Genomic DNA, 56,997 nt, shown 5'->3' with positions numbered 1-56,997 from the left:
TTTGTAAAAAAGCGATGTAGTTAGCCAATTTAGGGCTTTCAAATATTGAGTTTAATTTATCTTTTGGATTAGTGGGTTTGTTAAGAAAGTAGCAGGCAACCATGTGAAGGTCGTGATTGCCTAAAGTAATGGTCATGCTATTTTGATGTTGGTAAATATAGTCTAAGCAGGCTAGGGAGTCTGGCCCGCGAGCAACTATGTCGCCAACTAAATATAGGTGATCTTTACTTGGGTTAAAATCAACCCGTTGTAAAAGGGTGTTAAATTCACTAAAACACCCTTGTAAATCACCTATCGCATAATCTGCCATCTAAGTGCTTAATGCAAAATGTTAGGGCAAGCCAAACGAAAGACATTAATAGGCGCCTGAAACTCAGAGCCAAATTCGTTGCGTAACGTGTAATGACCTTGCATAGTGCCTACAGGTGTATCTAAAATTGCACCGCTGGTGTATTTATAGCTTTCGCCTGGGCCAATATCTGGCATTTCGCCAACAACGCCTTCGCCTTCAACTTCTACTTGTTTGCCATTTGCATCGGTAATTAACCAATAGCGGCTCAGTAATTTTGCACTGCATAAACTATGGTTTTTAATTGTTACCGAGTAAGCAAATACGTATTTTTCAAGCTCAGGTTGAGATTGACCTTCTACGTAAAATGTTTCTACAGATACCTTTACAGGCGATCCAATGTTACTGCTTGTTGTCATAAATCCAGTTAGCTATATCAATAAATTGTTGTAAAGATAAGCGCTCAGCACGCAGCGTTATATCAATGCCAATGCTAGTTAGTTCTTCTGCGGTAAGTAAGTTACCTAAACTATTTCGTAGCGTTTTACGGCGCTGGTTAAATGCTTCTAAACACACGGTGTTTAAAATTTTAACGCTTTTTGCTGTACGTTGCTCTGGCTTTTTAGGTATTAAACGAATAACAGCAGAGTCAACTTTTGGCGCTGGTTTAAAGCACTCAGGTGGTACTTCAACAACCGGCATTGCATTACAGTAGTATTGAGTCATTACGCTTAAGCGACCAAATGTTTTACTACCTGGGCCTGCTACCATGCGTTTTACTACTTCTTTTTGAAGCATAAAGTGCATGTGCTCAATATGATCTGAAAATTCAAAAAGGTGAAACAATAACGGTGTCGAAATATTGTAAGGTAAGTTACCAAACACTTTTAATTTTTTGTCATCGCGAACCAAGCTTGCAAAGTCAAACGTCATTGCATCGCCTTGGTTAACGGTTAATTTAGGACCCAAAAATGGGTGTTCAATTAATCGTTGTGCTAAGTCTTTATCTAATTCAACAACCGTTAAATGGCCGCTTAAGTCGGCTACTGGCTCAGTAATTGCGCCAAGGCCGGGGCCAATTTCTACTAAGTTGTCTTCTGGTTTAGGATCAATCGCAGAGACTATTTTATCGATGATAGATTCATCAAATAAAAAGTTTTGCCCAAAACGCTTACGAGCGCGGTGTCCTAAATGTACTTTATCGGTCATTGATTTTGTGCTTTTTCTTGGGCGAGCTTAATTGCTTCGCGGATCGCTAATTCAAAACTGCCAACGTCAGCTGTACCAGTCCCTGCTAAATCGAGAGCAGTACCGTGGTCAACTGAGGTGCGGATAAATGGTAAGCCAAGGGTAATATTTACCGATTTACCAAATCCTTTGTATTTTAGCACAGGTAATCCCTGATCGTGATACATAGCAAGTACTGCATCTGCTTCAGATAGGTATTTATGTTGAAATAAGGTATCGGCCGGTAGTGGGCCAATTAAATTCATCCCTTCGCTTCTAAGTATTTCAAGCGTTGGGGTGATTGTTTCTATTTCTTCACGGCCTAAATGGCCATCTTCACCTGCATGTGGGTTTAAGCCACACACTAAAATACGTGGTTTTTCTATCCCAAACTTAGTTTGTAAGTCGTGATTTAAAATACCCGCTACTTTAGTTAAGCGCTCAGGAGTAATGGCACGCGACACATACGCAAGTGGAATATGCGTGGTTACAAGTGCAACGCGTAAACCTTCAGTTGCAAGCATCATAACCACATCTGCAGTATTTGATTGCTGCGCAAAATACTCAGTGTGTCCGCTAAATGAAATGCCCGCTTTGTTAATAATGCCTTTGTGAACAGGGCCCGTAACAACCGCATCGAACGTGCCATCCATGTTTTTTTCGCTTGCTATACGCAAGGTATCTAACACGTATTGGCCGTTACCGTCGTTTAGTACGCCAAGCTCTACATCCGCACCTAAATCAACCTGATGAATATACAAACTGCCCGCAGGTGCTGCTATGGCGGGGGCATTATCATCAAATTCAATTAAATTTATTGTTAAGCCTAAATGCTTTGCACGCTCTTTTAATAGTTTGCCATCAGCAATCGCTATAAGTTGAGCGTCCCACGCTTGCTGAGCAAGCGTGAGTAGCAAATCTGGGCCAATACCGGCTGGTTCACCCGGTGTAATAGCAATTCTTAGAGTCATATTTATTGGTCTATAGGGAAAATTTCAACGTGAGCTTGCTCGCGCATTTCTTGCTGCCAGTTAAAACTTTCTTCCTTAAATTTACGGTTAAACAACATGCCATGAGCACGGTTACGTTTAGCTAGTTCAGTTTTATCAGCTACACGTTTGCCAAGTAACTGCACAATATGCCAACCAAACTGTGTTCTAAACGGTTCGCTTATTTCATTTTCTTTAAGAGAAAGTAATGTATCTTTAAACGCAGGTACGTAGGTAGTTGGATCTGTCCAATCGTACTCGCCACCTTTAAGTGCAGAGCCAGGATCTTCTGAGTACTCTTTAGCAAGTTCACCAAAGTCGGCTGTTCCTGCGCGTAAGTCTTTTGCAAAGCCTGCAAGCATTGAGCGTGCTTTTTCTTCACTTAAAATAATTGAAGGTTTAATAAGTATATGGCGTGAACGTACTTCAGTTGTTTCTACAACTTGTAGACCACGAACGTCTTGTACTTTAATGATATGAAAACCAGCACCAGAGCGAAGTGGGCCAACAATAGCGCCTTTCTTTTGGCCTTTTACTGCTTCAGCAAAAAGCGATGGCATTTCGTTAATGCCCATGTAACCAAGTTGTCCACCTTCAAGTGCTTTAGAGCCGCTTGATGATGAAATAGCAATACGCTTAAATTCTTGGCCATCGTTTAATAGCTCAATAACTTTATCGGCACGTGTTTTTGCATCAGCAATTTCGTCAGCTGTCGCATCGTTAGGGATATCTATTAAAATATGACCAATGTCGTACTCTTCAGCACTTTGACCTTGGGTTTCCATAATTTTTAAAAGGTTATCAACTTCTTGTTCGCTAATATAAATACGACGATCAACGCTTGCACGTGTTACTTGCTGCGTTGTGATTTCTTTACGAATTTCTTCACGGTAAGCTTGAAAGCTTTCGCCCGAACCTTCAATAGTGCGGCGTAAGTCGGCGATTGTTCCGCCTTGCTCTTTTGCCATGTTAGCGAGAGTTTGATCGAGTTGGCTGTCTGAGATTTGTAACCCCATACGCTCAGCCATTTGCATCATAAGCGCTTGATTAACTAAACGCTCTACAGCTTGTACACGAAGTGTTTCATCTTTTGGTAATTGCTGGCCTTGTTCTTGTGCTTGCTTTTTAACACGATCAATTATGGTGTCTACTTCGCTTTTTAAAATTACGCCTTGGTTTACAACGCCAATAACTTTATCTATTTCTACTGGTGCAGCCATTACACTTTGACAAAGGCTGGCACTTAAAACTGCTGATGTTAATAATTTTTTTAAATTCATATTCTTTTTACTACTCTTGCTGATAGTACTCTAGTTACTAAGAAAATACGGTCTACGATAGCCAAAAATACCTTGTTGTAATAATTTTTGTGCATCATAACGGCTTTTACTGCCAAGTCCTTTTAATACAAAATTCAAACTAATACCTGAATCAAAAGTTGCTTGTTCTTGTCCTATTGACTGATTTAAATCAGTTTCAATTTGGCGATGGCCAGTAATTTGGATAGCCCAACAGCATGATTCATACTGTAATCCGCTCAATACTTCGATACTTCTGTTGTTTTCAAGATCTCGATGATAGCTCGCAATAAATTGCCATTCGTCGCTAATAGGAATACTTGTAAATACGCCTGCTTGCTCGATTGTATTTCCTGAGACATCATTTGCATAGCGATGGTTCAATTGTACTAGCTGATTATTATCACCTTTATAATCAAGCGTTACATTTGACTGTACCATTTGCTTGCCATCTGTATCATATTGAATACCTCCAGCGAGGTACCAACGGCGGTGCCAATGTAACATGGTTTGAGCTGCAAATAGTGCATTATAATTAGTGTCTGAGTTTAAGCCTTGCTCTGTTGGCTTAGCATCGTCACTTAAATAAAATATTTGGCCCGCACTAAAGTTAAACACTTCTTCTTGTTTTTTATCAAATAAGCGCGTTGTAGCACCTAAAGTAAACTGATTAGCAGCTGCTATACGGTCAACACCCGAAAAGCGCACGTCTCTAAATAAACCGTAATAATCATCTTGCAGTTTGGTTGTATCAAACAAGCCAATGTCTGACTGATCTTTATTAGGTGTATATAAATACTGAATTTGTGGCTCTAGTGTTTGTATACCATCTTCAAAAAAGTAAGATGCGTCACGCTCAAAATTAAGCTGAGAGTACAAACGTACTTTTGGGATAGTACGCGATACAGTATCGCTGTATTGCGTGCCGGTTAAGTTTCCGCTTTGCTTATAATTAGTTTGTAATAAGCTTACTTCAGACAAAAATGACCACGCATGCGTAGCGTAGTTGTAGCGTGCTTTTGGCTCTACGTGTACGCGAGTTGCGCTGTCTATGGCCACTTCTGATGAATCATTAGTAAAATGACTAATCTCGCCCGACACACTAAAGTCAAAATTATCAAAACGCCAAGGTGCTGTTTGCGTAAAATTAACTTGTGGTATTGCAGTGTATGACTCTAAGTGATCGCCGAGTACTTCAAAGTTTTGCACTTTAATATCAGTGCGCCATGTATCACCTAAATGCGTAAGTGAACCAGTACGATACAATTGAGTATCGGTTTTACTTGCGTAGTTTGAAGTTAAGTCGGTGATGTAGTTATCATCGCTCACATTGGTTACATCAACGTTTGCGCGCCAGTTTTCACCTAGGTAGCTTTGCTGTTGCCAATGAAACATGTAGCGTTCATTCAAATCAGGCTCAGAATCATCACTATCTAAGTATTCAATCCCTACTAAGCCTTCGTGTTGCTCTGTTAGGTATCTAAATTCTGTTTGTAATTGCAGCCCTTTGTTAGACATATAACGAGGCGTAATTGTGGCATCAAAATTAGGTGCAATATTTAAATAATAAGGCGTAATTGTTTCAAGGCCGTATTTGTCAGAGCTTGAAATGGTCGGGGTAAGTAAGCCCGATTTACGGCGTTCATCTAGCGGGAATGTAAAATAAGGTAAATATAGAACCGGAGTATCTAAAATACGCAATACGGCGTTATATGTTTCGCCCCAGCCTTCTTCGCGTGAAAGGTTTATTTCGTCAGCTTCAATTTCCCATGCTGGGGTGTCACTTGGGCAAGTAGTAAAGCTTGCATTCATGAGTAATAGGCCAGACTGATTAACAGTGAGCTTTTCAGCGCCGCCTTTACCTTGTTGTTCGGTTAGGCTGTAGTCGGCGCCTAACAAACTGACTTCTGAATTATTTAAATCGGCATTTAATCCGGTGCTGTTTACTTTACTTACGTAGTCTTGATAAGTAATTGGCCCCGTTGCATTTAATAAACCACGCTGTTTGTCTATCAACGCAGTTTGTGCGGACAAACTCATCTTAAGGGTGTTAATATCAACATTGCCGGTAAATTCAGCGCTTTGAGTGCCAAGTAGCTCAACATCATCAGCTTGGATATCAACTTCACCAAGGTTAAGGCCTTCAAGTGGTTGCCAAGCTCTGGTTTGCATTGAAATGCCACAAAGGTTGTGTGCCAGTTCAGTTTCGGCAAGCGATGGTGCGCTAACTACGCTTAGCATCAATATGCCCCAGGTTTTGCTCATTTATCGACCTTAATACTTTGTGTTTAATATAATATACACATAATAAAGGAAAATAATGGCAATTACAGTAATTGACCTATAAAAATAGATATCTAATAAAATGACACGCTTTGAGAATTTACAACAATTTATAAACACACACCTTAATGCCAAGTCGCATACTTTAAACGCGATCACGGGGGATGCTAGCTTTCGCCGTTATTATCGTTTAAATCACGATAATAAACATTTAATAGTGATGGACTCAGATCCAAAAAAAGTGAATAACGAACCTTACATTTTGCTAAACCAGGTGTTTGTTGAGCAAGGTTTTTTACTTCCCACTATTATTGCAAGTGAAGAGAAACAGGGCTTTTTTATCCTCAGTGATTTAGGCAGTACGCACCTAGCTGACATGCTTGATGATGCAAACCGCACCGAGCATTACCAAGCATTAATTAGTTTAAGTGCTCAGTGGGCAAAAACGCCCACAGCTTCTGCTATGCAAGCGTATAACGAAGATTTTATAAAGCTAGAGCTTGATATATTTAGCCAGTGGTTAGTAAGCGACTTTATTAATGAGCCACTCAGTGCCGAACAAAAAATAATGTGGCAAGCAAGTTCAGAGCTATTAATAAAGGCGATGCTTGAGCAACCTACGGTTACCGTTCATCGTGATTACCATAGCCGTAATATTATGAATAGTGACGGCCAGTGGGCCATTATAGATTATCAAGATGCTGTACGCGGGCCGCTTTGCTACGACTTAGTATCGCTACTGCGCGATTGCTACTTTAAATTGCCAGAGCAAGAGTTAACAAGTTTACTTAATTTTGCTTATCAAGAATTTACAGTTCAAAATTTACTGACTAACACTTCATTCGATGAGTTTAAATATTGGTTTGATTTAACCGGATTACAGCGCCACTTAAAAGCTGCGGGTATATTTTGTCGATTGTATTTACGCGATGGTAAAACAGGTTATTTAGATAATATTTTACCGACGCTTGATTACATTATTGAAGTAGCAGCAAATTACCCAGAGCTTAAAGCATTGAGTGAGTGGACAAAAAATACCATAGTGCCAAAAGTGACTGAAAAGTTAGCAAAGGAGCACTCATGAAAGCGATGATTTTAGCTGCAGGGCGCGGGCAAAGAATGATGCCGCTTACGCAAAATATGCCAAAGCCAATGTTAAAAGTGGCAGAAAAACCACTTATTGAGCACCATATAAATAACCTTAAAGCAGCCGGCATTACCGATATTGTAATAAACCTTGCGTGGCAGGGTGATAAAATAAAAGACTACTTTAAAGATGGCAGTCAATTTGGCGTAAATATACTTTATAGCCAAGAAGTTGAAGGTGGCCTTGAAACAGCCGGCGGTATTATTGAAGCGTTACCGTTGTTGGGCGACTCGTTCATTGTAATAAATGGCGATGTATACACCGACTATGATGTAAATGCGCTAATGCAACTTCATTTGCAACCCGGTGAGGCGCACATAGTGCTTATAGAAAACCCGCCACACAATCCTGATGGCGACTTTGCATTGAGCCATTTGCCGGCTGAGAGTCAAAAATATACCTTTTCGGGGATTGGCCGGTATCAGGCTGATTTTTTTAAAGGATTAACGCAAGGTATTCGCCCTTTAGGGCCTATTTTACGTGAAAAGCTAAATGAACATTTAGTCTCTACTGAGCTCTACATAGGGCAGTGGGATGACATTGGTACACCAGAGCGTTTAAACCAATTAAACATGCGCCTTGAGGCGTAACAACTCAATTTTTAAGAAGGCAGTATTATAGATGTGGGGAAAAATTCTCGGTTTTTGTTTTGGCTTTATGTTTGGCAAAATATTTGGTGCTATTTTAGGTTTATACCTAGGTCATTTATTTGATAAAAGCTTAAAAAATAACTTTGATAAAGCAGGCGGTTTTTCTAGCTTATTTAGTGGTGACGATGTTCACGAGCGCCAAGCTTTATTCTTTTCAAGCTGCTTTGCTGTTATGGGGCACATTGCAAAATCGAATGGCCGAGTGAGCGAAATACATATAAAAGCGGCTAACTTGTTCATGGACGAAATGGGCTTAAAGGGCGAAGAGCGCCGCGAAGCACAACATGCATTTCAGTCAGGTAAAGAGAGCGACTTTTCACTTAAAGAAACAGTACACGATTTTAAAGAACGCTTTGCTAAACGAAACGATCTAATACAGTTGTTTTTAGAAATACAAATTCAAATGGCGTTTTCTGACGGGGTATTAGCCGAACAAGAAAAGCAATTATTAGCAGAAGTAAGTAAACAGCTAGGCATTTCTAAAACACACTTTGCATTTGTATTAAAACGTTATCAAGCTGAGTTTAACTTTAGAAAGCAACAACAGCGCTTTAATCAACAGCAACAAAGCCAAGGTCAAAGTAGTAGTTACCGTGAGGGTTCTGGCCATCATGTACCGCCAAATAATAATATGAACCGTGCGCAAGCATTGGCGTTATTAGGCTTAAATAGCGATGCAACGCAGCGTGATATAAAAGTAGCGTACCGCAAACTTATGTCGCAACATCATCCAGATAAATTAGTATCGCAAGGCTTACCAAAGCACATGATGGAATTGGCAGTTAAAAAGAGCCAAGATATTCAAGCCGCTTATGAGTATTTAAAAAAGTCGGCGTAAAAACCCGTCTATTTCTTTTGTTAGGCGTGCGTGTTGACCAGGTTGATCGCGCAGGCCAAACAATTGGCGTTGGCGGTAATCAAATTTTGCATTTCGGTTAACCCAGCGCTGACGATTTTTAAGGCTCATTAAAATGTCTGTGCTGTCATTTGCATAGTAAATATCAAGCAAGGCGGGTGTAACAAGTGACGCTGTTTGGCTCAAATTTTCGTTACGTTTAGTATTAGGTAAGTAACTGCTTAAACTTATAAACGCATCTAGTCTCTCATCTGGAAAATCTGCATAGTACTCCAACAACACACCCGCACTTGTGCCTTGTGCAATAACCACTATATTACTCGAATCTTCCATAGCGGTTTGATACAGCGCATTAAACCGAGAAATGAGATTTATTTTATAGTCATCAAGTATGTCGTCAGTTACTTTTTCAATTGCATTAACGTAATGAGGATCATCTTTGATTTTTGCAGGCTGTGATTGTGCGTTTGTTGCTGTGTCGGGTGATGCAGGCTCATCGGCTTTACTAGGCGCTGTTTCTGCTTCATTAGGCGTAGCTTTGGCCATTTTACTTGCTTGCCAATCAATGTCGGGCACTGTCATTGCGTAGGTGCTGTAACCTAAATTATTAAGCTCTTTGCGCAAGTAGTCCACACCTGAGTTATTGGTAGGTGAAGAATGCCAGTCGGGTATAAGTATTACGATACCTCTAAAATTACTACTCATATATTCGCTGTAAAGGCTTAAAAATTCCGTTTCACCCGCTAATATTGGCTTTATTTCATCACTTGGAAGTAGTCGCTCAATATCGCTATTTTCAATACTTGATAGACTAGGTGGGGCAATATGTTCAGCCGCGCTGATGGGGTTAGCTAAAAGTAGCGCACAGCTGAGCTGTATATAAAAAGCTGCCTTTAAAAACCGTGAAAATAGCATAACGCACCTAACTAATGACAATTAGTTAGGTATCGGCAAGGTTATCTAAAAGTTTAATAATTTACGAAGTATTTGCGCCGGTTAAAATTCTGGCTCAGCTTCAAAAGTAAGTACTTGCTCAGTTTTAGGGTGCTTTAATTGCAGCATTTGAGCATGTAACTGTAAGCGAGGAGCTGCAGCAAGTGCCTCTTTGTGGGCGTAAAGCCTGTCACCTAAAATAGGATGACCCAGGCTTAACATATGCACACGTAACTGATGCGAGCGACCAGTGATGGGGGTTAGCTCTACACGGGTTGCATTTTCTTTACGCTCAAGTATTTTAAAATGCGTAAGTGAAGGTTTACCTCTGTCGTGATCAACCATTTGTTTAGGGCGATTAGGCCAATCACAAATAAGGGGTAAATCTACTGACCCTGTTTCAGCCTCAAGGTGTCCGTATATACGTGCTATGTAACGTTTAGCTGTTTCGCGCTCTTGAAACTGCATACTTAAATGTCTGTGCGCTGCTTTATTCATGGCAAGGCACAGTATGCCAGAAGTCGCCATATCTAAGCGGTGCACTATTCTCGCTGTTGGAAAAACACGATTAACACGATTAATTAAGCTGTCGGCATGTTTAGGATCTTTACCTGGGACAGTTAATAACTCACTTGGTTTATTAACTATCAGTAAATCGTCATCCTGAAAAAGTATCGTTAAATACGGACTCATAGGGGGATTGTAGTTAACTAACACGGCCGACCTTAGTAATTTTGAAGGGCGCTATTTTAGTAGAGCAAGCCAACAGGCTCAAGTAAAAGTTTGGCTATATTGTTTTAGTTAGGGCGTGTTGAACGTTGGTGGTTGAATTTGCAGTAGTATGTTTGGTTTTTAGGCAAGGCAGAGCCTATGTAGTGTGGTTATTCCCCATAATTAGGCGATAACGCAGCATAAATGCCAAACATGCTCTGCCCTTTGGGTTCTTTCTAGGGGCGATTAACTCTTTGTTGCTCGATTTTTACTTAGCCCACTAGGTTACAAACCTCGCGCCGCGATTAAATCGCCCCTAGATTGAACAAATTTCAATCCACAAAGCTCAACACGCCCTAGTATATCCAAACTTAGGCTCCTTTAAAGCGCTTTTATAACTTAATTTCTTCGGGTGTTAATAATCGATACTCACCACTAGCCAAGTTTTCATCTAGGGTAATCCCCGCAATCTGCTCGCGATGTAACTCAACCACTTTGTTATCTACCGCGTAAAGCATACGCTTAACTTGATGATACTTTCCTTCACTTATTGATAAACGCAGTCCGTAATTAGCAAGTCGTTCGGCAATAGCTGGGCGGGTTAAATCTTTTTCGTTATGCAGCATGACACCTGTACGTAATTGCTCAAGTGCTTCATCGGTAATCGGCTCTTGAGTTTCTACTAGGTAGGTTTTAAATTTATTGCTTTTAGGCGACGTAATTTTATGTGACCAATCGCCATCATTAGTAATAATAACTAACCCTGTGGTATCTATATCAAGGCGGCCTGCCACGTGAAAGTCGCTCATATTTGGCTCATCAAGTAAGTCAAAAACGGTTTTATGTAGCTCATCGCTGTTAGCGCATACATAGCCAACAGGTTTATTTAGCATGTAATAGCGCTTACCTAAAAATACCAAAGGCGTACCTTGGTGCAGTACTTCATCTTGCTGGGCTAGCTGAAAATTATGTGATGTGATTACTTCGCCATTAACGCTTACTTCTTTTCGCTTAATACTGGCGCGAGCTTGCGTGCGCGGTATTTCAGCTAAGTGGCTAATAAATTTATCTAAGCGGCAAGGGAATTTCATTTTGGTTCACATTTTTAGTCGGCTACAATGGGCGCGATTATAGCCGATAGTGAAATACCATGACAGTGCATAGCACACAAATTTTAAGCCTTTACCAAGCAAAAATAGACACAGGTGAACTGTGTTTTGATGCTGCGCAGCAAAATGCGGTGGAAGCTTTAAATACGCTAAGCGAGCAACTTCAAGCTCACACATCATGGTGGCAAAAAGCGCCCTTAATAAAAGGCATTTATTTATATGGACCCGTAGGGCGCGGTAAATCCATGTTAATGGATTTATTTTATAAAAACCTACCTATTGAGCAAAAGCAGCGACTGCATTTTCATCATTTTATAGCACAAGTGCATACCCAACTTTCGCAGCTACAAGGTCAAAAAAATCCACTCATTCTAATTGCAAAACAGTGGGCTAAAAATATTCGAGTACTGTGTTTTGACGAGTTTTTTGTGAGCGACATTGGCGATGCCATGATTATGGCCAGATTGTTCAATGCGTTGTTTGAACAAGGTGTTGTGCTGGTGGCCACATCGAATGCAAAGCCAGAGCAGCTTTATTACAACGGCCTGCAACGGGCGCGATTTTTACCTACTATCGATTTAATTAATAACCATTGCCATATAATTAACGTGTCGGGGGAGGACGATCACCGCTTTAGATATGGTAAAAACAGCCGTCACTATTTTATTAATTTATCAAATCACGATTTTAAAAATGAGTTTTTAGCTTCGTATCCAGTAGTAACATGCAACAATACAATTACTGTGCATGGGCGCAATTTACCTTATTTATTAAGAGCCGATAATGCCTTGATGATTGATTTTATGGCGCTATGTTCCGGCCCACGCAGTGCTAACGACTATATGTTTTTAGCAACGCAATTTGATGTGTTATATGTATCGAACGTGCCGCAAATGGGTGTTAAAGCAACGGGTAAAGTTATTGTTCACGGTATAGAAGATAGCTACCAACGGGAAAAACAAACGCTTGATGAGCACACTTTTGACGACGAAGCACGGCGGTTTATTGCCTTAGTAGATGAATTTTACGATTGCCATAAATTGCTGGTAATAAATGCGCAAACCGACATTGAACATTTATATAAAGGTAAAAAGTTGAGCTTTGAATATGCGCGCACGCAATCACGCATAGTCGAAATGCAAAATTGGTAACGCTTTAATATATATTGCAAACGAGCTTGCTCACGCGAAAAGCGCAGCGCCTCCTCAACCTCTTTGTGAATAAATCACTTAAGATCTTATTGCACAAAGAGAAGTAAAAGAGGAGTAAATGAGAAAACATAAAACAATAGTAATTATGTATTTTTACTTCTCTAAAGCGAAGCGCCCTCTAAACCTCTTTGTGAATAAATTATCTAAAAACTTATCGCACAAAGAGAAGTAAAAGAGGAGTAAATGAGAAGACATAAAACAATAGTAATTATGTATTTTTACTTCTCTAAAGCGCAGCGCCCTCTAAACCTCTTTGTGAATAAATTACTTAAAACCTTATTGCACAAAGAGGGGTAAATGAGAAAACATCAAAGCATAGAAATTACGAGCTTTGCTCGTCACAGCCAGCAAGCTGTGCTTATACAAGTAAATTTAACCACGGTGTTAAACTTACCCTTCTTGGCGCACTATATTCTCAAGGGCGCGAATATTAGTAATTAAGTCCTGGCGTTGTGGGTTGGCTTGTAATGCTTTTCTAAGATGCTTTAGCGCACTCGGGTAGTCTTTAGTATCGATCGCTATTTGCGATAATCCAAGCCACGCCGATAGTTGGTAATCAGGCAGAGCTTGTGCACGAACGTACATAAGTTTTGCTTGGGTAAGTTGGCCTTTACTACGATATATACTTGCTAAACTAAGTAGGGCATCACCTAAATTCGGGTTTATTTTAAGTGCGTTATTTAAGCTTTTAAGAGCACGTTTAGTATTACCCTGTTGCATAGCAATTTGTGCGCTGTATACAGAAAACTGCGCTTGTTCATCACGGGGTAGCTGCTTAGTTAATCTTTTTGCGCTGCCTATTAGCTCTTTAGCTAAACCCCATTTTTGTTGAGATACAAGCCAGCCTAAAGTTTGCATCGTGGTATTAATAACCTCAACTTGCTGCTGTTTAGTGGCGTGTTTTAAACCTTGCTTTAATAAACTCACTGCGCGTTCAGTGCTGCCTTCAGTTAAATGCAGCTGGGCTGCTAAAAGCTGGTTACTGGCATCTTTAGTGTTGAGTTTTAGGGCTACTTCAATAGCAGCAAGCGCCTGCTTTTTTTGATCAAGCTGTAATGCTATTTGTGCACGTTGCAGCCAAAGTTCAGCTTTATCAGGGCTTTTATTAAGTAATTCTTTTAGTAATGCACTTGCCTGACTTAAATCACCCGATTCAATTAACGCAAACAATAACCCTTGTTGATATTGGCTTGTTTCTGGCGCTAGCATTAGCGCCTGGCGGTACGCCGCTACCGCGCTCCAAGGTTGGCTATGCTGCACGTGTATATAAGCAAGTTGCGCATAACTTTGTGCGTCAGCTTGGCCAAGTTCAATACTGTGAACTAGGTGTGTTTGTGCTTTGTCATACTTTGCTTGTTGCATGTATAAAAGGCTTAAACCTTGGTGTGCTTTTACTAAATCAGGTGAAGCTTTTAAACACGCTAGGTAAGCTAGTTCAGCGTTATTAAAGTCTTTTGTTGAAAGCAGTACTTGTGCACGTAATAAGTTTAAAGCAGTGCTATCTTGGCTTATATCTCGGCCTTTAAATAGCGCCGCAACTTCACTGTAATTACCGGCTTGTAAAAGTGGTTGTACTTGGCGAGCAAAACCGCGCTCGGTCGGCTCAATAAGAACCTCTGTAGGGCCTAGTAATTTGTTATTTATAGCCAACTGCCATGTTGGATCGCTAGGCGATAGAGTTACTTTTAGTGGCGCACTTTTTAATGGCGTACTAGCAGCGCTTGCATGCACGCTACTTACACCTAATAAAGGGAGTGAGCACATTAAAGTAGTGATAACTGCGCGAGTTAATGGTTTTAGCGTTTTAAATATATTCATATTTTTCATTTTAATAGGCTTAAGGTTTAAATTCGATTGGCCAAATAAAGCGAGCGCGTACGGTTTCACCTTCTTTTTTAGGTGCACTAAAGCGGCTTTGTTTAATAATTTTGTCGATAGCTGGTTTAAGTTCAGGGTATGGGTTTTGTACTACCTCAATTAAACTTAACTTGCCACTTTCATCAATAAATACATCGAGTTTTACAGTAAATACATCAACACCTCGGCGGGTTAAGCTTTTTGGTAAAACGGCCTTGACGGGAGTAAGTAAAGTGGGGAGACCATCGAGTTGATTTAAGCTAAATGCATCCCAATTTACACTCATTGATTGCCATTGTGGCGCGCTTACTTTTACGTTGGGTGTATCGGGTTTTACAATACTTAAATCACTCTTTATCTTAATTTTTACGGCTTGGATTGACGCGCCTGCACCTTCTACCGCTAAGCTTTGCATTGGCTCACTTGTTTGCTGTTGCGATATAGATGGAGGTGGCGGAGGAGGCAGTGCCACCATGGCAATCTCACGTACAACCACTTTGTCTTGCATATGATGTTCTGCAAGTTGCCCAAGCCATAAAAGCAGTAATGCAGCACTAAGCACAATGAGGCTAAGGCCAAATGCAAACAGCGGATGGCGATTGTTTTTTGTTTTTTGAAGCGAGTTAATCGTGTGCATACTATTGTTTCGTAGCTAAGTTAACTTGCGCTGCGCCTGCCAGCTTTGCTTCGTCAATTACTTGAACAAGTAACTCAGTAGGTACTGTTTTATCAGCTTGAATAACCACAGGACGTTGTTGCTGTTTTAACATTTGCTCGACACTACTACGCACACCAGCAACACCAATTTGGCTGCCATCAAAAAATACTTGTTGGTTGTCGGTTATTGCTAAAAATATAACTTGCTGCTCAAGACGACTGGCCGATACGGCTTGTGGTTTATCAACCTCAACGCCGCTTTCGCGTACAAATACGGTTGTAACAATAAAAAATATTAGCAATATAAATACCACATCAAGTAGCGGCGACATATCAATATGTTGCCCCGCTTCTTGCTCTAGCTTATGCTTTAATCGTGATTGCATAGTGTTACCCTAACTGCTTACTTAACGTATGTAATTTAGGATTACGCTGCGAATACGCTAAGTAAGCTTGCATTAACCACGCAGGAATAGCGCACACAAGGCCGAGTTGAGTTGTTAGTAATGCGTCACCAATGGCGTCACTCATTAACTCGTTATGGCCCAGCGCCATTACTTTAAATGTATCAAGCAAACCAACAATGGTGCCTAATAAACCAAGTAGCGGAAGCGCTGCAGTTAAAATAGAGCTAACTTCTTGCCAATAACCTTTGCGCTGCGCTTGGTATTGTTTAAGGTGCAGTAAGTCATGAAAAATCAGCTGGTATACAAATAAAGCGAGTAAAAGAATACACCAGCAAATAGGGTTACTAACTATTTTTTCAAACATTGTTTTCTCCTTTTTCTAGTTGGCTTAGCTGTAATGCAAAGCCTTCTAGTTGGCTGTAGTACGCTTTTGCTTTACGCGATAACAGCGCATTTAAAACGAGTGCTGGTATAGCAACAACTAAACCTAACTCGGTTGTTATAAGTGCCTGTGCAATACCGCCCGATACAACTTCTGGGTCGCCTGAGCCAAACAAGGTCATCATTTTAAATGTTTCGATCATGCCGCTAACAGTGCCTAACAAGCCAAGTAGTGGGGCTACTGCTGCAGTAACGGCAATAGCGCCAATAAAGTTATCGAGTTTATGCTTATCATGAATTAACTGATTAAATAATTGATCGTCTCGTACTTGGCCTTTTTCGCTTTGCAGCGTTAAGTTAAATAGCTGCTGCTGCATGCCTGCAAATTCACTGCTATTTTCAGCTTTAAAAAATTGCTGTAATTGCATTTGAGAGTGCATTTTAATTTTACTTAAACGCAGTAGTTGTGCGGCTTTTAATAGCGCAATGGTTAGTGCAAAGCAGGCAAATAAAATAATAGGGATAGCCCATAAACCGCCTTTTTCTAGGTGTTCAAGCGGACTTTCTTGTTGGGCTTGGCTAGTTACTAAGTGCGTTAAACTAGGATCAAAAGTAAGTAATGTAGAGCCTACACCGTTTTGCTTTAAAGTATTATCGAGTGGGTTATCGTCACTTGTTGATTGTACTAACGCTACTTTTAATGCATTAGATTCATCATCTAAATTTAATAAACCCATAAGTTTAGGTGTTTGCGTACTAAACCATGCAACAGGCCCGACTTGAAGGGTATTAGCTTGGCTTAATTCGCCATTACTTAGCACAACCGATTGTTTTTTTAACTGTGGATAAAGTGCCTGCTCTTGATTATTAATTAGCGATACAACACGGCTTAATAACTCGTTTTGGCTATTAGCCGACTCGTTACTGCTAGCACTATTGCTGGTATTTTGGCGTACAAAACGGCTAAGTAAGTTTAATTGATATTGCTGCTGCTGTTGCCAAGTGTCTAATCGGGTTTGTAACTGATCAAGGCTTAATGTGTTTTCGTCAGCTAGGCGGCGATTAACGGCTGCTTGTTCGCGTAATTTACTGAGCGATTGCTGCTTGGTAAAAATTTGCTTTGCAAGGGTCGCTTGCTCTTTTGAAATGCTATTTTGAGTTTTACTTAGAGTACGCTGCGCTGTTTTAATATCACTTAAAATACTTTGCTTAGCATCATCACTGCTAGCTGCAAAAGATATGTTTGCACTAAAAAGTAAAACTGTGGCGCTAAATACTTTAATTATGCTGTTAGTCGCCATTATTTAGCCCCTTGCTGGTTTTTATTTACATAACTTAATATTGGGAGTGTTACCCAATCAGCAGCGCGCTTTTTTTGCTGTACAGCAATACCCAGTGCAACTTGTTCTGCATTAATGCTTGAATCAAATTCCCACTGCCAACCTAAGTCACTTGGAAAACCAATACCTACATAACTTAAATCTTCACTTACAAACCATGCTTGAGCTGCACCTAAATAAAGCTGCTTAACCCATACTTCTTGCCCGTCAGGATGCTTAATAGCCATTTCGTGAATAGAAATACGTTGTTGAAAATCATTAAGTAGAGTCAGCATTTTTAGTGCTGTTTGTAATTTGTCAGTTGTACTGAGTTTTGAATCGCTTAAATCACCGGCGTTTTTCCAACTACTCAAAAGGGGCGGGGGGAGTTGCACTTGTAATGAAAGTAATTGCCCAGAAATATGTGCTAGTTGATCATTTAATTGCTGTTGATCATTTTCAAGTTCTGATTGCTGAGTTACAAGCTGTTCGCGTTTTTGGGCAAGCTCACTGGTGCTTTTTTTTCTACGCTGATTAAGCTCGCTAAGTTGCTGCTGCTCGGCATTAAGAAGCGTTAAGGTTTGCTCCATACTGCTTTTTTGTTCAAGCCAATGAGTATTTAATTCTGTGTTTTGATTTTCTATTTGTAGCCATTTATTAACGAGTTGTTCTAGCTCACTAACAGTGTCGGCTTTTACTGCCATAGTGCTACAAAGCGCGATAACTACGCTAATTGGTTTAATTAAGCTTCGCATTACTTAACAACAATCCTGAAAGTTACGACAAGCAATTACAAGGACGTAATTACTGTTAATTTTTGAGTGTGTATACAATATAGGAATTCACATAACAATGCAATTGATAACAGTTATCGTTTACATTGAGTTGTTTGAGTGGTAGGATTTCGCCGAAATTAAATATGTACCTTAAATTAACAATAGTTAAGTGCTTAATAAAAACTACGGAGTAACCATGAGTAAGCCATCGAATAAAGGAAATGCGTACGTGAAGCCAATTGCAGCGGTTGTTACAGCTACGCTTTCAACTTGGGCAAGTGCACAGGATGTTCAAGAACTATCGGTAACCAAAGCAGAAACTAAAACTGAGTCTAGTTATGTTGTAGAAAAATCAACGTCGCATAAATACACTCAACCGCTACTCGATACAGCTAAAACGGTAACAGTAATCAACCAAGCGGTAATGAAAGACAGAAACGTAGATAGCCTACGTGATGCTTTGCGTAATGTTTCAGGTATTTCTTTAGCAGCAGGTGAGGGTGGCTCACCTACTGGCGATAGCATGTCGATTCGTGGTTTTAGTGCAACAAATGATATTTTTGTTGATGGTATTCGCGATGTTGCAGGTTACACACGTGATATTTACAACATTGAAGCCGTTGAAGTTGCAAAAGGCCCAGGCTCTGCAGTTTCTGGTCGTGGCGCAACAGGTGGTAGTGTTAATTTAGAAAGTAAAAAGGCGAAGTTAGACAACTTTAACGACGTTTCGCTACGTTTAGGTACAGAAAACGATTACCGTGGTCGTTTTGATACTAACATTCAAGTAAACGACACAAGCGCACTACGTATTAATCTTCTTACTGATAAAGGTGATGTTGCAGGTCGCGATCATGTTGAAAACGAAACAAATGCTGTTGCGTTTGCATTTGCAACAGGGCTTGGTACAAACAGCCGTTTTGATTTAAACCTAGAGTATCAACGCCAAGACAATTTACCAGATTATGGTATTCCTTGGGTTTACAGTGATACGCCAGTAGCTGAACTTGCAGATAGTGCACGCTCACCTTCTCCTGTCGACTTTGATAACTTTTACGGTAATATTTACCGTGATTACGAAGATATTGAAGCCTACTCAACAACAGCTCGTTATGAGTATGATTTTTCTCAAAATACTACGTTACGTGTGCAAGGTCGTTTAGGTAAAGTTAAGCGTGAATCAGTAACAACTGCACCGCGTTATTTCTCGGTTACAACAGACACTGACATTACCTTTGCAGATGAAAAAACACGTGATACTGAAAATTCACTTGCTGCACTTCAAGTTGATTTAATTGGTAACTATGAATTTGCTGGCTTTACTCACGACGTAGTAGTGGGTGTTGAACTTGCAAATGAAACGTTTACACGCCATAACTTTGTTGCAACTACGCCTGATAACCTGATTGAAGATGGAATACGCAATGACTTATACAACCCTGATGCAACAATTGCATTTACGGGTGTGTACGGCCGTGACGGTACAAGCATTGAAGCTAAAGCTAAAAACCAAGCTATTTATGCATTTGATACAGTGACGCTTAACAAGCAATGGGAAGTTACAGGTGGAGTTCGCTTTGATAGCTTCACTACGGATTATCACAACGATTACAATGATCCAAGCGCTTTAATTTCTACAAGTGACGATTTATTTAGCTGGAATGCAGCTGTAGTTTATAAACCTACAGAAAATGGCAGTGTGTATTTAGGCGCAGGTAATTCATTTAATCCATCGGCGGAAAGCCTAACGGTATCTACGAGTTCAAATGCAGCTGATTTAGACGCAGAAGAAAGCCGTAGTTATGAATTAGGAACTAAATGGAGCCTAATGGATGGCCGCCTGCAAACTAATGCTGCACTTTTCCGTACTGAAAAAACCAATGCCCGTACTGATGACCCATTTGCAGATAGCTCAAGTGACGAAATACTCGGTGGTGAGCAGCGCGTTCAAGGTTTAGAGCTTTCAGCAACGGGCCTAATTACTAAAGAGTGGACTGTAATTGCTTCATACACTTACCAAGATAGCGAAGTAACAGAAGCATTAGGCGACGACGCAACTCAAATCGGTAACGAGCTTGCACGTACGCCTAAAAATAGCGCAAGTGTTTGGACTACGTACGATATGTCGGATAAGTTATCGTTTGGTTTAGGTGCGCAGTATGTAGGTGAGCGTTACAACGGCACTACGTCAACACGCTCTCGTGCGCCAGGTTATACTATTTTTGACCTGATGGTTGCGTATGACATATCAAAAGATTTGAGCCTGCAGCTTAATGGTGAAAACCTAGGTGATAAAGATTACGTTGATCAGTTAGGTGGTGGACACTTTGTACCAGGTGATGGTCGTAAGTTTAGTTTAACAGCGAGCTACTCTTTTTAATTTTAAAACAAATTAAAAAATAAAAGTAAGCATAAGGGCAGGCCTATTACCTGCCCTTAATTATTTGATGAAAATGTGAGAGGGCGCACATGATAGTTAAAATTCCAGAGCTATTAACGAAAGAAGAAGTGGCGTATTGCCATGAGGTTTTGCTTAAAGCACAGTGGGCCGATGGCAGTATTACCGCAGGCCATCAATCAACCAAAGCAAAAAATAACTTACAGCTACCTGAAAATAGTCCTGAATGCCAAGAGCTTGGCGATATTATTATGGCAGCACTTGCGCGTAGTAATTTGTTTATGTCGGCAGCGCTTCCTGCAAAAATTTTTCCTCCGTTATTTAATTGCTATCAAGGCGGGCAATCGTTTGGTGTGCATGTAGATAATGCAATTAGACAAGTGCCGGGTACGCCAGTAAAAATTCGTACAGATGTATCAATGACGTTATTTATTAATGACCCCGAAGACTATGAGGGCGGAGAACTTGTTATTGAAGACACTTATGGCTCACACAGTGTAAAGCTGCCCGCAGGCAGTATGGTGTTGTACCCTTCAACGAGTTTACATCGTGTAATGCCTGTAACGAGTGGGCGCAGATTAGCCTCATTTTTTTGGCTGCAAAGCATGGTAAACAGCGACGAAAAACGTGGTTTGTTATTTGATTTAGATATGTCGATTCAAAGTTTGCGCAGCAAAGTAGAAGATAGCCCAGAGATTATTCAATTAACAGGTGTGTACCATAACTTACTAAGACAGTGGGCACAGACATAACGAAGATACTCGTTATTAAATACTGGATATAAGTATTTAAATATAAGTAATTAAAAGCTGCGCTTTTCGCGTGAGCAAGCTCAACGCCTACAGCCAAAACTTAACGCTGTGGTTAAATTACCTGTAGACGCGCAGCTTGCTGGCGTGACGCGCGAAGCTCGTAATTTCTAGGTTTTATATTTTTTCATTTACCCTCTTTTACTTCTCTTTGTGCAATAAGGTTTTAAGTGATTTATTCACAAAGAGGCTAAGAGGGCGCTGCGCTTTAGAGAAGCCAAAATACATAATTACTATTGTTTTATGTTTTCTCATTTTCTCTTCTTTGTGCAATAAAGTTTTTAAGTGATTTATTCACAAAGAGGCTAAGAGGTCACTGCGCTTTAGAGAAGTAAAATACATAATTACTATGTTTTTATGTCTTCTCATTTGCTCTTCTTTGTGCAATAAAGTTTTTAAGTGATTTATTCACAAAGAGGCTAAGAGGTCACTGCGCTTTAGAGAAGTAAAAATAAATAATTACTATGTTTTATGTCTTCTCATTTACTCCTCTTTTACTTCTCTTTGTGCAATAAGGTTTTAAGTGATTTATTCACAAAGAGGCTAAGAGGACGCTGCGCTTTAGATAAGCAAAACTACATAATTTCTATGTTTTCTCACTTGCCGTTTTTACTTAACCCTTATAACCGTTAGGGTTATTTGACTGCCAGCGCCAGGTATCTTGCATCATTTCATCAATACCGCGCACTGCTTCCCAACCTAGCTCTTTAAGGGCTTTTTCTGGCGCTGCATAACACGCTGCAATATCACCAGGGCGGCGAGGTGAAACCTGATAGGGTACAGCCTGATCGCTTGCTTTAATGAATGCATTAACCATTTGTAGTACAGAGTAACCATTACCAGTGCCTAGGTTATAAACTAATGCACCCGTACTGCTGGCTATTTTATCAAGCGCTTTTAAATGACCAATCGCTAAATCTACAACATGTATATAGTCGCGCACACCGGTGCCATCAACTGTGTCGTAGTCATCACCAAATACAGCGAGTTGCTTTAATTTACCTACCGCAACTTGTGCGATAAAAGGTAAAAGGTTGTTTGGAATACCATTAGGATCTTCACCAATTAAGCCCGACTCATGTGCACCCACTGGATTAAAGTAACGCAAAATAGCAAACGCAAAGCGCTCATCTGATTTAGCGATATCTTGTAGCATCATTTCAACCATTAGCTTTGACGTACCGTATGGGTTGGTAGTGCCGCCTACAGGGAAATCTTCTTTGATTGGTAAGCTTGCTGGGTCGCCGTAAACCGTGGCTGACGAGCTAAATACCAATTTAAATACACCTGCGTCGCGCATCGCATCAACAAGTGTAAGCGTACCTTGAACGTTGTTTTGATAGTACTCAACTGGCTTTGCAACCGACTCGCCTACTGATTTTAAACCCGCAAAATGTATAACACTATCAACCGTGTGTTTTGCAAATACAGAATCTAAAAAGGGTTTATCGAGAATATCGCCTTGGTAAAAAGTGGCTTCTTTACCTGTTATATTTTTTACGCGCGCAAGTGATTCTTGTGATGAGTTACTTAAGTTATCAATAACAACAACATCGTTACCTTGCTGTAAAAGTTCTAAAACAGTGTGCGAGCCAATATAGCCTGCGCCACCGGTTACTAAAATAGTCATGAAAGCTCCGTGGGTACCTTTTATCAATTAAGTTAATTTCACCATAAATAGAGGTGTTTTACATGTTTTATCTGTAATTTATATGATTTTAATCGTATTTTTTTGATATCAGCACATTAAATACTTTTGATTACATTTTGTGCAAAACAAGTAACACTTGATTCGTAAGATTAAGTTATAGTTAATAAACAAGTGCTAAAATAGCTTTAGTAATAGCTAATGCTAGGTTTACTCCAATCCACACTTTTGTGATTGGTTACCTCTTTGGAGAAAGATATGAATTTAGTTAAAAAAATAGCAACAACAATGTGTATCGCATTACCTGCGCTTGCCCATGCTGGTGAGTCTGTTGTTAAATGGAATGACTTTAATGATTATCGTGATGTGCGAGCGTCTAACCAAGCTAAGGGCTCGTATCACAAAAGTATTGCGGCAAGTTTTGAAAAACATATGTCTAAATTAGCTGAGCAACTACCAAAAGATTATAAGTTAAACGTAGAGTTTACTGATTTAGATTTAGCGGGAGATGTGCGTTATGGTGGTATGGAGGAAATTCGTGTAGTAAAACCAATATACTTTCCACGCATTAAGCTTAATTATTCGTTAACCGATAACGACGGTACAGTGCTTAGTAAAGATACTGATGTGGAGCTCAAAGATATGGGCTTTATGGATAAAATTAAAATGGGCCGCGACGAATCACTATATTACGAAAAACGCTTATTAACAGAGTGGTTTGGTGAGCAAATATTACCAAGTTTAGATTAACTTAAAATAAAAATGCCGCTAAATAGCGGCATTTTTGCTTTTTAATCTTTACTTAAAAGTAGCTAACAGCGTGAGTATTTGTTGTAACTTAATAACGGTTGTTTTAAGTTTTTCTTCATCAAAACCATCGTTAGATAAGCTTTCAACGTCAGCGGCTACGTCAAGAACATACGGCTTAAAGCGTTTAGCTTCAAAGCTAAAACCAGCATCTTGTGCAAATAAGGCTTTAAATTTGCCATGGCCTTGCTGTTGTAGTTCATCGAGTTTTTTGTCGGCATCAAGCGCCTGACGATAAACAATTTTTAAATTAGTATTGAGTTGTTCAATAATTGAATCCATGGTTTTCCTAAAGCTTTGTACTGCATGGCCGACATAATACTTGGATTACATTTAAAAGTCAGGTTTGTTATATGAATATATCAGGCACAAGTTTACCCGCTGTTTCTGGCTCAGGCCAAGGCAGTGAGCTTTATAGCGCTGCTTTATCTAAAAAGCAGCAACTAGCAGATGGCGCAGCAGCACTTGCACTTATTGAAGGTGCTGCACAATCGTCAAGTGCGCAAACACCGGCTAAATCGGTAACAGCATCATTGGGTAACAACGTAAATATATACGTTTAAATGCTGTTTTAAATTAGCTTAAGATCGATAGGTGTTTTACTTTTTTGACCACCTATTTCTCTAACTAATTTAGGCACTAAAAATCCAGGCAGGGCTTTTAATAGCTCTGCCATTATTTTTATAGCGTCTTCTTCGTTAATATCAAAGTGGCTGGCCCCTTCAACTTTATCGAGCAAATACAAATAATACGGTAATACGTCTGCGTCAAATAACGCTTCGCTTAAATTTATTTGCGCATCGAGCGTATCATTCACATCTTTTAAAATTACAGCTTGGTTTAAAAGCGTTACGTTTGCTTGTTTAAGCTTTTGCATGGCTGCTTTAAAGTCAGCGTCTATTTCGTTGGCGTGGTTTATGTGATTAATAAAAATAATTTTTAATGGCGATTTTGCTAATCGCTCACATAGCTCATCGGTTATTCGCGCCGGTATAACTACTGGTAAACGACTATGAATTCGCATTCGTTTAATTTGTGGTAATTGCTCAAGCTCATCTAAAAACCAACTTATTGCATCGTCTTTGGCCATAAGTGGATCGCCGCCACTTAAAATCACTTCGTTTATATTGGCATCAGATTTTATGTAGCTTAGTGTTTCAAGCAGACTTTTTTTATTAAGTTGGTTTTCTTGATACGGAAAATGCCTTCTAAAGCAGTAACGACAATTGACGGCACAGCCGGTTTTAAACATTACTAAAACACGCGATTTATACTTATGTAAAAGGCCGGGTTGTTCGTTATCTTGCTCAAGTAGGGGATCTTTATTAAAACCCGACTTAGTTAAAAATTCTTGATGGCGTGGCATGACTTGCAATAAAAGAGGATCGTTTGGATCGCCTTTGCGTATTTTTTTTATAAAAGGGATAGGCACGCGTACCGGAAATAAACTGCGGGCTTTTAGGTCGTTTTCATGGACTTGGCTCGATAAACCGACCATTTCAAGCAAGGTTTTTGGGCAGGTAACTACATTTGCTAATTCTTTTTGCCAGTTTTTATGCAAATTTGCTTCATTTCTTTGTATCATTGGCATGTAGATTACTCGAAAAAATATAAATAGAGGAAACGATGGCGAATTATAGCACCAACGAGTTCAAGGGCGGCCTAAAAATTATGATGGACGGCGAGCCTTGCAGTATCTTAGAAAATGAAATGGTAAAACCTGGTAAAGGCCAGGCGTTCAACCGTGTTCGTATCCGTAAACTTATCTCTGGTAAGGTGCTTGAAAAAACCTTTAAATCGGGTGAATCAGTTGAAGGTGCTGACGTAATGGATACAGATTTAGCGTATCTATACACAGACGGCGAATTTTGGCACTTCATGAACAACGAAACATTTGAGCAAATTGCTGCTGACGAAAAAGCACTAGGCGATGCAGTTAAATGGTTAGTTGAAAATGATTTATGTACAATTACATTATGGAACGGCAGCCCTATTGCTGTTACACCACCTAACTTTGTTGAGCTTGAGATCACTGAAACAGATCCTGGCCTTAAGGGCGATACAGCGGGCACTGGTGGTAAACCAGCAACGCTTAGCACAGGCGCTGTAGTACGAGTTCCATTATTTGTACAAATTGGCGAAGTAATTAAAGTAGACACTCGTAACGGTGAATACGTAAGCCGTGTTAAGTAAGCTTTAACATTGTTTATAAAATCCCAGCTTAAGCTGGGATTTTTTTTGGAGAAAATATGTCAGCAGATCTTTGGGCCCCAAGCGCAAGCATTGAAACACTAAAACAACGTGCAGCGATATTACGTAACATTCGTGAGTTTTTTTATACGCGTAATGTAATGGAAGTAGAAACGCCGAGCTTAAGTGCTGCCAGTGTAACCGATGTGCACTTAGCCAGTTTTAACACCACATTTGTAGGTCCAGGGCATGCTGGTGGGCTTCCTCTTTTTTTACAAACATCCCCAGAGTTTGCTATGAAACGCTTGTTAGCAGCAGGCTCAGGCGCTATTTTTCAGCTTTGTAAAGCATTTAGAAATGAAGAAGCAGGTAGTCATCACAATCCCGAATTTACAATGCTTGAATGGTATCGCCCAGGCTTTGATGAGTTTGCACTTATGGATGAAATGGATGAACTAATGCGGCTTGTTTTAGATGTTGAGCCGGCAACAAGGCTTACTTATCAGCAAGCGTTTGAACAAGCACTTGGGCTCGATCCGCTAACAGCGAACATAGAGCAATTAAAGCAACTAGCGTGTGAGCATGGATTTGCTGATATAGCCCAAAATGAAACGCATAAAGATACCTTACTGCAATTATTATTTTGTATGAAAGTGGAGCCCACAATAGGACAAAATAAGCCATGTTTTGTGTATCACTTTCCAGCTTCTCAAGCGGCACTTGCACAAATTTGTGAACACGATACACGCGTAGCAGGGCGCTTTGAGCTTTATTACAAAAATATGGAATTGGCGAATGGCTTTAACGAACTCACAAATGCCAGCGAGCAAGCTAAACGTTTTAATGAAGATAACGCATACCGCGCTGAAAACGGTTTAAAGCAAGTGCCAATGGATACGCGTTTAATTAAAGCGCTGGAGCATGGATTACCTCAGTGCGCAGGGGTGGCTTTGGGTATAGATAGGCTTGTAATGCTCGCAACAAATAAAGAGAAAATTAAAGACGTAATCGCGTTTGATGTGCAAAGAGCGTGATGCTTGGCTTGTAGGCGTAGGTGGAAAACCTGTCGGTGCGAATTTATTTCGCGCTCATGTAAATTAACTTTATAAATAAGCGAGGTATAAAACCTCACTTACAAATAAAAACACCGCGTTTAATTTAAACGCGGTGTTTTTTTATTGCTTGCTGTAGCTTTCATTTGAAAGCCAACGGCTATGCTTTACAGATTAAGTGTAAACGTAACACCTGCTACGCGAGGCTCACCTAATTGTGTATAGGTATGCGTTGCGTAACCATCTTGTGGGTCATTACCAAATTCAAAACCACGTGTAGGGACTGTTTCGTCAAACACGTTACGAGCCCATGCGCGAACTGCCCACATGTCTGCTTCGTAGCCAAAGCTTAAGTTAACTAAGTTGCTGCTTGGTGCCTGTGAGTTATGACTATCTGAGAAGTAGTAATCGTCCTTACCTTCAATACCAACCATGCCGTAAAATGCGTTAGTAAAGTTGTAACGTGCAGTAAACGCATACTGGTATTTAGGTGACTGCGCTTGTTCGCGACCGTCTTGGTTTAAGCCTGATTGTGTTACAAACTCGTCAATTTCAGTGTTTAAGTAACCAGCACTACCTGTTAAAAATAGATTATCAGTTAGTTGGTAACTACCTTCAACTTCAAGTCCGTAGTTGCTACCAGAACTTGCGTTATCAACATAACCGGTAAATTGCTGACCTTCTACTTGCCATGCTTTTAACTGAATATCGTCGCGGTGCATGTAAAATGCTGCTAAGCGAAGTGTAAATTTGTCATCAAGTGATGAACCTTTAACACCAAATTCGCCGCTCCATAAATATTCAGGGTCAAAACTGGTGTGTTGCTGGAAAAAATCAGCGCTTAGGTTTAAGCCTTCATCTTTTGCTTTAGCCAGTGCTTCTGAGTTAATACCACCGGCTTTGTAGCCACGGGTGATGCTGGTGTAGATCATAGTGCGATCAATTACTTGATATTCAAGTGCTATTTTACCGCCAACCATTACATCGTCAGTATCTTGTATAAAGCCATTGCTATCGGTGTAGTCGCCTTGGTATTGCTCTACACGTAAACCTGTAATTAATGTTGTTTTAGGGCCAATTGGAGTCGCTACTTGACCATATACTGCAACGTTACTCGTTTCGTAAGTTGAAGAGAACGGGCTTGCTAACCATGTGTACTGGCGCTCTAAATCAACATCACGGTTTTGGTAATAAATACCCGCAACCCAGTTACCTGTTTTAGAATTAAATTGTAAATCTACAGACTGATCGTCGCGATCGCGGCTGTATAAATCAGTTGAGCTGTATCCATCTGGATGTAAGCCAGCAGCACATAACTGTGGTTCACTTGTATCGTTACATACCCAGTCTTCGTCAAAGCTATAAAGCAACTCGGTATCAATAGCCGACAGGTTTAAATTTACATCAAAAGCGTCAAAACCCGTGTAAGTATTATTAACGCCTATAGCGTAGCTTTGTTGATTATCTTGTCCTGGTTCATCGGCAACACTATTGCGGCTGTTATCAAGCGTAAACGCATCATAGCCGTTGTTTATATCAATATAGTGCAGGTTTAACTCAGTATTTAAATGCTTTGTAAGCTGGCTGTTTAATTTAAAACGGGCTACTTGTTCGTCTTGATTTTGTGTTTCGTCATTTAAGTACAGGTTATCTACGTAACCGTCTGACTTTCTACGAAAGTAGCTAACGCGTGCGCTAGTGTCATCTGTTAAGCCAGTGCTTGCTGCAATGCCTGCTTCGCGGGTGTTGTATGTGCCAGCACCTACTTGTAATTTTAAGCTTGGATCGCTTGTGGCTTTAGCTGAACCCATTTGGATCATACCGGCCATACCGTCTGCGCCAAAGCGTGTACCTTGTGGCCCACGATAAATTTCTACTTGGTCTATATCAAATAATAATGAACTGCCACCAAGGCCAGAATAGTTAATACCATCAATAACTAAGCCTACAGATGGATTAATAGGGTCTACAAATTGTGAACGAAGTCCCACGCCACGAATTTGAATATAACGACCGCGCGACGCACCAGATGCAAAATTTACATTGGCGGTACTGCCTAACATTTCGTCTAAGTAACTTGCACCACGTTGATTAATTTCATCTTCGCTGAATAAGCTCGCACTCGCGCTTAAAGTTTGAATGCTTTCGCGCTGAAAATCGCCAGTTACAACAATTCTTTCTAGGTCGCTATCATCAGCGTTAGCTGCAATTGGTGCACCAAGCAGCGGTAAAAGTGCGGCAGTAATTAAAGACAAACGTAAGTTCATTGGGTTACTTAACTCCATTTTAGGGACTCGTATGGTAGCAATTATTTAAACACATGTGCTATAAACGCGGCAATTATACGTTAAATAATCAGGATTACTAATATGACCTTTAAAGTTGACTTCAAGGTACGTGATTACGAATGTGACTTACAAGGTATCGTAAATAACAGTGTTTATTTTAATTATTTAGAACATGCTCGACATGAGTTCTTGTACGCACACGGTATTGATTTTGCTCAGTTAGCAAAAGATAAAATTAACCTAGTCGTGATGCGCAGCGAAATGGATTATAAACATTCACTATTACCAGGTGATGAATTTTATGTGGCTGTAGAGCCGCAGCGTATTAGTCGTTTAAAATTTGCGTTTAAGCAAACGGTCATACGTAAAAGGGATGAAAAAGTAATGCTCAATGCACTGGTTATAGGAACGTCTGTTAATGAAAAAGGTAGACCGTTTTTACCAGAGCAAATAGATAACGTATTTAAAACTACAACTTAGTACTTAATCGCATAACTTTTGAACTATCATAGAACAAAAATTTACATTTAAAACATGCATTTTTAACGGATAAAGGGCATAAATATTGTTACAATTACATTAATTAGACAATTAGTTAGTAGTAGCATGAAATTAGCAGCAATACCGATGCTTATAGTCGGTTTATGTGTTGGTTGCGCATCAACAGGGACGGTTACCAGTGAGCAGCTTAAATACACCCAATGGCAATTATCACGTGTTGATGGTTTAGCAATTCCACCTTTGTTTAATGCATCAATGAGCTTTATTGAAGCACTGCAAGTAAACGGTTTTGCTGGCTGTAACAAATTTTTTGGTGAAGGCTCGCTTGAAGAAAGTAACCTTACCGTAAGTAAATTAGGAATGACGCGCAAGTCATGCGGCGAAGACCTTGATGAGTTTGAGCAGCAGTTATTACAAGCCTTAAAGCAAGGTGCAGAGCTTAAAATGCAAGACCAGCAATTAGTCATGCAAGGCGAGCAAACATTTGTGTTTATCCCTAAATAATTTTAAGTTTTTGAAAAACAGCCCCTTGCGGGCAGTTTTTAACTGACGTACACTCAGCGCAGATTTGTTGAATAATATCTTCGAATCGACGAACAAAATTTATATATCAATACTTGTCGGAGTGCCAAAGCTAAGTAATTAGTTTTTGGCTGAGATCGCGAAAGCGGGATCCGTGAACCTGATCAGGTTAATACCTGCGTAGGGAACAAGCTGCCTAAAATGGGACGCTTGTGCGTCTTTTTTTATGCGCACAATAAAGTGATTTATTTTTTAGGCTGCAAAGTAGCATGTACGCTACTTTACGATCTTTCTCTATTCCTCGGAATATCTGACAAGACAACCCTTAAGCAATGAGGCAAGTCATGTCAAATACTACAAATAAAGCGTCACGCCGAGAAACTCGTGCTGCCGCGTCTGAATATATTTATAACTTAACGGGTCAACCGTTCCCAAATTCTCATAAAGTATACGTTGAAGGTACTCAACCAGGTGTGCGTGTTGGTATGCGTGAAATCACGTTAAGTGACACGTTTATTGGCGGCACAGATGAAAACCCTGTTTATGAGTCAAACGATCCGCTTCGTGTTTACGATACGTCGGGCCCGTATACCGATCCTAATTTTAAACTAGACGTGCGCAAAGGCTTACCAAAATTTCGTGAACAATGGATTGAAAGCCGTGGTGACACCGAAATTTTAGAATCAGTGACGTCGCAGTTTTCGCAGCAGCGCATGGCAGATGAAGGGCTGGATCATATTCGCTTTGATCACCTTCCAAAAATTCGCCGTGGTGTCGCTGGTAAAAACGTAACGCAAATGCACTACGCACGCCAAGGGATTATTACTCCTGAAATGGAATACGTAGCCGTTCGCGAAAATATGGGACGTGCAGAAATTCGTAAAGAATTACTAGCCGCGCAGCATAAAGGCGAGTCGTTTGGTGCGAGTATTCCTGAATTTATTACCCCAGAATTTGTACGCGACGAAATAGCCCGTGGTCGCGCTATTTTACCAAATAATATAAACCATCCAGAAACAGAGCCTATGATTGTAGGTCGTAACTTTTTAGTAAAAGTTAATGCCAACATTGGTAACTCATCGGTTAGCTCATCTATTGAAGAAGAAGTAGAAAAAATGGTGTGGTCTACCCGCTGGGGCGCAGACACCGTGATGGACTTATCAACGGGGCGTTACATTCACGAAACGCGCGAATGGGTTGTACGTAACTCGCCTGTACCTATTGGCACAGTACCGATTTATCAAGCGCTTGAAAAAGTAAACGGTGTGGCTGAGGATTTAACGTGGGAGATTTTCCGCGATACGCTTATTGAACAAGCCGAGCAGGGTGTTGATTACTTTACTATTCATGCCGGTGTACTGCTTCGCTACGTACCAATGACGGCTAAACGTGTAACCGGTATTGTGTCGCGCGGTGGCTCAATTATGGCTAAGTGGTGTTTAGCGCATCACAAAGAAAACTTTTTATACACGCACTTTGAAGACATTTGCGAAATTTTAAAACAATACGATGTGTGTTTTTCATTAGGTGATGGCCTTCGCCCAGGTTCTATTGCTGATGCCAACGATGAAGCGCAGTTTAGTGAGCTGCGCACATTAGGTGAACTGACTAAAATTGCGTGGAAGCACGACGTACAAGTATTTATTGAAGGCCCAGGGCATGTGCCAATGCACATGATTAAAGCCAATATGGATGAGCAATTAAAGCATTGCGACGAAGCGCCATTTTACACTTTAGGCCCGTTAACGACCGATATTGCACCAGGGTACGATCATATCACCTCTGGTATTGGGGCGGCCCAAATAGCATGGTACGGCTGTGCAATGCTTTGTTATGTAACACCTAAAGAGCATTTAGGTCTGCCAAATAAAGAAGATGTTAAAGAAGGCTTAATTACCTACAAAATAGCTGCACATGCCGCCGATTTAGCAAAGGGGCACCCAGGCGCGCAAGAGCGCGATAATGCGCTATCAAAAGCACGTTTTGAGTTTAGATGGCATGATCAATTTAATATTGGTTTAGATCCAGAGCGTGCTCGTGAGTATCACGACGAAACCCTTCCGCAAGAATCAGGCAAAGTGGCTCACTTTTGCTCTATGTGTGGCCCTAAATTTTGCTCTATGAAAATTAGCCAAGAAGTACGCGATTACGCTAAAGATTTAGAAACACGCGGTATTGATCCAAATGACGCTGGCGAGGCTATTGAGATCAAAATGATTGATGTAGAAGCCGAGATGAAAGCTAAATCTGCCCAGTTTAAGCAAACAGGCTCAGAAATTTACCACAAAGCGGTATAGCAATAAGTTAGATGCAGATGTAGGTGAGGTTTTATACCTCGCTTCTTTAAACATTGAAGAAGTGCGAGTGAGTTCGCACCTACTAATAACTGCTTTTGGAGGTTTTATGTTTTATAACATTGCTGTGGTGGGTTTTGGTTTAGCAGGGCGCTTAGCTGCCCTTGAGCTAAGTAAGTTGCATCATGTAACGGTGTTTGAAGCTGACGATGAGCAAACCCCAAATAGCGCCGGTAAAGTGGCTGCAGCAATGCTTGCCCCGCTGGCTGAATCGGTATTGTGTGAGGCTGATTTAGCTTTAATGGGTCTTGATTCAATGAAGCGCTGGCCAGAAATAGTGAGTGAACTTGAGGGGGATGTGTTTTTTCAGCAGCAAGGCACATTGGTCGTTGCGCATCAGCAAGATAAGGGCGATCTACAAAGCTTTACCCAGAGAATAAAGCCCATAGCAGGGCAAAGCGCTCAGGTATTGAATGCTCAGCAAATAGCGCAGTTAGAGCCAGAGCTTGCTAATCGGTTTAACCAAGGTCTATTTTTACCCTGCGAGGGGCAAATAGATAACCAAGCCTTTTATAAAGCAAGTTTTACCATGCTCAACAAGCGCAAAGTTAAGTGTGTGTTTAACCAGCGCGTAACCATTAAAAACGGTGAAATAAATAATCGACCATTTGACTACATTATAGATTGTCGTGGGCTTGGTGCTAAAAGTGATAAACCGCTTAGAGGTGTGCGCGGTGAAGTCGCAAGGCTATATGCACCTGAAGTAAATTTAACGCGACCTGTGCGTTTAATGCATCCGCGTTACCCAATTTATATAGCGCCTAAACCGAATCATGAATATGTAATTGGTGCGACCGAAATCGAATCGCAAGATAGCGGCGCCGCAACAGTGCGATCAACTCTTGAGTTACTTTCAGCGGCTTATACCGTACACAGCGGATTTGCCGAAGCACGGCTACTTAATATTCAAACCGGATTACGCCCTGCATTTAGCGATAACCGCCCAGAAGTATCACAAGTTGGTAATGTAATTAGCATTAACGGCTTATATCGTCATGGTTATATGCTTGCACCGGCATTAGTGGCGCAAGTAGCTTCACGAATAGAGTGAGAATAAAATGAACATTACAATTAATGGCGAGCTACTTAGTGTTAATAGCAAAGCACTCGTTGAGGTACTTCAAAGTTTTGGTGCAGTTGCGCCTTTTGCTGTGGCTGTTAATGGCGAATTTATTCCACAAAGTCGGCACAGAAACTATGTACTTAATGAAGGTGACAGTGTTGAGTTGCTGTCACCCATTCAAGGCGGATAAAGCTCATGCAAACTAAAGACTGTTTAACTATTTATGGAGAGCAAGTAAATAGCCGTTTATTAATAGGCTCTGCGCTTTATCCGTCGCCTGATATTATGACCCAATCGATAGTCGCCTCTGGTGCTGAAATTGTTACCGTGTCGCTTAGGCGCCAACAAAGTGCAGCAGCCGGTGATGACTTTTGGCGGTTAATAAAAAATACAGGCTTAAAAATACTGCCTAATACCGCCGGGTGCCACAGTGTTAAAGAAGCCATAACGCTTGCAAAAATGTGCCGAGAGGTATTTGCCACCGACTGGATTAAGCTGGAGCTGATTGGCGATGATTACAATTTACAGCCTGACCCTTTTGCGTTACTTGAAGCCACAAAAATATTAATTAATGATGGCTTTAAAGTATTGCCTTATTGCACCGATGACTTAGTACTTTGCCAGCGCTTAAATGAGCTAGGGTGTGAGGTGCTTATGCCGTGGGGGGCGCCAATAGGCACCGGTAAAGGCTTGTTAAATAGCTATAATTTAAAAACTATTCGAGAGCGTTTACCCGATACCACATTAATAGTAGATGCAGGTTTAGGTTTGCCATCGCATGCCTGCCAAGCACTCGAAATGGGGTATGATGCGGTATTATTAAATTCAGCCATTGCAGGGGCGGGCTGCCCAATTACTATGAGCCGCGCATTTAAAGCCGCAGTTGAAGCAGGGCGCTTTGCATATCAAGCAAAAGCAATGCCTGAAAAAGACGTTGCAGCCCCATCAACCCCAACAATGGGTATGCCATTTTGGCATCAGCAGTGAAGGAAAAAATATGAATAACGTAGTGTGGACAATTGCCGGATCTGATTCGGGCGGCGGTGCAGGCATTCAAGCTGATATAAAAGCAATGCAAAGTTTTGGTGTACATGGCTGCACGGCAATTACGGCGCTTACTGCACAAAATAGTTTAGGCGTAGAAGCTATTAATGCAGTGTCTACCGATATTATTGAATCGCAGTTACTTGCGCTTGAAAAAGACATGAAAGCCAAAGTAATAAAAATTGGCATGTTAGCCAATGTGCAGCAAATTCAGTTGATCAGCGAGCATATAAGCCACTATAAAGCTAAGTGGTCTGTGCCTCCCGTTATTGTATATGACCCTGTTGCTATTGCCTCAAGCGGTGACTTACTAACAGAAGAGGACACGGTAAGTGCAATAAAAGAATGTTTACTGCCGCTAGTGGATGTAATAACTCCAAACACCCACGAAACACAGTTATTAACTGGTGTGTATTTAATTGGCCCAGCTGCAATAAAAGAAGCGGCTAATAAGCTATTAAGCTGGGGGGCAAAAGCTGTTGTTATTAAAGGCGGACATTGGGATTACCCAAGTGGCTACTGCATTGATTATTGTATTGATAGTAATACACAAAATGGCGAAGAATATTGGTTAGGCAATCAAAAAATACAAACACCGCATAACCACGGCACCGGATGTAGCATGGCTTCGGTCATTGCTGCGTGTTTAGCTAAAGACTACCCATTAAAAGATGCCTTTATTTTAGCTAAAGCATATATAAACCAAGGGCTAAAACAGTCGGTACGCTATGGCGAAGGGATTGGACCGGTTGCTCATACATCGTTCCCCACTAATTTAGCTGACTACCCACAAGTAATTGAGCCAGGGAGCTGGCTGGGTGATGAATTAGATTTTGATGTGCCGCTTGATTTTAATATGGCTGCTGATTTTGCTCCATGTGAAAGTAAATCGCTTGGCTTATATGCGGTTGTAGATAGCACAGATTGGTTAGAAAAATGCTTACAACAAGGCATTAAAACAGCGCAGTTACGCGTTAAAAATAAAACGCAAGATGAGCTTGATGGGCTCATTAAGCAAGCTGTTGAGCTGAGCAAGAAATACAACGCACAGGTATTTATAAACGACTACTGGCAGTTAGCTATTAAGCACGGTGCATATGGCGTGCATTTAGGGCAAGAGGATTTAGAGATTGCCAATTTAGCGGCAATTAAAGATGCTGGGTTAAGGCTTGGGCTTTCTACTCATGGTTTTTATGAAATGCTGCGTGCGCATAATTATCGCCCTAGTTATATGGCATTTGGTGCTATTTACCCAACCACAACAAAAGATATGACAGGCCAAATACAAGGCCTTGAAAAGCTCATTAAATTTGTACCTCTTATGCAAAGCTACCCAACAGTAGCAATAGGCGGTATTGATTTAAGCCGTGCTGAACTGGTAGCTAAAACAGGCGTAGGCAGTGTTGCCGTAGTGCGTGCGATTACCGAAGCTGATAATTACGTAGAGGCTATAAGCGCTCTGCAAGTGGCCATAAGCAGTGCCAATTAAAACTAACAAGGGTAATACTATCAAGGGTAAAACTAACAAGGTTGATAAACGTGAGTGAGCTAAGCGATAAAGAAACCCTGCGTTACAGCCGCCATTTATTGCTTGAAGAAGTTGGGCTTGAAGGGCAATTAGTACTTAAATCCTCAACGGTTGCAGTAGTGGGGGCTGGTGGTCTAGGTAGCCCCGCGCTTTTATATTTAGCCGCTGCGGGTGTTGGAACGCTTATTTTAATTGACGATGATGAGGTTGAGCTTTCAAACTTACAGCGCCAAGTGCTTTATAAAATAAATCACTTAGGACAAAGCAAGGTCGTCGCCGCGGGTAAAGTATTAGCGAGTCTTAATAATCAAATAAACATAGTAACGCATTGTCAAAAGCTAGATGAGAGTAACGCAGCTAATATTCTAAAAGATGCTGACATCGTACTTGATTGCTCTGATAACTTTAGTACTCGCTATAGTGTTAACCGTTATTGTATTAGCAATAAAACACCGTTAATTTCGGGTGCTGCACTCGCAACCAAAGGGCAATTAATGGGCTTTGATTTTAGGCAAAGTGATAGCCCATGTTATGGCTGTGTTTTTCCACGGGGCGAAGCTACACCGGTTATCAATTGCAGTAACGCTGGGGTTATTAGCCCGTTACTTGGTGTAATAGGCTCTATGCAGGCGCAACTTACGCTCAACTTATTGCTGGGGCATGCAGAGGGAGGTGTGTTTATAACCTTTGATGCGCTCACTTTAAAACAACAGCACTTTAAAGTGATTAAAGATTCAGAGTGTAAAGAGTGTGGTAAATAAGTTTTTGAGGGGCTTGTGCCTTTTATTAAATGTAGCGTTAAAGAATTAAAAGCTGCGCTTTTCGCGTGAGCAAGCTTCACGCCTACAACATATCAAACTTTTGCACCAAGCTTGTTGACGCACAGCTTGCTGGCGTGACGAGCAAAGCTCGTAATTTCTATGCTTTGGTGTCTTCTCATTTACTCCTCTTTTACTTCTCTTTGTGCAATAAGATTTTAAGTAATTTATTCACAAAGAGGCTAAGAGGGCGCTGCGCTTTTCGCGTAAGCAGGCTTTGCGCCTACAAAAATAAAAAACCGCGTTTAAATAACGCGGTTTTTTGATTTCTAATTAACGATTTATTTTAGTCGTTAATTTTTGCAAACGCAGTACCTAAGCGAGTAACCACTTCTGGTAGTTGGTCATCCAGTATTTCAGCTTTATCAGCACCCCATGCTAGTACCACAGTAGAGCCTAATTTAAAGCGACCCATTTCTTCACCCTTTTTAAGCGTGATAGCGTTATCGCCAGTGGTTGGGTATTTCCAACTAAATACATCGCTACCTGCTGGTGGCGTGACAGTACCTGCCCAAATAGTTTCTATGCTGGCTACAATTGTTGCGCCAACAAGTACCATAGCAAGCGGACCAATCTCAGTTTCAAAAATTGCTACTACTCGTTCGTTACGTGCAAACAAGTTAGGCACGTTTTGCGCTGTAAGTGGGTTTACTGAAAATAAATCACCTGGCACGTAAATCATTTTGCTTAGTGTGCCATCAATTGGCATATGAATACGGTGGTAATCTTTAGGCGCTAAATAAATAGTGGCAAACTTACCGCCTAAAAATGGTGTTGTATCATCTTGTGAGCCGCCTAGTAGCGCTTGTAAGCTGTAATCGTGACCTTTAGCTTGTATTAGCTGTCCGTCAACAATATCGCCTAGCTGGCTGATTGCGCCATCCACTGGATGAATGATTATATTGCTATCTTCTACCATTGGGCGCATGCCGTCTTTTAAAGGGCGAGTAAAAAATTCATTAAAGCTTTTATAATGAGCCGGATCTGGGTATTGGGCTTCGCTCATATCTACTTTATATTGCTTAATAAATAGTTTAATTAAAGTCGTTGTTAAAGCACCTGCTTTAGCTGCGGCTAATTTACCCACTACGCGTGAAATAAAGTGTTTTGGCATTGCGTACTGCATTGCGATTTTAAATTTGTCTAAACTCACAGTATTTATCCTAAATTATACGCGAGGCGCACGGGCGCCTGCACGGCCATCGGCCATTGTTTCTAAAATTCGGTGGTAGCTGTCAAAGCGCAATTGAGAAATTTTGCCATCTGCTACAGCTTCTTTAACTATACAGCCCGGATCGTTTAAATGTTTACAGTCTCTAAAGCGGCATCCGCCTATAAATTCTCTAAACTCTTTAAAGCACCAGGTTACACGCTCAACATCTAAATGCCATAAACCAAATTCGCGAATTCCTGGCGAGTCGATTAGGTTACCGCCACTTGGTAAATGGTGAAGGCGTGAAACAGTTGTTGTGTGCTGGCCTAGGCCGCTGTTTTCAGATACTTCTTTAGTTAATATTTCAGCGTTAGGTAATACAGTATTAACGAGGGTTGATTTACCCACACCACTTTGACCAACAAAAATGTTATTTTTACCAACAAGTACTTCTTTTAATTCATCAATACCATTACCCGATATATTACTAACAAGGAGTACTTGGTAATCAAGTTTACGATAGATATCGAGAACTTTTTGTATTTCGCTAAGACCTGCGTCATCAATTAAATCTATTTTATTGAGTACTAAAATTGGCTCAATACCCATATCTTCACAGGCTATTAAATAGCGGTCGATAATACTTGGGGTAAACTCAGGTAATACCGCCGATACCATGAGTATTTGATCAATGTTAGCCGCAATAACTTTTACGCCGTCGTAAAAGTCAGGGCGGGTAAGTTGCGAGCGACGCTCTTGCGTGGCTTCAATTACTCCGGCTAAATCACCTTCACTTACTTTGGCACGGCGAAACAATACCTCATCACCACACACTAAATTTGACACGGTACGTCGTATATTACAACGAAGTACATCGCCATTTTCAGTTTCGACATCGGCGTGTTGGCCAAAACGACTGATCACAATTGCGCTCTCGACCTGACCTAAATTATCGGTTTGCCACTCTTGCGCGCCTTTTTTAGCTGGTCTTGAGTCTGCGCTATTAATGCGCTTTTGGTGGTTGGCCTTGATCTGACGCGATTGGCCTTTACTTAATTTTTTCTGTTTTGCCACTGGAGGCCTATAACCTTAGTTAAATGTCGCTTTTCCTAAAAAAAGCTTTAGCTCGACGGTTGATGCTAATATGATATATCGAAATGCGTTGGATCTAAAGGAAAGCACCGCTTAGGTAATTATGACTATTAATAAATCAAATTTAATTTGGCTCGATCTTGAAATGACAGGACTCGAACCAGAGACCGATAAAATACTCGAAATTGCGACGGTTGTCACTGACGCAGACCTGAATATATTAGCTGAAGGGCCAACCATAGCTATTCATCAAAGTGATGAATTACTAAATGGTATGGACGAGTGGTGTACTACGCAGCATGGTAAGTCGGGTTTAACAGCACGCTGTAAAGCAAGTACATTCGATGAAGAGTATGCCGTGGCACAAACGTTAGATTTTTTAAAACAGTGGGTGCCTGCAGGTGTATCACCAATGTGTGGTAATTCAATTGGGCAAGACCGCCGCTTTATGAATAAATACATGCGTGAACTTGAAGATTTTTTTCATTACCGCAATCTTGACGTGAGTACTATTAAAGAATTAGCACGTCGCTGGAAACCCGAAGTGCTTGCAAAAGTGAATAAAAAAGGCTCGCACCTTGCTTTGGATGACATTAAAGATTCGATTATGGAATTAAAAGTCTATAGAGAAAATTTCTTTAATTTGTAAAAAACACTTGCAAACACATCGGATTATTGTAGAATCCTGCCCCGCTCAAGACGATAACCCACGCGGGGTTAGTGTGTTTGAGTGATTGAATTACCATCAATAAGTGCGGTACTAGCTCAGTTGCTAGAATGTTGAACGCGACCTGTCGCGCTTAAGCGTAAAATAACTGAAGAAATAAAAAATGCGGTACTAGCTCAGTTGGTAGAGCGCGACCTTGCCAAGGTCGAGGTCACGAGTTCGAGCCTCGTGTACCGCTCCAATTTCTAACCAAAAGAAATTGTAGTGTTGAATGAAAATATAATGCGGTACTAGCTCAGTTGGTAGAGCGCGACCTTGCCAAGGTCGAGGTCACGAGTTCGAGCCTCGTGTACCGCTCCAATTTCTAACCAAAAGAAATTGTAGTGATAGTAAATTTAGTTATGCGGTACTAGCTCAGTTGGTAGAGCGCGACCTTGCCAAGGTCGAGGTCACGAGTTCGAGCCTCGTGTACCGCTCCAATCTTTTTATATCCTTTCAAAATCCTTTGTATTAAAAATCATAAATAAAATTATAATTTAAAATCTCTCTTATCTACTTTATTCTTTGTGCAATATTCAGCATTAAAGTTTTGGTTGTTAGAAGCTATGGTTTCTCGCGCGAGCTATGCGCCTACAATAAAGCTGTTGTACTTTGAAGTTATGAGGTATGAGTGAGGTACAGAGGAGTCAATACTTTGAAACCGAGAGCTTTTATTAAAATAGCTCCCCCTGAATAGTTGCTATAACTCGTCTAGAGCCACCAGAATCGCGATGTTCACCTAAATAAATACCTTGCCATGTACCTAACGCTAAATAACCATTTGAAATAGGAATACTTAACTCGCAGCCTAACGTACTGGTTTTTATGTGTGCAGGCATGTCGTCGTCACCTTCATAATCGTGGCGATAATAAGGTTGACGCTCAGGAACGAATTTATTGAAATGGCTCTCCATGTCCATACGAACAGTGGGGTCTGCATTTTCATTTATTGTAAGGCTCGCTGAGGTATGCTGAATAAATAAATGCAACAAGCCTATTTTGTAACTCGCCAGTTCAGGAAGCTGAGACAATATTTCGTCATCGATTATATGAAAACCTCGCGGGCGAGGCTTTAATGTAATTTGCTTTTGCTGCCAACTCATAATTTATCGAAACTAACTTCAATGTTTGCATTACCAGCATCACAGCTAAATGGCATGATGATTTTTTTACCTTGGCTTTTGTGAGTAATTGTATGACCCTTACCCGATACCACAATAGGCGTTGCCATATCAAAGTCGAAGCCTTTCTCGCCAAGTAAATTTTTAGCACCACCTGTTACCATGTTGGTTATTTCGCCAACCATATCAGTAACTTCTTCATCTATGGTATCAGGGCGTTCGCCAAGCATACGCTCCATGATGGTCAATGCTAATCCTTCATCAAATGTAATTGAAAATGATCCTCGCGTTTGCGGGCCAACCATGCCAATCAAACCTGATACATCACCACAGGCTATCTCATCAGTTTTAATGCGAGGTTTACCTGGCTTCAATTGAGTTTGAGCCATAGTGCTCAAAACATTAATTAAAGAAGATAAAAAGGGATTGATGAATTCTACATTCATAGTGGCTACTCTTAAATTTGTTCTGTGAAATGACTATATAGTTTGAGTATAGTCACTAAGGATAACTTTGAAGGATTATGATGCTCTGCAAGATTCACATTTACCATGTGCTTCTATTGTCTGCCCTGATACAACAAACCCACCTTCGGCAGCTAAATTATTTAGCTCATGCGAAATTACACTCGAGTGTAACTCTTTGACAAAACCACAGGTATCGCAAATTAACAATTGTACTGGGTGTATATGATCAAAATGATGACACAGCATAAATGCATTTGTGCTTTCAATTTTATGAATAAAACCTAGCTCAGCTAAAAAGTCTAATGCACGATAAATAGTTGCAGGTTTAGCACCCGTTTCAGTTATTTTTAATTGCTCAAGCAAATCGTATGCACCAACACCACCTTGTGCGCTGGCTAATAGGCGAAATACTTTCTCGCGGATAGGCGTAAAACGCGCACCACGGTTGTCACAAACTTGTTTTGCTTTACTTACGAGTGATTCTATATTCATCATTACTCTTATCCTTATGCTACCGTGATATACTAACATACTGTGTTGTAGTTGCAGCGTTTTTATTAAGCGCTTTTTACCTAGGAAACCCAGTAATGCACGAACTATTAGCTATATTTATTTTCTTTTTTGCGGTTATTGACCCCATTGGTACTGTACCTGTATTTATTGCAGTCACACGTGGTGATGATGAGAAATTTAAACGCAAAGTTATATATAAAGCGGTAGGCGTATCTGCATTAGTGCTCTTATTTTTTGTACTTGCAGGTGAGCAATTACTTAACGCAATTGAAATTCCGCTTTCGGCTTTTCAAATAGCCGGCGGTATCATATTACTTATTTTTGCGCTCTCAATGATATTTGGTGAAAGTAAACCAGAAGCCGAAATTAAAAGTGTACGCGACAGCACTGAAACCGCTATTTTTCCGCTTGCGATTCCCTCTATCGCGAGCCCTGGCGCTATGTTAGGCGCCGTATTAATGACTCGTAATGAAGAATATACCTGGGTTGAGCAGTTACTAACGTCTTCGATGATGCTTGCTGTATTAGCGGTTGTACTGGTTTTGTTACTGCTTGCAACACATGTACATAAATTAATTGGTGATAGTGGTGCAAGTATAATAAGTAGAATTATGGGGCTTATTTTAAGCTCGGTTGCGGTTACCAATATTTTAAATGGCATAGCCCATTATTTTGGCTTGCAGGTTTTCTCTTAACATTGATGCTCGCTAGGCTTTTGTGTAAAATGCAGCGCCTTTTAAGCTGTGCTTAATAACTTTAATACCCTGAGGTTTGCTTTGAATAAATGTACTTTGGATAGACGCTTTTCTGTGGCCCCCATGCTTGATTGGACTGATCGCCATTGTCGTACTTTTCATCGCAAAATGACTAAACATACTGTGCTTTATACTGAAATGATAACCACAGGGGCTATTTTATTTGGTCGAGGCGACTACTTACATTTTAATAAACACGAAGGCCCAGTTGCGCTGCAACTTGGTGGCTCTGATCCTAAAGCGCTTGCGCAATGTGCAAAACTTGCAGGTGAGCGTGGTTATGACGAAATAAATTTAAATGTAGGTTGCCCGTCAGACAGAGTTCAAAATGGCCGATTTGGCGCATGTTTAATGGCTGAACCTCAATTAGTTGCTGAGTGCGTAGCAGCAATGAAAAACGAAGTAAGCATTCCTGTTACCGTTAAAACGCGTATTGGTATTGATGAGCAAGATTCGTATGAGTTTTTATGTGCGCTTATTGAAGCGTCTCATAAAGTAGGGTGTGATGATTTTATTATTCATGCTCGTAAAGCATGGCTTAATGGTTTAAGCCCGAAAGAAAATCGTGAAGTTCCACCGCTTGATTATCCACGTGTTTATCAACTTAAAAAAGATTATCCGCAGCTAGACTTAAGCCTAAATGGCGGTGTTAAAACAGTTGAGCAGAGCCTAGAACATTTGCAACATATCGATGGCGTAATGATTGGGCGTGAGGCTTATAGCAACCCATTTATGCTCAATGACGTTGATGAAAAAATTTATGGTGATTCTGCAAACACGCAGTCACGCCACGACGTAGTGCGTTCAATGTATGACTACATTGAAGAAGAAATGCGTTTGGGTGCTAATTTTTGGCATATTGCACGTCACATGCTCGGTATTTTTCAGGGGCAGCCTGGTGCGCGAGGTTTTAGACGCCACCTTTCTGAAAGTGGTCACGGTAAGCAAGCTGATTTATCGGTAATGGATAAAGCATTAAGCTTTGTACCAGAATAAAACTAAGCTTTAAAAATTCTAAATTTAAGCCACTTTCGAGTGGCTTTTTTAATCCTAAAAATTAGTCAAAATCATAATTTATTGGCCAATTCCACTCTATGTTGTTCAGCTTAAAGTCACTAAAATTTAGAGTGTTTGTTATTTACCATTATGATTTTAAATGCTTTATTTTCTTTTTGATGGACTTGGCACAACTCTTGGAATCTTCTTGTTGAAATTAATTAAAAATCAACAGGAGAATACCATGGGAATATTTAACCGCGTAAATGATGTAATTCAATCAAACATTGTCGCCATGCTTGATAAAGCAGAAGATCCAGAAAAACTTTTAAACCTAATGCTTACCGAGATGCAAGATGCATTGAATGAGTGTCGTAGTACAGCAGCCGCTTTATTGTGTGAAGAGAAAGTAATTAATCGCCAAATTGATACTAAAAAAACAGAATTAGCAGCTTGGCAAATGAAAGCAGAACGTGCGGTTGAGAAGGGCAGTGATGACCTTGCTAAATCAGCTTTACTTGAGAAGCAACGCGTTAACGAAAGCATTGAAAATAAGCAAACTCAACTAGAAACATTGCAAGAGTCTATTGCAAAAATTAAGTCTGATTGTGAACGCTTGCAGCAAAAAATGGCTATGGCTAAAACTAAGCAAGCTCAGTTAATGCAACGCCATAATGTTGCTATTGCTAGAGGGCGAATCAGTACGCAACTACAAAGCGATAAAGTTGCCCATGCGTTGTCTCGTTTTGAACAAATAGAGCAGCGTGTTGAAGGTATTGAAGCTCAAGTAGAGGCTTATGAGCTGACTGATACAGCAAGTTCTACCAGTACCCAAATTGAGTCGTTAGTTAAAAATGAAAAAATTGATGCTGAACTGGCTCGCTTAAAGGCGAACTTAAATACTAATTTAAAACACACTGCTTAGGAGATTGCTATGAACAGCTATAATCGTCAACAAGGTTGGTATAAAGATACTTTGAATAAAAAAATATCGGGTGTTTGTAGTGGTTTAGCCCATAGATTGGACTTTCCGGTATGGGCAACACGCGTAGTTACTATTTTGTTGTTTTTGAGTTTTCCGTTTGCAGTTGCACTTGGCTATTTTATAGCGCATTGCTGCCTTGAAAATAAAGAGTATTAATACCAACAGGCATAAATATTTGAACAATTTAACGAATTAAATCACCCTATAACGTTGTTAAAAATTTTAATTTAGAACAGCTAAGTATAAAAATTTTTGCCTAGTTATAGCGCAATTTTCTTATCGTTAAATAGGCCTCATATATAAGCCGGTTGGTATAAGGAGAATTACTATGAAAGCTTTGGCAGTATGTGTATTTATCTATTTATTACTGTTTACTGATTTAATAACGTTTGTGCAGATTGATTCTTGGCAGTTGCCGTTATGGATTGCTGATATTAGTTGGGCTGGGCTCGAGCTTGTAGGTGCTTTGGCCGCAATTATTGCTGTAGTTGCGGTAGTGGCTTTAATTACTATGGGATTAGTTGGTGCGGGTGTAGTGGCATTAGCAGGGACTGTTTTAGCGCTTTTATTCGGATCTATAATGATTGCATGGCCGTTACTATTTGTTGCAGTGTTGTGTTGGCTTGTTGCCGATAACAAAAAAGTAGCCTCTTAATCCTTAATTTGACTGACTATTATAGGTTAACTATGTTAAATTTAGCCTGTAATTTAAAGTTTTCATAAGGATAAGAATGATGACGAAACTATGTTTTTCGATGGCTTCTGCATTAATATTTAGTTTTTTTTCGTCATCGTTGGCGGCGCACTCAGGACACGATCATGGTTCTGATGTGGCTGTGCTCGAAGTAACTAACGCGCAAGTTAGAGAGTTTTTACCTGGTAGTACTTCAACTGTAGGTTATTTAACCCTTAGTAATCACAGTGGAGCCGCAGCAACTTTAACTAAGGCAACTATTGATGGCTTAGGGCGTGTTGAAATACACGAGCATTCACATGTAGACGGCATGATGAAAATGCAACAAGTTGAATCGGTTGAAATTAAGGCGCACGAAAGTGTCAGCTTTCAGCCTGGCGGTTATCATTTAATGGCATTTGAACCACAAGAGCCATTAAAAGTAGGACAAGAACGTAAACTCACACTATATTTTAGTGACGGTAATCGCTTATTTACTAATGCTCAAGTCGTGTCGCTTGAAGCGCAAGCTAAGCAGTCAAAACCATCTACTCAACACGCTCATCATTAGGAGTACACATGTCGCAACATAAAGGAAAAATAGCAGGAATAATTGTTTTACTGCTTATCATTTTTTACGCAATTGCTGTTTATTGGAGCACAGAACCTTCACGTTTTGACGTTGTTGCCAACGCGAAAGAGCAAGCGCAGCTTCGTAATGAAAAAATAGTAACGGGTTATGTAACTACTTCTACATTAATTACGGTAGCCAATACCTTACTAGATAAACCGGGTGGCTACTTATCAAATGATGTAATACCACCAAGTATTATTATGGATGATATGCCAGCGTGGGAATATGGCGCACTAGAAATGGTACGTGATTTATCGCTTTCTATGCGAAAAGATTTTAGCCGTTCTCAATCACAATCAACGGAACATGAAGCCCTTAAAAAGGCGCAGCCGCAGTTTAATATAAGCTCTGAGGCATGGGCATGGCCAAGTGCCGAAGGTGAGTACCAAAAAGGTATTGACTACTTAATGGTATATCGTGGACAAATTGCTAATGAGCATGAGCGCGATAGCCAATTTTACGCACGAGCAGATAACTTACGTAGTTGGCTTAAAGAAGCTGAAAAACGTTTAGGTAGCTTAAGCCAACGTTTAAGTGCCAGTGTAGGCCAAGAAAAAGTAAACACCGATTTAGCGGGTAATTCATCTAATAAACAAGCAACTCTTGCGCCACTGCAGCAGCAAGTAAGAACACCATGGTTGGAAATTGACGATGTGTTTTACGAGTCGCGCGGTGCAACTTGGGCATTACTGCATTTTTTACAAGCGATAGAGTATGACTTTAATGACGTACTTGAAAAGAAAAATGCACGTGTAAGCTTACAACAAATCATACGTGAACTTGAGGCGACTCAAGAAACAGTATGGAGCCCACTTATTTTAAACGGTAATGGTTTTGGCTATGTGGCAAACCATTCTTTAGTTATGGCAAATTATATTTCTAGAGCCAATGCGGCTTTAATCGAACTCAGCGAACTACTAGCTCAAGGATAAAAAATGAAAAAGTATTGTTTAGCAGCAGCCCTTTCAATGGCATGTTTAGCACCAGCGGCGCAAGCTGACACCCTATTAGGTTTATATGTAGGTGTTGATGGATGGAAGTCAGATAACGATGGCCAATTTTCTTACAAAAATAATGCATCTCAAGATTTTGATTTTGAAGATGAGACTTTTGTAAGTTACTACGCAGCGCTTGAGCATCCAGTGCCGTTAGTACCAAATATTAAATTAAAGTATACAGAGCTTGAGCTTGATGGTGATGCGGTTATTGGTGATACGTTTAGCTTTAATGGCAGTACCTTCGATACAAACAGAAAAGTAAATACTGTTAGTGATTTATCGCACATTGATTATATTCTTTATTATGAAATCTTCGATAACGATTTAGTTTCTATTGATTTAGGTTTAAATGCTAAACAGTTCGATGGAGAAATTACAGTAAAGTATGATGATGATGAACGAGATGTTTCTCAAATAGAAACCAAAGACTTCTCTGGTTTTGTTCCTCTTGCATACGGCCGTGCCGAAGCTGGCTTACCATTTACTGGTTTAAGTGTATTTTTTGAAGGTAGCTTTTTGGCTATTGACGATAGCAAAGTACAAGATTATCAAGTAGGCGTAGCGTGGGAACTTATTGATAACCTAGCAGTAGATGTTGCTGTTAAAGCCGGTTACCGTTCTATGGTATTAGAACTTGATGATGTAGATGATATTACTACTGATATTGATGCATCTGGCCCATTTGCGGGTATTCAGGTTCATTTTTAATTAGTATTTTCTAATTAAACAAAGCGTGGCATATTATTTTATTGCGTGCCACGCTAAATCAAACTCTCCCTCCAGCGCATTATTAATTAACTGCTTATAGACCTTATTGACAGGGAAATTAATGAGTTTAGAAAGCTCATCACCTGTTTGCGTAAATTTGTAATAGCTTAATACCAAATCACTACTCTTTGCCTTTAACGTTACTTTTTGCGATAAAAATGAAAGGGTAAGCTCTTGCCCCGCTTTAAGCACTGCAGATTCAATTTCTTTTCTATACAGTAAATTAAGATCCATGAGCGTTAAAATATCAGGAAAGCTAATGCCCGTTTTTCCTAAATTTAGAGATACTTTATTGCCTTTTCGTAGCAAATCAAACAAGGACGGTTTTTTGTAAAAGCCGAGTAATATAAAGTGGCTGTCGTCTTTTTCGTTATAGCCTGAGAGCGACACACATTTTTGCAAAGAGTCTGCTTCTCGCTGTGTCATATGCTTTAACGTTTGCAGGCTTTTAATTGAAAACGTACCAGGGTTGAGTGTTTCTCCCGTTAAAATTTTGGCCCATAAAGTTTGCATTGACGCATTTGAAGTATCTTCGCACAGTGCGATAAAATGCTCTACCCAGTCAGCATCAGGTTGTTTAGTACTTGCTACATCGGGGCAAAACCCCATAGCCATTGCTAAAATTGACTCTATATTTTGTTGTTGTTTTATTAGTAGTAAATCTTGGCGCTTTTGGGCACGAGCTAAAACAGAGTTTTCACTGTTGATATGATAAAGCGGCTTAACTTGGCCTTTAATATCGTAACTTTGTTCGGAGGTAGGCAGTATTCCGTTACTGCCTATTTTTGTTATAGGGTAACCAAGTAAGGATTCGATAATGTTAGCAAGGTTAATTCTCGCTTGTGCTGTCTTGACTGGCATGGCTGTGCATTGTCCTTTGTGAATGACTAAGCTGAGCAACAGTTTTAAGGTTATTTAACCCCATTGAAACTGTATTACGGAGCACATATTCGCTCAAAATTGCGGTGTAACCCGATATTAAAGGGGCGGTTGTTTGTCCGTTAATCTTACATATTAAAGTGACGATACCGTTTTGCTCACTAAAATTAAAAGTCCCCCTAATAATATGCTCAGCATTTAAAAGTATATTAAAGCTGACCTTATTTTGACTCACCGAAGTTATGATCATTTCACCATACCCCCATTTTCCCTTCCAAGACTGATGAGCACCCAGGCCAGAGCTCGGTTCGCCCAAGGTAAAACGTATACTGGGGTCTACTTTTTCCCATGGAGACCATTTTTGCCATTGATTAAAGTCAGTAATTAGCGGTTTTACTGCGTCAATATTTGCATTGATTTCTATTGTTTTATTTACATTATAACTTTGGGGAAGTATCAGCCCTACCAGTACTAATACCAATAACAATAACAGTACGCCTTTGATCAATATTTTTAATGGTTTAATAAGCACACCTTTTATTAGTTTTTTGAGTTGAAATACAACAACTTTTTATTAATCGACTATAGTATGAATTAGATTATAAACCAAAAATAATTTATAAATTGCTACCTAGGAGAGCGAATGTCGTCAGATCAAAACGATTTTTTATTTTTTGAACAAGACTATGAAGATGATGCAGTAATTGAGCCGACTAAGTTTTGGGATATTTTAATTGTTGATGACGAACCTGAGATCCACTCTGTAACAAAGTTAGCTTTGTCTGGGGTTGAGTTTTTGGGGGCAGGCTTGCGATTTCATGATGCCTATTCGGGAGCTGAAGCAATAGAGATTTTAGCTGAAAATAACGATATTTCAGTTATTTTTTTAGACGTTATTATGGAAACTGACGATGCTGGCTTGCAGGTTGTAAAAAGGGTGCGTGACGAATTAAATAATCAACATGTGAGAATTATTTTAAGAACAGGGCAAGCTGGTAATATACCAGAAGAAAAAGTAATACGTGAATACGATATAAATGATTATAAAACTAAAACAGAACTCACTCGCTCTAAATTAGTAACATCGCTCATAACCGCTATTCGCTCTTACGAGCAGGTATGCCAGCTTGAATATCAAAGTGATGCAATGAACACGATTGTTTCTGCATCAAAGTCTATTTTAGGGCTTACTGATATTAAGCAACTATGCAAAGAAATCATCAAGCACATGAGTATTATTTTAAAGTGTTCACCTCGAGGGCTTGTGTGCAGCAAATTAGACGGCGATGACTTTATTCAAGTATTAGGTGGTTGTGGGCATTACGAAGACTACTTTGGTGAAAAATTAATTAATGTTGATAGCAAAGTATTTAAACAAGTTGAGTTGTGTTTTGATTTATCAAAGCATCAACATACAGACTCAAATGCAACATTTGTATTAAAAAGTAAGCATAGAAAAGCGGCTTTATATATAGAATGTGACCATGTTCCTTTGCAAGCACAATTGCAGTTTGCTGAAATCTTCTTAACAAATGTGAGTGTTGCCCTCGATAATATAAGGCTGTTTGTAAAGTTAAGAGATGCAGCTTATAAAGATGTGCTTACAGGTATTTCAAATCGTACCAATTTTATTGAACGGGTAGAGCGTTATCAAAAGCCGCACGTGAATGATTATGTATTTGTACTACTTGATATAGTTAATTTTGCAGATATTAATAATGGCTTAGGGCAAGAGGTCGGCAATAAAGTATTAATTGGCATTGTGCAAAGGTTAAAAGAAAACTACCCAACAGCTAAGTTACTATCTCGTATTGGTGCTGATGTTTTTGGTTTTATTATTCGCCGTGATGAACTCGACTTAAAAAAATTGAATGAGCAGTTAGGTGTTCCATTTTGCGCAGAAGAGCATACATTGCCTATCGATTTTAGATTGGGTTTATGCCAACAGCAAGACTTTCAAAGTAGCGGGATTGATACACTTAAAGTTGCTTATATTGCACTTGACCAAGCTAAAAAAGCAAAGCATAAAGAGGGAATTTATTACAGTGTAGACATGCAAGATAAAATGGCTTGGCGCATAGGAATTATTAGACAATTACGCCATGATTTTGCTCGAAACAAGTTAGAGGTATGGTATCAACCTCAACTTTCATTAGATGACTTGTCTTTAATTGGGTGTGAGGCATTACTTAGGTGGCCCACCGGTAATGGGTCGTATATATCGCCAGCGGTATTTGTTCCACTTGCAGAAGATGCGGGCTTGATTGTTGATATAGGGCAATGGGTTTTAGAGCAAGCTTGCCAACAACAAAAGCGCCTAGAAAATATGGGTACCGAAATTTGTATTGCGGTTAATGTGTCTGTTCCGCAGTTTAAAGTAAAAGGTTATGCTCAAAACGTTAAAAATACATTATTAAAATATGGTGTTAAGCCAAAAAACATAGAGTTAGAAGTCACAGAAAGCGTAGTAATGGATGAACTCGAAACTGTTATTAATACACTTAGAGAGCTTCAAGAGTTAGGGATTGAGGTTGCTATTGATGACTTTGGGACTGGCTTTTCATCGCTTAGTTATATACAAAGTTTACCCTTGGATAGGTTGAAAATAGATCGTGCATTTATTAAGGATCTGCCAAATGATGACACTGGCGCTATTGCTGCCTTAGTTATTTCTCTTGGTGCTAAGTTGGGTTTAAAAACGATTGCTGAAGGCGTTGAAACACAAGAACAAGCTCAGTTCTTAAAAAACTTAGGCTGTGATGAGGTACAAGGTTTTATGTATGCTAAACCCATGCCTGAGCATGAATTGATAGAATTTATAAATAAACGCTAAAAAAGATTAACTTATTATTTAAGCTAATGAACGATTTAGAATTTAAAGCGCGATATGCTTTGACTACTTTGTATATATAAAGAATTTAGTAGGGTATAATTCGCGCCTTTTGTTATTCTACGGCCACAATTATGAGCACACTCAAAGCTAAGCGCGCCTTATTTTCATACCCGAAATACTGGGCTGAATGTTATGGCACCGCGCCATTTTTACCAACTACACGTGAAGAAATGGATGCACTTGGCTGGGATAGCTGCGACATAATAATAATTAGTGGCGATGCGTATGTTGACCATCCTAGTTTTGGTATGGCTGTAATTGGCCGTGTACTTGAAGCGCAAGGCTTTAGAGTGGGGATTATTGCCCAACCTGCATGGGACTCTAAAGATGCATTTATGGAGCTCGGCAGACCGAATTTATTTTTTGGTGTAACAGCCGGCAACATGGATTCGATGATCAACCGCTATACAGCGGAAAAACGCATGCGCCACGATGATGCTTACACGCCTAATAACGTTGGCGGTAAGCGCCCAGATCGCGCCGTGATGATTTACTCGCAAAAATGCCGTGAAGCATACAAAGGTATCCCAATTGTTATTGGCGGTATTGAAGCCAGCCTTCGCCGTATTGCTCATTACGACTATTGGCAGGAAAAAGTACGTCGTAGTATTTTATTTGATGCAAAAGCCGATATTTTAATTTACGGTAACGCAGAGCGCCCGCTAGTTGAAGTTGCACACCGTATTGCGGCGGGTGAAACGATGGATACGATTCAGGATATTCGCGGCACGGCTGTTATTCGAAAAGAGCCTCTACCTGGTTGGCGTGGCAGTGATTCTACCGCTATTGATAAAATTGGTAAAATCGACCCTATTCCAAACCCATATGGCGCGGATGATGTTGGCTGTAGTAAATCAGAATTTAAACAAGCGGGTATTGATTTAAAAGCAGAAGCGGCAAAACCAATCATGGTTCAGCCTGCACGTCCTAAGCCGTGGGAAAAAACCTATGTTAAGTTACCTGCTTATGAGCAAGTAAGTGTTAACAAACCTCTATACGCCCATGCCTCGCGCATTTTACACCAAGAAACAAACCCTGGTTGTGCAAGGGCGCTTTACCAACGACATGGCGATCGCTCTATTTGGGTAAACCCGCCAGCATATCCATTAGAAACACATGAAATGGATGCTGTATTTGGTTTGCCGTATCAGCGTATTCCTCACCCAAGTTATGGTGATGCTAAAATCCCTGCTTACGATATGATTAAAACGTCTGTTAATATTATGCGTGGCTGTTTTGGTGGTTGTTCGTTTTGCTCAATTACAGAGCATGAAGGGCGCATTATTCAAAGTCGTTCGCAAGAATCTATTATTGAAGAAATTGAACAAATTAGAGATAAAGTTCCCGGCTTTACTGGTGTTATTTCTGATTTAGGTGGCCCAACGGCGAATATGTATAAGCTGCGCTGTACGAGCAAAAAGGCCGAGAGTACCTGTAGACGCTTATCATGTGTGTATCCAGATATTTGTAAACACATGGATACAGATCATACGCCAACAATAGATTTGTATAAAAAAGCACGTGAAGTTAAGGGTATTAAAAAGGTATTGATTGCTTCAGGTGTACGTTACGATTTAGCTGTACGCGACCCGCGTTACGTTAAAGAATTAGTAACGCACCATGTAGGCGGTTACTTAAAAATAGCGCCAGAGCATACAGAGGATGGTCCATTATCAAAAATGATGAAACCAGGTATGGGAGCGTACGATCAATTTAAAGAACTATTTGATAAGTACTCTAAAGAAGCCGGTAAAAAGCAGTATTTAATTCCTTACTTTATATCTGCTCACCCAGGTACAAAAGATGAAGACATGGTAAACATGGCTTTATGGCTTAAATCAAACGACTTTAAGCTTGATCAGGTACAAAATTTTTACCCATCACCTATGGCTAATGCGACGACTATTTACCATACAGAGATGAACTCTTTACGTAATATAAAAAACAACTCAGAAGTTGTTCCAGTACCTAAAGGCGCACGCCAACGTAGATTACATAAAGCTATTTTACGCTACCACGATGCAGCTGGTTGGCCAATGATACGTGAAGCTCTACGTAAAATGGGTAAAGCTAATTTAATTGGTAAAGGGCCTAACTGTTTAGTGCCAGAAGAAGGGCGCGATGAAAAATCAGGTAAAGGTGGTAAAAAAGGTGGGCGTCCGGCACTAACGCGACATACTGGTTTTAGCCAATTTAAAAAGGCAAACACTAAGCCAAAAGTGGGCGGTAATCGTCAAAGCACACGTTAGTAATTTTATTTGCTAATAGATAAGGCTAATTGCGGTACGCGCTTTTTCATACGCAAATTAAGTCAGCTTTGCTCTTTATTATCTATATTATTGTAGGTGATAAAGAGTGAGGTTTTAGAGCCCCTCTCTTTAGATATCCTGTGCTAAGTTTAGCTTTTTTTAAAGCATTGATGATAACCACAAACGCAATTTAAGTGACCATAACGGCTGAATGCCAGTGAGTCCTTGCGTCATTTTATTATCTTTTAAGATTATATAAGATGGCGTGACTTGTCCCTGCCAATCGGAAAATATCTCCCCGTGTTGATCGTTAACAGTACTGAAGCTGTAGCCTTGCTCATTTAAATAATCATGCAGCTCTTGATCAGAGCCTGATTTTATCGCGATGCTCACGACGGGGTATTTATTCTCGTTTGCGAGTTCGTTTATGGCAGGGGAGGTAATACTACAAATAGGACACCAAGTTCCCCAAAAATACACAAGCGTGGGTTTATCTTGGCTCATTGCTGCTAAATTAATGTTTTGCCCTTCATAGTCGATTAATTGTAATTGAGGATTTGCTGGCATGACAGGTTGCCGCCACCAATTGACGGCGGTATAAATGACGAAAAATATAGAGCTATATACCAGTACACTTTTTAATATGGATACGCTTTTTTGTTTTGGCGTTTTTTTAGGTATGTCATTTTTATGTTTGGTATCCGTTGCCATAGCTACTGATTTACCCTAACTATTTTTGCTGTAGTTTTTTACATTTAAAGCGTTTAATTTATATCAGCAACCATGTAGCAGTACCTAAAAAGGCGAATATACCAACAATATCAGTCACTGTGGTTAGCACCACACTCCCTGCAAGAGCAGGGTCTATATTCATTCTTTTAAGAATTATTGGAATACTTGCACCAGCAACACCTGCCACCACTAAGTTCATAAACATAGCGAAGGCGAGTACGCCACCAAGCATAAAGTCCCACTGCCATAGCGCAATAACACCCGCAATTAATAGTGACCACAAAATACCGTTTAGCGCGCCAATGGCCAGTTCTTTCATCATCAAGAAACGTTGGTTTGTTTGGTTTATATGACCTACTGCAATACCACGGATAACAAGCGTTAATGATTGGCTACCAGCAACACCACCCATAGAAGGGACAATACCGTTAAGCACAGCCAAAATAGGGAGCACATCTAAAGTGCCTTCAAAAAAGCTAGCTACAAAAGCAGCTGCAAGTGCGGTTAGTAAGTTAACTCCTAGCCAAACTGAGCGTTTTTTAGAGCTTTTTAGTACAGGCGCGAATGTATCCTCTTCATCATCAAGACCGGCTAGGCTTAATAAGCTATGCTCGGCATCTTCTCGGATTACATCAACGATGTCATCGATAGTAACACGACCGAGGAGTTGGTCGTTATCGTCCACCACAGGGGCCGATATCCAATTATGACGCTCAAATAATTGCGCTACTTCACTTTCATCCATTGAGATTGGGATAGACTCACAATCTTCATCCATCAAATCGCGGACAATTTTTTCTGGCGGATTAGTTAATAATGTACTCAGCGATAAAGCGCCTATAAAGCAGTTATGTTTATCAACAACATATAAATCATCTGTACCCTCTGGTAGCTCACCACGCAGTCTAATATAACGAAGTACAACATCGAGTGTTACATCAGGGCGAATGGTCACCGTATCGGTGTTCATTAGCGCACCTGCTGAACGCTCTTGATATGACAGTGCTTGCGTGGCACGTTCACGGTCTTGAATGTCCATCGCGCTAACAACGTCTTTATAGACGGTATCTGGCAGGCTACGTAATACTTCACCTAAGTCATCGTGGCCCATGTCTTCAGTTGCGGCGGCAATGTGCTTAGGTTCCATTTGGGCAATAATGCCTAAACGAACATCTTCAGATAATTCTTCAAGAACATCACCCTGCACATCAGGATCGACCAATTGCCAAAGCAGTCGGCGAATTTTATGCGGTGATGATTCTAATAATAATGCGGTATCACAAGGAGCCGTTTTTGCGAGCATGCGCCTAACTTGAACAAATTGACCACTATTGAGTGACTTCGTCACCTGCTTTAGTTGCTGTAGTGGATAATCTTGTTCAAAAGCTTCTGGCATTGGCGTCCTTTATAAATTGTTATATTACTTTATGGGGGGAGGTGAGTTAACTGGCGTTACTAACCTATTTATTTTATATATCTGTTTTAATTGAAGCACTAGTAATGCGAATATTGTTTTTATAAAACAGATTATTCTTGTTCATTAAAGCGTTGTGCTATTAATTCTCCAACAGCGTGTAAAGCTTGCTCAGAATCAGGGCCTTTACAAACAACTTTAACTTCTTTTCCTTGGCTACTTTCAAGTAACATTAATGCAAGTACGCTATCGCCTGCTGCTTCTTTGTCATCTTGGAATAATGTGATTGTAGCATCAAATTGTACTGCTAATTGCGCAAGCACAGTAGCCGCTCTGGCGTGTAAGCCTAATTTGTTTTTTATTAAAAAGGTATCTTCACAATGCATAACTTACTCTACCTAAGCTGAACAGGTGATTATTCAGCTATATTATTTTTCTTGTTCGCGATGGCGAATTTTTACATTGGGATGTGTCATTGCAAAACTTTCACCGATAGTTTGCGCTAAATACACAGAGCGATGTTGCCCACCTGTACACCCAATAGCAATGGTTAAATAACTGCGGTTATTTCGTTCTAAATGCGGTAACCACGTTTGTACAAATGTTTGAATTTGCCATGTGAATTTTTGCACTATGCTGTGATTAGCTAAATAGTCTTTAACCGGTTGATCTAACCCATTTAAAGGCTTCAACTCTGGTTCCCAGTGTGGATTTGGTAAAAAGCGTGCATCAAATACGTAGTCTGCTTCTTTTGGTATACCGTGTTTAAAACCAAATGATTCAAATGTGACAATCAGTTGCTTATCTTTTTTACCTAAAATCTTTTCACGAATAGATTCAGCGAGTTGAT

Annotated in this window: 59 protein-coding genes, 3 tRNA genes and 1 riboswitch (2 of these 63 running past the window's edge); of the genes, 32 read left to right on the top strand and 30 right to left on the bottom strand. The window is 40.2% G+C overall.

Going from position 1 to position 56,997, the window contains the following annotated elements; all coding sequences use genetic code 11:
- The 6 genes in view from H5090_RS00880 to lptD are tightly spaced (at most 30 nt apart) and all read right to left on the bottom strand, a layout consistent with a single transcriptional unit that may run on beyond the window.
- Window positions 1-310, bottom strand: partial view of a symmetrical bis(5'-nucleosyl)-tetraphosphatase gene (locus H5090_RS00880; RefSeq protein WP_182694752.1) — the beginning only. The gene continues 509 nt to the left of window position 1, outside the view; only the first 310 of its 819 coding nucleotides appear in the window; it begins with the start codon at window positions 308-310; the stop codon falls past the left edge of the window.
- Window positions 311-318: 8 nt separating this feature from the next.
- The gene (apaG, locus tag H5090_RS00875) at window positions 319-708 is read right to left on the bottom strand and encodes a Co2+/Mg2+ efflux protein ApaG (protein ID WP_002960839.1); all 390 of its coding nucleotides are present in this window, start codon (window positions 706-708) and stop codon (window positions 319-321) included.
- Window positions 692-1,498: a 16S rRNA (adenine(1518)-N(6)/adenine(1519)-N(6))-dimethyltransferase RsmA gene (gene rsmA, locus H5090_RS00870; RefSeq protein WP_002960838.1), complete on the bottom strand. Its 807-nt coding sequence runs from the start codon at window positions 1,496-1,498 to the stop codon at window positions 692-694. The genes apaG and rsmA overlap by 17 nt, the downstream gene beginning before the upstream one ends.
- Window positions 1,495-2,487: a 4-hydroxythreonine-4-phosphate dehydrogenase PdxA gene (pdxA, locus tag H5090_RS00865; RefSeq protein WP_024589800.1), complete on the bottom strand. Its 993-nt coding sequence runs from the start codon at window positions 2,485-2,487 to the stop codon at window positions 1,495-1,497. Before pdxA ends, rsmA begins: the two co-directional genes overlap by 4 nt.
- A gap of 2 nt (window positions 2,488-2,489) precedes the next feature.
- Window positions 2,490-3,785, bottom strand: a complete 1,296-nt coding sequence (gene surA, locus H5090_RS00860) for a peptidylprolyl isomerase SurA (RefSeq protein WP_002960833.1) — start codon at window positions 3,783-3,785, stop codon at window positions 2,490-2,492.
- A gap of 30 nt (window positions 3,786-3,815) precedes the next feature.
- Window positions 3,816-6,068, bottom strand: a complete 2,253-nt coding sequence (gene lptD, locus H5090_RS00855; RefSeq protein WP_039485527.1) for an LPS assembly protein LptD — start codon at window positions 6,066-6,068, stop codon at window positions 3,816-3,818.
- A 100-nt stretch (window positions 6,069-6,168) separates the two neighbouring features.
- On the opposite strand from lptD, the gene H5090_RS00850 reads away from it, so the two are divergent.
- From H5090_RS00850 to djlA, 3 genes are read left to right on the top strand one after another with little or no spacing between them, the layout of a single operon-like run.
- Window positions 6,169-7,170 carry an aminoglycoside phosphotransferase family protein gene (locus H5090_RS00850; protein WP_182694751.1) on the top strand — a complete coding sequence of 334 codons (1,002 nt, stop codon included), beginning with the start codon at window positions 6,169-6,171 and terminating at the stop codon, window positions 7,168-7,170.
- A complete protein-coding gene (gene murU / locus H5090_RS00845; RefSeq protein WP_182694750.1) occupies window positions 7,167-7,823 on the top strand; it encodes an N-acetylmuramate alpha-1-phosphate uridylyltransferase MurU in 657 nt (218 codons plus the stop codon). The genes H5090_RS00850 and murU overlap by 4 nt, the downstream gene beginning before the upstream one ends.
- Before the next feature lie 31 nt (window positions 7,824-7,854).
- On the top strand, window positions 7,855-8,721 hold the full coding sequence (gene djlA, locus H5090_RS00840) for a co-chaperone DjlA (protein WP_002960826.1): 867 nt from the start codon (window positions 7,855-7,857) through the stop codon (window positions 8,719-8,721).
- On the opposite strand, the gene H5090_RS00835 is transcribed toward djlA, so the two are convergent.
- The 3 genes from H5090_RS00835 to rsuA all read right to left on the bottom strand — a co-directional run bounded on the left by H5090_RS00835 (window position 8,704) and on the right by rsuA (window position 11,474).
- Entirely contained in the window at window positions 8,704-9,654 is a 951-nt protein-coding gene (locus H5090_RS00835; RefSeq protein ID WP_182694749.1) for a DUF3530 family protein, read from the bottom strand. The two genes, djlA and H5090_RS00835, sit on opposite strands and share 18 nt — an antisense overlap.
- 81 nt (window positions 9,655-9,735) lie before the next feature.
- Entirely contained in the window at window positions 9,736-10,389 is a 654-nt protein-coding gene (rluA, locus tag H5090_RS00830; RefSeq protein ID WP_182694748.1) for a bifunctional tRNA pseudouridine(32) synthase/23S rRNA pseudouridine(746) synthase RluA, read from the bottom strand.
- A gap of 386 nt (window positions 10,390-10,775) precedes the next feature.
- Entirely contained in the window at window positions 10,776-11,474 is a 699-nt protein-coding gene (gene rsuA / locus H5090_RS00825; RefSeq protein ID WP_138488517.1) for a 16S rRNA pseudouridine(516) synthase RsuA, read from the bottom strand.
- A gap of 59 nt (window positions 11,475-11,533) precedes the next feature.
- Here rsuA and zapE point away from each other — a divergent pair, with 59 nt between their 5' ends.
- Window positions 11,534-12,643, top strand: a complete 1,110-nt coding sequence (zapE, locus tag H5090_RS00820; protein WP_182694747.1) for a cell division protein ZapE — start codon at window positions 11,534-11,536, stop codon at window positions 12,641-12,643.
- A 450-nt stretch (window positions 12,644-13,093) separates the two neighbouring features.
- Here zapE and H5090_RS00815 read toward each other — a convergent pair whose 3' ends face one another.
- From H5090_RS00815 to H5090_RS00790, 6 genes are read right to left on the bottom strand one after another with little or no spacing between them, the layout of a single operon-like run.
- The gene (locus H5090_RS00815) at window positions 13,094-14,521 is read right to left on the bottom strand and encodes a lipopolysaccharide assembly protein LapB (RefSeq protein ID WP_182694746.1); all 1,428 of its coding nucleotides are present in this window, start codon (window positions 14,519-14,521) and stop codon (window positions 13,094-13,096) included.
- 19 nt (window positions 14,522-14,540) lie between these two features.
- A complete protein-coding gene (locus H5090_RS00810; protein ID WP_182694745.1) occupies window positions 14,541-15,197 on the bottom strand; it encodes an energy transducer TonB in 657 nt (218 codons plus the stop codon).
- 1 nt (window position 15,198) lies between these two features.
- A complete protein-coding gene (locus tag H5090_RS00805; RefSeq protein WP_036981164.1) occupies window positions 15,199-15,603 on the bottom strand; it encodes a biopolymer transporter ExbD in 405 nt (134 codons plus the stop codon).
- A gap of 4 nt (window positions 15,604-15,607) precedes the next feature.
- The gene (locus tag H5090_RS00800; RefSeq protein WP_002960812.1) at window positions 15,608-15,988 is read right to left on the bottom strand and encodes a MotA/TolQ/ExbB proton channel family protein; all 381 of its coding nucleotides are present in this window, start codon (window positions 15,986-15,988) and stop codon (window positions 15,608-15,610) included.
- Entirely contained in the window at window positions 15,981-17,306 is a 1,326-nt protein-coding gene (locus H5090_RS00795) for a MotA/TolQ/ExbB proton channel family protein (RefSeq protein WP_182694744.1), read from the bottom strand. The genes H5090_RS00800 and H5090_RS00795 overlap by 8 nt, the downstream gene beginning before the upstream one ends.
- Window positions 17,306-18,079, bottom strand: a complete 774-nt coding sequence (locus H5090_RS00790) for a DUF3450 family protein (RefSeq protein WP_154904276.1) — start codon at window positions 18,077-18,079, stop codon at window positions 17,306-17,308. Before H5090_RS00790 ends, H5090_RS00795 begins: the two co-directional genes overlap by 1 nt.
- 217 nt (window positions 18,080-18,296) lie before the next feature.
- On the opposite strand from H5090_RS00790, the gene H5090_RS00785 reads away from it, so the two are divergent.
- Both H5090_RS00785 and H5090_RS00780 read left to right on the top strand, forming a co-directional pair.
- Window positions 18,297-20,477, top strand: a complete 2,181-nt coding sequence (locus H5090_RS00785) for a TonB-dependent siderophore receptor (protein ID WP_182694743.1) — start codon at window positions 18,297-18,299, stop codon at window positions 20,475-20,477.
- An 89-nt stretch (window positions 20,478-20,566) separates the two neighbouring features.
- Entirely contained in the window at window positions 20,567-21,247 is a 681-nt protein-coding gene (locus tag H5090_RS00780) for a Fe2+-dependent dioxygenase (protein WP_002960803.1), read from the top strand.
- Window positions 21,248-21,917: 670 nt separating this feature from the next.
- On the opposite strand, the gene galE is transcribed toward H5090_RS00780, so the two are convergent.
- A complete protein-coding gene (gene galE, locus H5090_RS00775) occupies window positions 21,918-22,934 on the bottom strand; it encodes a UDP-glucose 4-epimerase GalE (RefSeq protein WP_182694742.1) in 1,017 nt (338 codons plus the stop codon).
- 276 nt (window positions 22,935-23,210) lie between these two features.
- On the opposite strand from galE, the gene H5090_RS00770 reads away from it, so the two are divergent.
- On the top strand, window positions 23,211-23,702 hold the full coding sequence (locus H5090_RS00770; protein ID WP_024606381.1) for a DUF3016 domain-containing protein: 492 nt from the start codon (window positions 23,211-23,213) through the stop codon (window positions 23,700-23,702).
- 48 nt (window positions 23,703-23,750) lie between these two features.
- Here H5090_RS00770 and H5090_RS00765 read toward each other — a convergent pair whose 3' ends face one another.
- A complete protein-coding gene (locus tag H5090_RS00765; RefSeq protein WP_002960798.1) occupies window positions 23,751-24,041 on the bottom strand; it encodes a hypothetical protein in 291 nt (96 codons plus the stop codon).
- Window positions 24,042-24,112: 71 nt separating this feature from the next.
- Between H5090_RS00765 and H5090_RS00760 the strand changes: the two genes are divergently transcribed.
- Complete coding sequence (locus H5090_RS00760; protein ID WP_002960797.1) at window positions 24,113-24,322, top strand: hypothetical protein; 210 nt, start codon at window positions 24,113-24,115, stop codon at window positions 24,320-24,322.
- An 8-nt stretch (window positions 24,323-24,330) separates the two neighbouring features.
- On the opposite strand, the gene epmB is transcribed toward H5090_RS00760, so the two are convergent.
- Complete coding sequence (gene epmB, locus H5090_RS00755) at window positions 24,331-25,344, bottom strand: EF-P beta-lysylation protein EpmB (protein WP_182694835.1); 1,014 nt, start codon at window positions 25,342-25,344, stop codon at window positions 24,331-24,333.
- 41 nt (window positions 25,345-25,385) lie between these two features.
- Between epmB and efp the strand changes: the two genes are divergently transcribed.
- Window positions 25,386-25,952: an elongation factor P gene (gene efp / locus H5090_RS00750; protein WP_024596699.1), complete on the top strand. Its 567-nt coding sequence runs from the start codon at window positions 25,386-25,388 to the stop codon at window positions 25,950-25,952.
- Between the two features lie 56 nt (window positions 25,953-26,008).
- Window positions 26,009-26,983, top strand: coding sequence for an elongation factor P--(R)-beta-lysine ligase (gene epmA / locus H5090_RS00745; RefSeq protein ID WP_182694741.1), 975 nt, complete (start codon window positions 26,009-26,011; stop codon window positions 26,981-26,983).
- A gap of 185 nt (window positions 26,984-27,168) precedes the next feature.
- Here epmA and H5090_RS00740 read toward each other — a convergent pair whose 3' ends face one another.
- Complete coding sequence (locus H5090_RS00740; RefSeq protein WP_182694740.1) at window positions 27,169-29,286, bottom strand: TonB-dependent receptor; 2,118 nt, start codon at window positions 29,284-29,286, stop codon at window positions 27,169-27,171.
- 84 nt (window positions 29,287-29,370) lie between these two features.
- On the opposite strand from H5090_RS00740, the gene H5090_RS00735 reads away from it, so the two are divergent.
- The 8 genes from H5090_RS00735 to H5090_RS00700 all read left to right on the top strand — a co-directional run bounded on the left by H5090_RS00735 (window position 29,371) and on the right by H5090_RS00700 (window position 37,062).
- Window positions 29,371-29,769, top strand: a complete 399-nt coding sequence (locus H5090_RS00735; RefSeq protein WP_024592343.1) for a thioesterase family protein — start codon at window positions 29,371-29,373, stop codon at window positions 29,767-29,769.
- Between the two features lie 126 nt (window positions 29,770-29,895).
- Complete coding sequence (locus H5090_RS00730) at window positions 29,896-30,294, top strand: META domain-containing protein (RefSeq protein ID WP_310736298.1); 399 nt, start codon at window positions 29,896-29,898, stop codon at window positions 30,292-30,294.
- Window positions 30,295-30,401: 107 nt separating this feature from the next.
- Window positions 30,402-30,516: riboswitch (TPP riboswitch) on the top strand.
- 140 nt (window positions 30,517-30,656) lie between these two features.
- A complete protein-coding gene (thiC, locus tag H5090_RS00725; RefSeq protein WP_220490662.1) occupies window positions 30,657-32,609 on the top strand; it encodes a phosphomethylpyrimidine synthase ThiC in 1,953 nt (650 codons plus the stop codon).
- A gap of 106 nt (window positions 32,610-32,715) precedes the next feature.
- Window positions 32,716-33,717, top strand: a complete 1,002-nt coding sequence (locus tag H5090_RS00720) for an FAD-dependent oxidoreductase (RefSeq protein WP_182694739.1) — start codon at window positions 32,716-32,718, stop codon at window positions 33,715-33,717.
- Between the two features lie 7 nt (window positions 33,718-33,724).
- Window positions 33,725-33,919, top strand: coding sequence for a sulfur carrier protein ThiS (gene thiS, locus H5090_RS00715; RefSeq protein ID WP_182694738.1), 195 nt, complete (start codon window positions 33,725-33,727; stop codon window positions 33,917-33,919).
- Window positions 33,920-33,924: 5 nt separating this feature from the next.
- Complete coding sequence (locus H5090_RS00710) at window positions 33,925-34,716, top strand: thiazole synthase (RefSeq protein WP_182694737.1); 792 nt, start codon at window positions 33,925-33,927, stop codon at window positions 34,714-34,716.
- A 10-nt stretch (window positions 34,717-34,726) separates the two neighbouring features.
- The gene (gene thiE, locus H5090_RS00705) at window positions 34,727-36,262 is read left to right on the top strand and encodes a thiamine phosphate synthase (protein ID WP_182694736.1); all 1,536 of its coding nucleotides are present in this window, start codon (window positions 34,727-34,729) and stop codon (window positions 36,260-36,262) included.
- A 50-nt stretch (window positions 36,263-36,312) separates the two neighbouring features.
- Window positions 36,313-37,062, top strand: coding sequence for a HesA/MoeB/ThiF family protein (locus H5090_RS00700; protein WP_182694735.1), 750 nt, complete (start codon window positions 36,313-36,315; stop codon window positions 37,060-37,062).
- A gap of 343 nt (window positions 37,063-37,405) precedes the next feature.
- Here H5090_RS00700 and asd read toward each other — a convergent pair whose 3' ends face one another.
- The gene (asd, locus tag H5090_RS00695; RefSeq protein ID WP_004336058.1) at window positions 37,406-38,272 is read right to left on the bottom strand and encodes an archaetidylserine decarboxylase; all 867 of its coding nucleotides are present in this window, start codon (window positions 38,270-38,272) and stop codon (window positions 37,406-37,408) included.
- A gap of 15 nt (window positions 38,273-38,287) precedes the next feature.
- Entirely contained in the window at window positions 38,288-39,346 is a 1,059-nt protein-coding gene (gene rsgA / locus H5090_RS00690) for a small ribosomal subunit biogenesis GTPase RsgA (RefSeq protein ID WP_004336055.1), read from the bottom strand.
- Between the two features lie 121 nt (window positions 39,347-39,467).
- Between rsgA and orn the strand changes: the two genes are divergently transcribed.
- The 4 genes from orn to H5090_RS00670 all read left to right on the top strand — a co-directional run bounded on the left by orn (window position 39,468) and on the right by H5090_RS00670 (window position 40,510).
- A complete protein-coding gene (orn, locus tag H5090_RS00685) occupies window positions 39,468-40,013 on the top strand; it encodes an oligoribonuclease (RefSeq protein ID WP_004336052.1) in 546 nt (181 codons plus the stop codon).
- 183 nt (window positions 40,014-40,196) lie between these two features.
- A tRNA-Gly gene (locus tag H5090_RS00680) sits at window positions 40,197-40,272 on the top strand.
- A 43-nt stretch (window positions 40,273-40,315) separates the two neighbouring features.
- A tRNA-Gly gene (locus H5090_RS00675) sits at window positions 40,316-40,391 on the top strand.
- Between the two features lie 43 nt (window positions 40,392-40,434).
- A tRNA-Gly gene (locus tag H5090_RS00670) sits at window positions 40,435-40,510 on the top strand.
- 234 nt (window positions 40,511-40,744) lie between these two features.
- Here the strand turns inward: H5090_RS00670 and H5090_RS00665 are convergent.
- The 3 genes from H5090_RS00665 to H5090_RS00655 all read right to left on the bottom strand — a co-directional run bounded on the left by H5090_RS00665 (window position 40,745) and on the right by H5090_RS00655 (window position 42,150).
- Window positions 40,745-41,173 carry a secondary thiamine-phosphate synthase enzyme YjbQ gene (locus tag H5090_RS00665; protein WP_024589772.1) on the bottom strand — a complete coding sequence of 143 codons (429 nt, stop codon included), beginning with the start codon at window positions 41,171-41,173 and terminating at the stop codon, window positions 40,745-40,747.
- Complete coding sequence (locus tag H5090_RS00660) at window positions 41,170-41,637, bottom strand: chemotaxis protein CheX (protein WP_007580265.1); 468 nt, start codon at window positions 41,635-41,637, stop codon at window positions 41,170-41,172. The genes H5090_RS00665 and H5090_RS00660 overlap by 4 nt, the downstream gene beginning before the upstream one ends.
- A gap of 75 nt (window positions 41,638-41,712) precedes the next feature.
- Window positions 41,713-42,150, bottom strand: a complete 438-nt coding sequence (locus tag H5090_RS00655) for a transcriptional repressor (RefSeq protein WP_002957918.1) — start codon at window positions 42,148-42,150, stop codon at window positions 41,713-41,715.
- Window positions 42,151-42,245: 95 nt separating this feature from the next.
- On the opposite strand from H5090_RS00655, the gene H5090_RS00650 reads away from it, so the two are divergent.
- The 8 genes from H5090_RS00650 to H5090_RS00615 all read left to right on the top strand — a co-directional run bounded on the left by H5090_RS00650 (window position 42,246) and on the right by H5090_RS00615 (window position 47,920).
- Window positions 42,246-42,866 (top strand): MarC family protein, encoded by a 621-nt coding sequence (locus H5090_RS00650; protein ID WP_002957920.1) that lies wholly within the window; start codon window positions 42,246-42,248, stop codon window positions 42,864-42,866.
- A gap of 123 nt (window positions 42,867-42,989) precedes the next feature.
- Window positions 42,990-43,922 carry a tRNA dihydrouridine(20/20a) synthase DusA gene (gene dusA / locus H5090_RS00645; RefSeq protein WP_024595806.1) on the top strand — a complete coding sequence of 311 codons (933 nt, stop codon included), beginning with the start codon at window positions 42,990-42,992 and terminating at the stop codon, window positions 43,920-43,922.
- A gap of 244 nt (window positions 43,923-44,166) precedes the next feature.
- Complete coding sequence (locus tag H5090_RS00640) at window positions 44,167-44,847, top strand: PspA/IM30 family protein (protein WP_182694734.1); 681 nt, start codon at window positions 44,167-44,169, stop codon at window positions 44,845-44,847.
- Window positions 44,848-44,856: 9 nt separating this feature from the next.
- Window positions 44,857-45,063, top strand: a complete 207-nt coding sequence (locus H5090_RS00635) for a PspC domain-containing protein (RefSeq protein ID WP_182694733.1) — start codon at window positions 44,857-44,859, stop codon at window positions 45,061-45,063.
- A 172-nt stretch (window positions 45,064-45,235) separates the two neighbouring features.
- Window positions 45,236-45,562 carry a hypothetical protein gene (locus H5090_RS00630; RefSeq protein ID WP_024595804.1) on the top strand — a complete coding sequence of 109 codons (327 nt, stop codon included), beginning with the start codon at window positions 45,236-45,238 and terminating at the stop codon, window positions 45,560-45,562.
- 79 nt (window positions 45,563-45,641) lie between these two features.
- Window positions 45,642-46,151: a copper chaperone PCu(A)C gene (locus H5090_RS00625; protein WP_404936419.1), complete on the top strand. Its 510-nt coding sequence runs from the start codon at window positions 45,642-45,644 to the stop codon at window positions 46,149-46,151.
- Between the two features lie 8 nt (window positions 46,152-46,159).
- Window positions 46,160-47,146, top strand: a complete 987-nt coding sequence (locus H5090_RS00620) for a DUF2333 family protein (protein ID WP_024603343.1) — start codon at window positions 46,160-46,162, stop codon at window positions 47,144-47,146.
- 3 nt (window positions 47,147-47,149) lie between these two features.
- On the top strand, window positions 47,150-47,920 hold the full coding sequence (locus H5090_RS00615; RefSeq protein ID WP_182694731.1) for a TIGR04219 family outer membrane beta-barrel protein: 771 nt from the start codon (window positions 47,150-47,152) through the stop codon (window positions 47,918-47,920).
- A gap of 33 nt (window positions 47,921-47,953) precedes the next feature.
- Here H5090_RS00615 and H5090_RS00610 read toward each other — a convergent pair whose 3' ends face one another.
- Window positions 47,954-48,841 carry a TIGR03899 family protein gene (locus tag H5090_RS00610; protein WP_182694730.1) on the bottom strand — a complete coding sequence of 296 codons (888 nt, stop codon included), beginning with the start codon at window positions 48,839-48,841 and terminating at the stop codon, window positions 47,954-47,956.
- Window positions 48,810-49,391 (bottom strand): SRPBCC family protein, encoded by a 582-nt coding sequence (locus H5090_RS00605; RefSeq protein ID WP_080945049.1) that lies wholly within the window; start codon window positions 49,389-49,391, stop codon window positions 48,810-48,812. The genes H5090_RS00610 and H5090_RS00605 overlap by 32 nt, the downstream gene beginning before the upstream one ends.
- A 111-nt stretch (window positions 49,392-49,502) precedes the next feature.
- Here H5090_RS00605 and H5090_RS00600 point away from each other — a divergent pair, with 111 nt between their 5' ends.
- Window positions 49,503-51,692, top strand: a complete 2,190-nt coding sequence (locus H5090_RS00600) for an EAL domain-containing protein (protein ID WP_182694729.1) — start codon at window positions 49,503-49,505, stop codon at window positions 51,690-51,692.
- 131 nt (window positions 51,693-51,823) lie between these two features.
- Window positions 51,824-54,001, top strand: a complete 2,178-nt coding sequence (locus H5090_RS00595; RefSeq protein WP_182694728.1) for a YgiQ family radical SAM protein — start codon at window positions 51,824-51,826, stop codon at window positions 53,999-54,001.
- 159 nt (window positions 54,002-54,160) lie between these two features.
- Here the strand turns inward: H5090_RS00595 and H5090_RS00590 are convergent, their stop codons facing one another.
- From H5090_RS00590 to rapZ, 4 genes are all read right to left on the bottom strand, one after another.
- Entirely contained in the window at window positions 54,161-54,568 is a 408-nt protein-coding gene (locus H5090_RS00590) for a protein disulfide oxidoreductase (protein ID WP_259395015.1), read from the bottom strand.
- Window positions 54,569-54,770: 202 nt separating this feature from the next.
- Entirely contained in the window at window positions 54,771-56,129 is a 1,359-nt protein-coding gene (gene mgtE / locus H5090_RS00585; protein ID WP_002957935.1) for a magnesium transporter, read from the bottom strand.
- 131 nt (window positions 56,130-56,260) lie between these two features.
- Window positions 56,261-56,533, bottom strand: a complete 273-nt coding sequence (locus H5090_RS00580) for an HPr family phosphocarrier protein (RefSeq protein WP_002957937.1) — start codon at window positions 56,531-56,533, stop codon at window positions 56,261-56,263.
- Between the two features lie 42 nt (window positions 56,534-56,575).
- On the bottom strand, window positions 56,576-56,997 hold the final stretch of the coding sequence (gene rapZ, locus H5090_RS00575) for an RNase adapter RapZ (protein WP_002957938.1). The gene runs 424 nt beyond the window's last position; only the last 422 of its 846 coding nucleotides appear in the window; its start codon lies off the right edge, out of view; it ends in the stop codon at window positions 56,576-56,578.

The organism is Pseudoalteromonas sp. SR43-5 (assembly GCF_014163835.1).
GTDB classification, from domain to species: domain Bacteria; phylum Pseudomonadota; class Gammaproteobacteria; order Enterobacterales; family Alteromonadaceae; genus Pseudoalteromonas; species Pseudoalteromonas distincta.
The sequence above is the reverse complement of the archived record's forward strand: the minus strand, read 5'-3'. Positions and strand labels throughout refer to the sequence as shown.

Coding starts and splice junctions, on each gene's coding strand:
- orn (WP_004336052.1), top strand. CDS start 39,468: ATGACTATTAATAAATCAAATTTAATTTGGCTCGATCTTGAAATGACA.
- H5090_RS00795 (WP_182694744.1), bottom strand. CDS start 17,306: ATGGCGACTAACAGCATAATTAAAGTATTTAGCGCCACAGTTTTACTT.
- H5090_RS00620 (WP_024603343.1), top strand. CDS start 46,160: ATGTCGCAACATAAAGGAAAAATAGCAGGAATAATTGTTTTACTGCTT.
- lptD (WP_039485527.1), bottom strand. CDS start 6,068: ATGAGCAAAACCTGGGGCATATTGATGCTAAGCGTAGTTAGCGCACCA.
- murU (WP_182694750.1), top strand. CDS start 7,167: ATGAAAGCGATGATTTTAGCTGCAGGGCGCGGGCAAAGAATGATGCCG.
- H5090_RS00730 (WP_310736298.1), top strand. CDS start 29,896: ATGAAATTAGCAGCAATACCGATGCTTATAGTCGGTTTATGTGTTGGT.
- H5090_RS00790 (WP_154904276.1), bottom strand. CDS start 18,079: ATGCGAAGCTTAATTAAACCAATTAGCGTAGTTATCGCGCTTTGTAGC.
- efp (WP_024596699.1), top strand. CDS start 25,386: ATGGCGAATTATAGCACCAACGAGTTCAAGGGCGGCCTAAAAATTATG.
- H5090_RS00760 (WP_002960797.1), top strand. CDS start 24,113: ATGAATATATCAGGCACAAGTTTACCCGCTGTTTCTGGCTCAGGCCAA.
- H5090_RS00610 (WP_182694730.1), bottom strand. CDS start 48,841: ATGCCAGTCAAGACAGCACAAGCGAGAATTAACCTTGCTAACATTATC.
- H5090_RS00630 (WP_024595804.1), top strand. CDS start 45,236: ATGAAAGCTTTGGCAGTATGTGTATTTATCTATTTATTACTGTTTACT.
- dusA (WP_024595806.1), top strand. CDS start 42,990: ATGCTTGATTGGACTGATCGCCATTGTCGTACTTTTCATCGCAAAATG.
- H5090_RS00580 (WP_002957937.1), bottom strand. CDS start 56,533: ATGCATTGTGAAGATACCTTTTTAATAAAAAACAAATTAGGCTTACAC.
- surA (WP_002960833.1), bottom strand. CDS start 3,785: ATGAATTTAAAAAAATTATTAACATCAGCAGTTTTAAGTGCCAGCCTT.
- H5090_RS00810 (WP_182694745.1), bottom strand. CDS start 15,197: ATGCACACGATTAACTCGCTTCAAAAAACAAAAAACAATCGCCATCCG.
- H5090_RS00805 (WP_036981164.1), bottom strand. CDS start 15,603: ATGCAATCACGATTAAAGCATAAGCTAGAGCAAGAAGCGGGGCAACAT.
- zapE (WP_182694747.1), top strand. CDS start 11,534: ATGACAGTGCATAGCACACAAATTTTAAGCCTTTACCAAGCAAAAATA.
- thiS (WP_182694738.1), top strand. CDS start 33,725: ATGAACATTACAATTAATGGCGAGCTACTTAGTGTTAATAGCAAAGCA.
- H5090_RS00785 (WP_182694743.1), top strand. CDS start 18,297: ATGAGTAAGCCATCGAATAAAGGAAATGCGTACGTGAAGCCAATTGCA.
- epmA (WP_182694741.1), top strand. CDS start 26,009: ATGTCAGCAGATCTTTGGGCCCCAAGCGCAAGCATTGAAACACTAAAA.
- mgtE (WP_002957935.1), bottom strand. CDS start 56,129: ATGCCAGAAGCTTTTGAACAAGATTATCCACTACAGCAACTAAAGCAG.
- apaG (WP_002960839.1), bottom strand. CDS start 708: ATGACAACAAGCAGTAACATTGGATCGCCTGTAAAGGTATCTGTAGAA.
- H5090_RS00650 (WP_002957920.1), top strand. CDS start 42,246: ATGCACGAACTATTAGCTATATTTATTTTCTTTTTTGCGGTTATTGAC.
- H5090_RS00850 (WP_182694751.1), top strand. CDS start 6,169: ATGACACGCTTTGAGAATTTACAACAATTTATAAACACACACCTTAAT.
- thiE (WP_182694736.1), top strand. CDS start 34,727: ATGAATAACGTAGTGTGGACAATTGCCGGATCTGATTCGGGCGGCGGT.
- H5090_RS00600 (WP_182694729.1), top strand. CDS start 49,503: ATGTCGTCAGATCAAAACGATTTTTTATTTTTTGAACAAGACTATGAA.
- H5090_RS00815 (WP_182694746.1), bottom strand. CDS start 14,521: ATGAATATATTTAAAACGCTAAAACCATTAACTCGCGCAGTTATCACT.
- thiC (WP_220490662.1), top strand. CDS start 30,657: ATGTCAAATACTACAAATAAAGCGTCACGCCGAGAAACTCGTGCTGCC.
- H5090_RS00640 (WP_182694734.1), top strand. CDS start 44,167: ATGGGAATATTTAACCGCGTAAATGATGTAATTCAATCAAACATTGTC.
- rsmA (WP_002960838.1), bottom strand. CDS start 1,498: ATGACCGATAAAGTACATTTAGGACACCGCGCTCGTAAGCGTTTTGGG.
- epmB (WP_182694835.1), bottom strand. CDS start 25,344: ATGATACAAAGAAATGAAGCAAATTTGCATAAAAACTGGCAAAAAGAA.
- H5090_RS00590 (WP_259395015.1), bottom strand. CDS start 54,568: ATGCCAGCAAATCCTCAATTACAATTAATCGACTATGAAGGGCAAAAC.
- H5090_RS00660 (WP_007580265.1), bottom strand. CDS start 41,637: ATGAATGTAGAATTCATCAATCCCTTTTTATCTTCTTTAATTAATGTT.
- djlA (WP_002960826.1), top strand. CDS start 7,855: ATGTGGGGAAAAATTCTCGGTTTTTGTTTTGGCTTTATGTTTGGCAAA.
- H5090_RS00625 (WP_404936419.1), top strand. CDS start 45,642: ATGACGAAACTATGTTTTTCGATGGCTTCTGCATTAATATTTAGTTTT.
- H5090_RS00765 (WP_002960798.1), bottom strand. CDS start 24,041: ATGGATTCAATTATTGAACAACTCAATACTAATTTAAAAATTGTTTAT.
- H5090_RS00635 (WP_182694733.1), top strand. CDS start 44,857: ATGAACAGCTATAATCGTCAACAAGGTTGGTATAAAGATACTTTGAAT.
- H5090_RS00665 (WP_024589772.1), bottom strand. CDS start 41,173: ATGAGTTGGCAGCAAAAGCAAATTACATTAAAGCCTCGCCCGCGAGGT.
- H5090_RS00770 (WP_024606381.1), top strand. CDS start 23,211: ATGAATTTAGTTAAAAAAATAGCAACAACAATGTGTATCGCATTACCT.
- H5090_RS00780 (WP_002960803.1), top strand. CDS start 20,567: ATGATAGTTAAAATTCCAGAGCTATTAACGAAAGAAGAAGTGGCGTAT.
- H5090_RS00800 (WP_002960812.1), bottom strand. CDS start 15,988: ATGTTTGAAAAAATAGTTAGTAACCCTATTTGCTGGTGTATTCTTTTA.
- H5090_RS00710 (WP_182694737.1), top strand. CDS start 33,925: ATGCAAACTAAAGACTGTTTAACTATTTATGGAGAGCAAGTAAATAGC.
- H5090_RS00720 (WP_182694739.1), top strand. CDS start 32,716: ATGTTTTATAACATTGCTGTGGTGGGTTTTGGTTTAGCAGGGCGCTTA.
- H5090_RS00615 (WP_182694731.1), top strand. CDS start 47,150: ATGAAAAAGTATTGTTTAGCAGCAGCCCTTTCAATGGCATGTTTAGCA.
- H5090_RS00835 (WP_182694749.1), bottom strand. CDS start 9,654: ATGCTATTTTCACGGTTTTTAAAGGCAGCTTTTTATATACAGCTCAGC.
- H5090_RS00735 (WP_024592343.1), top strand. CDS start 29,371: ATGACCTTTAAAGTTGACTTCAAGGTACGTGATTACGAATGTGACTTA.
- H5090_RS00655 (WP_002957918.1), bottom strand. CDS start 42,150: ATGAATATAGAATCACTCGTAAGTAAAGCAAAACAAGTTTGTGACAAC.
- pdxA (WP_024589800.1), bottom strand. CDS start 2,487: ATGACTCTAAGAATTGCTATTACACCGGGTGAACCAGCCGGTATTGGC.
- H5090_RS00595 (WP_182694728.1), top strand. CDS start 51,824: ATGAGCACACTCAAAGCTAAGCGCGCCTTATTTTCATACCCGAAATAC.
- galE (WP_182694742.1), bottom strand. CDS start 22,934: ATGACTATTTTAGTAACCGGTGGCGCAGGCTATATTGGCTCGCACACT.
- rsuA (WP_138488517.1), bottom strand. CDS start 11,474: ATGAAATTCCCTTGCCGCTTAGATAAATTTATTAGCCACTTAGCTGAA.
- H5090_RS00740 (WP_182694740.1), bottom strand. CDS start 29,286: ATGGAGTTAAGTAACCCAATGAACTTACGTTTGTCTTTAATTACTGCC.